The organism is Streptomyces sp. NPDC101178 (assembly GCF_044767965.1).
GTDB lineage: Bacteria > Actinomycetota > Actinomycetes > Streptomycetales > Streptomycetaceae > Streptomyces.
In genome coordinates this window covers 458,541-516,211 of the sequence record NZ_JBIWOZ010000003.1, presented here as the reverse complement: position 1 = coordinate 516,211, position 57,671 = coordinate 458,541, and the positions used below count along the sequence as shown (strand labels likewise).

The 57,671-nt window shown below is 70.6% G+C and carries 43 protein-coding genes and 1 pseudogene (2 of these 44 cut by a window edge); 31 read left to right on the top strand and 13 right to left on the bottom strand.

Going from position 1 to position 57,671, the window contains the following annotated elements:
* Together ACIRR8_RS10775 and ACIRR8_RS10770 are read right to left on the bottom strand one after the other, a co-directional pair.
* Positions 1-98, bottom strand: partial view of a nuclease-related domain-containing protein gene (locus tag ACIRR8_RS10775; RefSeq protein WP_404061810.1) — the 5' portion only. The gene continues 664 nt to the left of window position 1, outside the view; 98 of the gene's 762 nt are visible here — the first part of the coding sequence; it begins with the start codon at positions 96-98; its stop codon lies off the left edge, out of view.
* 751 nt (positions 99-849) lie between these two features.
* Positions 850-1,644 carry a DUF3800 domain-containing protein gene (locus tag ACIRR8_RS10770; RefSeq protein WP_404061807.1) on the bottom strand — a complete coding sequence of 265 codons (795 nt, stop codon included), beginning with the start codon at positions 1,642-1,644 and terminating at the stop codon, positions 850-852.
* A gap of 1,708 nt (positions 1,645-3,352) precedes the next feature.
* Here ACIRR8_RS10770 and ACIRR8_RS10765 point away from each other — a divergent pair.
* From ACIRR8_RS10765 to ACIRR8_RS10750, 4 genes are read left to right on the top strand one after another with little or no spacing between them, the layout of a single operon-like run.
* Entirely contained in the window at positions 3,353-3,778 is a 426-nt protein-coding gene (locus tag ACIRR8_RS10765) for a hypothetical protein (protein WP_404061805.1), read from the top strand.
* Between the two features lie 2 nt (positions 3,779-3,780).
* Positions 3,781-4,425, top strand: coding sequence for a hypothetical protein (locus tag ACIRR8_RS10760; protein WP_404061803.1), 645 nt, complete (start codon positions 3,781-3,783; stop codon positions 4,423-4,425).
* Between the two features lie 3 nt (positions 4,426-4,428).
* Positions 4,429-9,135, top strand: a complete 4,707-nt coding sequence (locus tag ACIRR8_RS10755) for a putative T7SS-secreted protein (RefSeq protein ID WP_404061801.1) — start codon at positions 4,429-4,431, stop codon at positions 9,133-9,135.
* A gap of 5 nt (positions 9,136-9,140) precedes the next feature.
* The gene (locus ACIRR8_RS10750) at positions 9,141-9,536 is read left to right on the top strand and encodes an Imm7 family immunity protein (RefSeq protein WP_404061799.1); all 396 of its coding nucleotides are present in this window, start codon (positions 9,141-9,143) and stop codon (positions 9,534-9,536) included.
* Positions 9,537-10,400: 864 nt separating this feature from the next.
* Here the strand turns inward: ACIRR8_RS10750 and ACIRR8_RS10745 are convergent.
* Positions 10,401-11,519 (bottom strand): fatty acid desaturase family protein, encoded by a 1,119-nt coding sequence (locus ACIRR8_RS10745; RefSeq protein ID WP_404061796.1) that lies wholly within the window; start codon positions 11,517-11,519, stop codon positions 10,401-10,403.
* Positions 11,520-11,526: 7 nt separating this feature from the next.
* A complete protein-coding gene (locus ACIRR8_RS10740; RefSeq protein ID WP_404061793.1) occupies positions 11,527-12,582 on the bottom strand; it encodes a ferredoxin reductase in 1,056 nt (351 codons plus the stop codon).
* An 87-nt stretch (positions 12,583-12,669) separates the two neighbouring features.
* Here ACIRR8_RS10740 and ACIRR8_RS10735 point away from each other — a divergent pair, with 87 nt between their 5' ends.
* From ACIRR8_RS10735 to ACIRR8_RS10715, 5 genes and pseudogenes are all read left to right on the top strand, one after another.
* On the top strand, positions 12,670-13,809 hold the full coding sequence (locus ACIRR8_RS10735) for a PucR family transcriptional regulator (RefSeq protein WP_404061790.1): 1,140 nt from the start codon (positions 12,670-12,672) through the stop codon (positions 13,807-13,809).
* Between the two features lie 256 nt (positions 13,810-14,065).
* Positions 14,066-14,404: a thioredoxin family protein gene (locus tag ACIRR8_RS10730; protein ID WP_404061787.1), complete on the top strand. Its 339-nt coding sequence runs from the start codon at positions 14,066-14,068 to the stop codon at positions 14,402-14,404.
* A 25-nt stretch (positions 14,405-14,429) separates the two neighbouring features.
* Positions 14,430-14,936 (top strand): annotated as a pseudogene (locus ACIRR8_RS10725) (transposase); the annotation flags it as partial.
* 369 nt (positions 14,937-15,305) lie between these two features.
* Positions 15,306-16,469 carry a hypothetical protein gene (locus tag ACIRR8_RS10720; RefSeq protein WP_404061784.1) on the top strand — a complete coding sequence of 388 codons (1,164 nt, stop codon included), beginning with the start codon at positions 15,306-15,308 and terminating at the stop codon, positions 16,467-16,469.
* Positions 16,466-16,951 carry a hypothetical protein gene (locus ACIRR8_RS10715; protein ID WP_404061781.1) on the top strand — a complete coding sequence of 162 codons (486 nt, stop codon included), beginning with the start codon at positions 16,466-16,468 and terminating at the stop codon, positions 16,949-16,951. The genes ACIRR8_RS10720 and ACIRR8_RS10715 overlap by 4 nt, the downstream gene beginning before the upstream one ends.
* Here the strand turns inward: ACIRR8_RS10715 and ACIRR8_RS10710 are convergent.
* Positions 16,843-19,119: a tetratricopeptide repeat protein gene (locus ACIRR8_RS10710; protein WP_404061778.1), complete on the bottom strand. Its 2,277-nt coding sequence runs from the start codon at positions 19,117-19,119 to the stop codon at positions 16,843-16,845. The genes ACIRR8_RS10715 and ACIRR8_RS10710 overlap by 109 nt on opposite strands.
* A 186-nt stretch (positions 19,120-19,305) precedes the next feature.
* Between ACIRR8_RS10710 and ACIRR8_RS10705 the strand changes: the two genes are divergently transcribed.
* Complete coding sequence (locus ACIRR8_RS10705; protein WP_404061775.1) at positions 19,306-22,587, top strand: AfsR/SARP family transcriptional regulator; 3,282 nt, start codon at positions 19,306-19,308, stop codon at positions 22,585-22,587.
* A gap of 307 nt (positions 22,588-22,894) precedes the next feature.
* Here ACIRR8_RS10705 and ACIRR8_RS10700 read toward each other — a convergent pair whose 3' ends face one another.
* Positions 22,895-24,430 (bottom strand): cryptochrome/photolyase family protein, encoded by a 1,536-nt coding sequence (locus ACIRR8_RS10700; protein ID WP_404061773.1) that lies wholly within the window; start codon positions 24,428-24,430, stop codon positions 22,895-22,897.
* A gap of 169 nt (positions 24,431-24,599) precedes the next feature.
* On the opposite strand from ACIRR8_RS10700, the gene ACIRR8_RS10695 reads away from it, so the two are divergent.
* On the top strand, positions 24,600-25,766 hold the full coding sequence (locus tag ACIRR8_RS10695) for a spore photoproduct lyase family protein (protein WP_404061770.1): 1,167 nt from the start codon (positions 24,600-24,602) through the stop codon (positions 25,764-25,766).
* 12 nt (positions 25,767-25,778) lie between these two features.
* Here the strand turns inward: ACIRR8_RS10695 and ACIRR8_RS10690 are convergent, their stop codons facing one another.
* Together ACIRR8_RS10690 and ACIRR8_RS10685 are read right to left on the bottom strand one after the other, a co-directional pair.
* Entirely contained in the window at positions 25,779-25,991 is a 213-nt protein-coding gene (locus tag ACIRR8_RS10690) for a DUF4287 domain-containing protein (protein WP_404061767.1), read from the bottom strand.
* A gap of 220 nt (positions 25,992-26,211) precedes the next feature.
* Positions 26,212-27,441 carry a S8 family peptidase gene (locus ACIRR8_RS10685; protein WP_404061764.1) on the bottom strand — a complete coding sequence of 410 codons (1,230 nt, stop codon included), beginning with the start codon at positions 27,439-27,441 and terminating at the stop codon, positions 26,212-26,214.
* Between the two features lie 300 nt (positions 27,442-27,741).
* Here ACIRR8_RS10685 and ACIRR8_RS10680 point away from each other — a divergent pair, with 300 nt between their 5' ends.
* Both ACIRR8_RS10680 and ACIRR8_RS10675 read left to right on the top strand, forming a co-directional pair.
* Positions 27,742-28,122 carry a CU044_2847 family protein gene (locus tag ACIRR8_RS10680; RefSeq protein ID WP_176145749.1) on the top strand — a complete coding sequence of 127 codons (381 nt, stop codon included), beginning with the start codon at positions 27,742-27,744 and terminating at the stop codon, positions 28,120-28,122.
* A 16-nt stretch (positions 28,123-28,138) separates the two neighbouring features.
* A complete protein-coding gene (locus ACIRR8_RS10675; RefSeq protein ID WP_404061761.1) occupies positions 28,139-32,608 on the top strand; it encodes a trypsin-like peptidase domain-containing protein in 4,470 nt (1,489 codons plus the stop codon).
* A gap of 15 nt (positions 32,609-32,623) precedes the next feature.
* Here ACIRR8_RS10675 and ACIRR8_RS10670 read toward each other — a convergent pair whose 3' ends face one another.
* Positions 32,624-35,998, bottom strand: coding sequence for a BTAD domain-containing putative transcriptional regulator (locus ACIRR8_RS10670; protein ID WP_404061758.1), 3,375 nt, complete (start codon positions 35,996-35,998; stop codon positions 32,624-32,626).
* 157 nt (positions 35,999-36,155) lie between these two features.
* Here ACIRR8_RS10670 and ACIRR8_RS10665 point away from each other — a divergent pair, with 157 nt between their 5' ends.
* The 4 genes from ACIRR8_RS10665 (at position 36,156) to ACIRR8_RS10650 (ending at position 40,432) form a co-directional block, all read left to right on the top strand.
* Positions 36,156-36,707 carry an SDR family NAD(P)-dependent oxidoreductase gene (locus ACIRR8_RS10665; protein ID WP_404061755.1) on the top strand — a complete coding sequence of 184 codons (552 nt, stop codon included), beginning with the start codon at positions 36,156-36,158 and terminating at the stop codon, positions 36,705-36,707.
* 99 nt (positions 36,708-36,806) lie between these two features.
* Entirely contained in the window at positions 36,807-38,099 is a 1,293-nt protein-coding gene (locus ACIRR8_RS10660; protein ID WP_404061752.1) for an MFS transporter, read from the top strand.
* 404 nt (positions 38,100-38,503) lie between these two features.
* Positions 38,504-39,685 (top strand): transposase, encoded by a 1,182-nt coding sequence (locus tag ACIRR8_RS10655; protein WP_404061749.1) that lies wholly within the window; start codon positions 38,504-38,506, stop codon positions 39,683-39,685.
* Positions 39,686-39,742: 57 nt separating this feature from the next.
* Positions 39,743-40,432: a response regulator transcription factor gene (locus tag ACIRR8_RS10650; protein ID WP_404061746.1), complete on the top strand. Its 690-nt coding sequence runs from the start codon at positions 39,743-39,745 to the stop codon at positions 40,430-40,432.
* Positions 40,433-40,495: 63 nt separating this feature from the next.
* Here the strand turns inward: ACIRR8_RS10650 and ACIRR8_RS10645 are convergent, their stop codons facing one another.
* Positions 40,496-41,254, bottom strand: coding sequence for an arylmalonate decarboxylase (locus ACIRR8_RS10645; protein ID WP_404061743.1), 759 nt, complete (start codon positions 41,252-41,254; stop codon positions 40,496-40,498).
* 208 nt (positions 41,255-41,462) lie between these two features.
* On the opposite strand from ACIRR8_RS10645, the gene ACIRR8_RS10640 reads away from it, so the two are divergent.
* The 12 genes from ACIRR8_RS10640 (at position 41,463) to ACIRR8_RS10585 (ending at position 54,280) form a co-directional block, all read left to right on the top strand.
* Positions 41,463-42,617, top strand: coding sequence for an isopropylmalate synthase (locus tag ACIRR8_RS10640; RefSeq protein WP_404061741.1), 1,155 nt, complete (start codon positions 41,463-41,465; stop codon positions 42,615-42,617).
* A 28-nt stretch (positions 42,618-42,645) separates the two neighbouring features.
* Entirely contained in the window at positions 42,646-42,831 is a 186-nt protein-coding gene (locus tag ACIRR8_RS10635) for a lysine biosynthesis protein LysW (RefSeq protein WP_404061738.1), read from the top strand.
* Position 42,832: 1 nt separating this feature from the next.
* Positions 42,833-43,720, top strand: a complete 888-nt coding sequence (locus ACIRR8_RS10630) for a RimK family alpha-L-glutamate ligase (protein ID WP_404061736.1) — start codon at positions 42,833-42,835, stop codon at positions 43,718-43,720.
* Entirely contained in the window at positions 43,717-44,772 is a 1,056-nt protein-coding gene (gene argC, locus ACIRR8_RS10625; protein WP_404061733.1) for an N-acetyl-gamma-glutamyl-phosphate reductase, read from the top strand. Before ACIRR8_RS10630 ends, argC begins: the two co-directional genes overlap by 4 nt.
* A complete protein-coding gene (locus ACIRR8_RS10620) occupies positions 44,769-45,593 on the top strand; it encodes an acetylglutamate kinase (protein ID WP_404061731.1) in 825 nt (274 codons plus the stop codon). The genes argC and ACIRR8_RS10620 overlap by 4 nt, the downstream gene beginning before the upstream one ends.
* Positions 45,590-46,153 carry a type 1 glutamine amidotransferase gene (locus ACIRR8_RS10615; RefSeq protein WP_404061728.1) on the top strand — a complete coding sequence of 188 codons (564 nt, stop codon included), beginning with the start codon at positions 45,590-45,592 and terminating at the stop codon, positions 46,151-46,153. Before ACIRR8_RS10620 ends, ACIRR8_RS10615 begins: the two co-directional genes overlap by 4 nt.
* A gap of 56 nt (positions 46,154-46,209) precedes the next feature.
* Complete coding sequence (locus ACIRR8_RS10610; protein ID WP_404061725.1) at positions 46,210-47,358, top strand: Glu/Leu/Phe/Val dehydrogenase dimerization domain-containing protein; 1,149 nt, start codon at positions 46,210-46,212, stop codon at positions 47,356-47,358.
* Positions 47,355-49,079 (top strand): AMP-binding protein, encoded by a 1,725-nt coding sequence (locus tag ACIRR8_RS10605; protein ID WP_404061722.1) that lies wholly within the window; start codon positions 47,355-47,357, stop codon positions 49,077-49,079. Before ACIRR8_RS10610 ends, ACIRR8_RS10605 begins: the two co-directional genes overlap by 4 nt.
* A 37-nt stretch (positions 49,080-49,116) precedes the next feature.
* Positions 49,117-50,433 carry a pyridoxal phosphate-dependent aminotransferase gene (locus ACIRR8_RS10600; RefSeq protein ID WP_404061719.1) on the top strand — a complete coding sequence of 439 codons (1,317 nt, stop codon included), beginning with the start codon at positions 49,117-49,119 and terminating at the stop codon, positions 50,431-50,433.
* Positions 50,434-50,524: 91 nt separating this feature from the next.
* Entirely contained in the window at positions 50,525-51,475 is a 951-nt protein-coding gene (locus ACIRR8_RS10595; RefSeq protein WP_404061716.1) for a fumarylacetoacetate (FAA) hydrolase, read from the top strand.
* A 169-nt stretch (positions 51,476-51,644) separates the two neighbouring features.
* Entirely contained in the window at positions 51,645-53,054 is a 1,410-nt protein-coding gene (locus ACIRR8_RS10590; protein ID WP_404061714.1) for an NtaA/DmoA family FMN-dependent monooxygenase, read from the top strand.
* Positions 53,051-54,280, top strand: coding sequence for an LLM class flavin-dependent oxidoreductase (locus ACIRR8_RS10585; protein ID WP_404061711.1), 1,230 nt, complete (start codon positions 53,051-53,053; stop codon positions 54,278-54,280). The genes ACIRR8_RS10590 and ACIRR8_RS10585 overlap by 4 nt, the downstream gene beginning before the upstream one ends.
* Positions 54,281-54,320: 40 nt before the next feature.
* On the opposite strand, the gene ACIRR8_RS10580 is transcribed toward ACIRR8_RS10585, so the two are convergent.
* Positions 54,321-54,884 carry a hypothetical protein gene (locus ACIRR8_RS10580; protein WP_404061709.1) on the bottom strand — a complete coding sequence of 188 codons (564 nt, stop codon included), beginning with the start codon at positions 54,882-54,884 and terminating at the stop codon, positions 54,321-54,323.
* Between the two features lie 151 nt (positions 54,885-55,035).
* Here ACIRR8_RS10580 and ACIRR8_RS10575 point away from each other — a divergent pair, with 151 nt between their 5' ends.
* Positions 55,036-55,383 (top strand): PadR family transcriptional regulator, encoded by a 348-nt coding sequence (locus tag ACIRR8_RS10575; protein ID WP_404061707.1) that lies wholly within the window; start codon positions 55,036-55,038, stop codon positions 55,381-55,383.
* Positions 55,380-56,129 (top strand): permease prefix domain 1-containing protein, encoded by a 750-nt coding sequence (locus ACIRR8_RS10570; protein WP_404061704.1) that lies wholly within the window; start codon positions 55,380-55,382, stop codon positions 56,127-56,129. Before ACIRR8_RS10575 ends, ACIRR8_RS10570 begins: the two co-directional genes overlap by 4 nt.
* A gap of 101 nt (positions 56,130-56,230) precedes the next feature.
* Here ACIRR8_RS10570 and ACIRR8_RS10565 read toward each other — a convergent pair whose 3' ends face one another.
* Together ACIRR8_RS10565 and ACIRR8_RS10560 are read right to left on the bottom strand one after the other, a co-directional pair.
* A complete protein-coding gene (locus ACIRR8_RS10565) occupies positions 56,231-57,172 on the bottom strand; it encodes an oxidoreductase (protein WP_404061701.1) in 942 nt (313 codons plus the stop codon).
* Between the two features lie 120 nt (positions 57,173-57,292).
* A protein-coding gene (locus ACIRR8_RS10560; protein ID WP_404061698.1) for a carbon-nitrogen hydrolase crosses the window boundary here: on the bottom strand, positions 57,293-57,671 show its final stretch. Its footprint extends 560 nt past the window's final position; only the last 379 of its 939 coding nucleotides appear in the window; the start codon falls outside the window, past its right edge; it ends in the stop codon at positions 57,293-57,295.

Here is a 57,671-nt window from a genome sequence, read left to right as displayed (position 1 = left end):
GCACGGGCCATGTAGGGGGTAAGGGCGTTCAGGATTGGCAGGCGTAACGCCTCGTCCTTGATCTCGATATGCCCAGTTCGTCGATCGAACCATGCCACGGCTGTTCCATCTGGTGTGTTCACGTAGAGCCGGTCCAGCCCACGCCGCTTCCAACTAGATACTCGCAACTCAGCCATGCCCGCCCCCAGCAGCCACTTGCCCCGTAACCACCATCGGACCAGGAGCGGACCTACGCCACAAGACCGCCCCGTCTCCGTGGCCAGCGAGCTGTTACAGGTTTCTCTACCTCATCAAGGCACCCGGCTGCGCTCCGCTCCGCCGGGCGCGCTTCCCGGCTCTGGCTGCGCCCGCGCTCCTGCCTTCGGCCCGCTCGGCGCTGCCGCCGCCGACGCGCGCCCGCAGTGGATAGGCCCGTGGGGCATGAGTCGAGAACCAAGCCCGCGGCTTCAAGACGATGCCTCCGGCGGGGGCGCTCAGACTCCGGGATGGGAGGGGCACCGTTCGCGAGTGCCGGCCGGAGCGGGGCGAGCGTCGTGGGGCTCCCATCCCGACCACCTTCGACCCAGGCAGAGCCGAGCAGTCACGGCCCAGGGCGTCAAGGTCGTTCGTACAGTGGCGCGCTCCACCTTGACGCCCTGAACCACGACCGCTCCACGGTGTGTGGGTCGAAGGCGGACGGGATGGGAGCCGGGGTGAGTGGCGGGTTGAGGCAGGCCGTAAATCACTCGACAGCTGACTTGACTTGATCTCCCAAATCAAGTTCTATCGAGATGCGGGCTGAACCTGTCCTCCTTGACAGGTGTAGGTCTGCGATCAGGGCCCTCCTTTACGGAGGGCCTCTTTTTTGCCTCAACGAGGCCAGTGAACTATCCCGTCGGGGCGACTTGTGGAGACTTCAGCCAACACCCTGGACCCCAGTTCCCCCCACATCTTCTCGTTGCACACTGCTCCCGACCTCCCGTCTGGCGGCACAATCCTTCTATACGCGGCATAAGCGCACAGGTCCGCAAGCTGGATAAAATAGGAGTCATCAGACTTGCGCGAGATGGGGTCTTCTACGAAGTAGGGGGCCTGCACCAAAGCCCCCCGCGCATCCCAGCTGACCCGCCGAAACGCCCTGTGCAGGGACTTGATCTTCTTGTCCTCTCCCTCGTCATGCACGAGGGAGATCGGAACACTGGACTGCGTCGACCGCTCGCGCAGCCGCTGCATCAAGTACGTCCATGCAATCTCAGATGGGTCGCGCGGTTTAGTCATCTTGCGTTTATCGATCACTACAGCGAAAACACCAGACGAAACAAGAATCAGCGTCTTCATGTGCGTCTGGTAAATGTCGCGTCGTTGACCATCCCCCAAGCCGTAGCGCTTGAGATCTCCCCGGCTCCTGAGCAGGTAGTTAGCCTTGATCTCGTCTCGCAACCGCACCCCGTATTGCTTTCCGATCGCGCGGCGCATCTTGGTGAGAACATCCAGCCGCTGCGTCCAGCCGTCAGCCGGAACGAGCACACAAGCCAGAATGTACGTCGATGAGCCTCCAACGGACATTCCAGAGTCCCCGGTCTCGTCTACGTAGGCCCACTCGAACGACGGACGCTCAGCCTGAGCAAGCAGCTCCCCAGCCGAACCCACCCCATTGAGATCCATAGGCACCCCCCTTGCGACCTGGCATCAGGGTAGATCTGACAGCACAGGCTGACTACCCATTCACGCTTTCCTGCGGAAGCCGAGGACCGAACTCGGGTCCTTACCAAGGTCTACGCTGCGGTACGTGGATGATCAGATGTACGACGATGCCTACCGCGGTTGGCGGGCATCGCTGACAACCCTGTTGGCTGATCCTGCACTGCTTGCGCGGTGGCAGGAGCGCCGCTTTCAGTTCGCTCATCGCGTCGGCGTTCTCTTGACCGAAGCGCACGGAGGCAGCCCAGCCGTCACCGGCCCTGCCCTCTACGGGGTGTTCAGCGCCGGCGCAGGCCTTTGCTACGTAGGACAGACGCAGGAGGCTGAGCGCCGGCTGCGGGACCTGCCGGTGGGTGAGAGCCACCACCTGGCCAACACGGTGCCACCCGAACTCTGGGAGAGAGTGGTGGTTATCCGCTGGCCACTGCTGCTTCCCGAAGTACCTGTGCGCGAACGCTCGCTGGTTGAGGAGATGGGCTCAACTATCTGCGGCCTTGCACTGGAGCACGCCCTACAGGTGGCAACTGCCCCGCCGTTGAACAGCCGCCGGAGGAGTACGTCTGGCGACTGGCAGCCGCGAAACCTCACGCACAGTCGCTCTCGTGGCGCGATCCATGCACAATCCGTGCCTGGTCTGACCCAACTAACTCTCGCTGCTTGGTCAGCCCTCTCAGAGGTGGTGATACCGGAGCACTCAGCGGTCATCGACACCGGGACCGGCCGAGCGGTGTCCCCGACAGCACTGCATCGGCCACCGAGTGGCTGAACTGCCCCTGCTACTCAGTCACAAGTGATCTTTTCAGTGACGGGAACGTGGTGGTCTCCGGATCCGCGAGACCGGGAACCGGAGGGGAACCACGGGCGCTTACGGACAGCGCGCGCTAAAGTGGTCTCGGAGCTGTGCTGAGCTCGGCATTGCCGAGTCTCGCACTGTCCCTCTCCGCGGCCGTCATCTGCAAGGTCTTGGCATCGAAGTTGAACGACTACGACCAGGGCATGGAGACGAACGAACGCGAGGAGAACCGCATGGCTGATGAACCGAAGTTGAGCAGGATGAAGCAGTGGGCTAGCGCTCTTTGTGACGTACTGGGAGACCTTGCAGTTGGCTTCGCGGGTGGGGCAGTGTCGAGCTGAGCACAGCTCCTTTGCTCGTCAGTCGCCACGCGCAGCACGGCTGTGGGGGCAGCGCTGAGTGTCTAACTGCGTGACAACCACGTCGCACAACCACGAACGACTATGGACGCTGGCGGACCATCAACGCAGGTGACAAGCGGAGCGGTCCACGGTCACCGACCGTCTCAAGTTGCTTCGTGACTAACAGGTCAGCACATAGTGCCGTGCCCGACCCGTGCCCGGATGGGCGGTCAGCCACGGTAAATGGCGGGCGCCGAAGGGGGCCTCTGAAGACCCCCTTGATGCCCGTCTTTGCTGGTCAGGGCAGCACAGCAAGCTGGAGAAGCGTTGATTCCCAAGCTCAGAGCGCGAGTTCGATTCTCGTCACCCGCTCTTCTATGAAGGCCCTGGTCAGAGACCGGGGCCTTTCTTGTGTTCGGGGCCGGCCCGAGGTGTGGAGGCTGTGGGGACGGCTGGAACTACGGGGTTGCCGTCGAGCGTGGTGTTCTAGCGTGTGCAGACGTGAAAGATCGCAGCTCGCGTGTGGGGAGGGCTTCCAGTGGGTGACGGGGCAGCGCTGGCGGATCGGATAGCCGAGCGGCGGGCCGGGGTCGGGGATCCGCAGGCTCTGGTGGGTGAGCTGCGGCGGGCACTGGTGCTGGTGCCGTACGACCGGGGAGGGTTGTGGACCGCCGAACTTGGTGGGATCCGGTGGGTATGCGGGTTCACCGATGAGGCGGCGTTGGCCCGGTTCGCGGAGGAGCGGGCTGTGGTGGAGGGGGCCGGGGCCGCCTCGCGGAGTTGGGAATACGCCACTTTCCGGGGGGCGCGTTTGCTGGATGAGGTCATTCCGGCCATGGGAGTACCGGCCGGGGTCGCGGTGAACGTGGCCGATGCGGACGGGTCGATGTTGTTTCCGCCGGTGGTGGGGATCGTTCCGGATGCCGTCGCCGTCGACGCGGACGTGCCGAGCGGGGGGCGGTAACGGTGAGCGGTGCGGGGGCGGAAGACCTCAACGTCGATCCCGTCAGTGTTCAGCAGATCACCGCCGGGCTGCGCGAAGCCGTGGCGGAGTTGAAGGAGATCGGCACCGGTACGGGGGCGGTGCTCGGCAAGGGACTCTCCGAGCTGTCCATGACCGGGATGGAGGCTGGGCATCACGGGTTGTCGGTGGACTTCGAGGACTTCTGCGAGCGGTGGGAGTGGGGAGTCCGGGCGCTGGTCCAGGACGCCAACGCGATCGCAGCGAAGCTGGGGCTGGCAGCTGGGATCGTGTGGGAGGAGGACCGGTACGTCCACGGGACGTTCAAGATCGCCGTAAACGCGGGCGTGGGGAATCCGCATGCGTCGGAGGACGAGATCGTCAAGCAGGACTGGGGCGATGTGTTCACCCCGGACTACCTGAGTCCGGACTACAGCCAGGAGTCGTTCGAGCGCACGGCCGACGAGGCTGGACAGACCTGGAAGGACACCGGGCGGGCGCTCGTCACTGAGGGGAACGGCGGACGTCAGGCGGACCAGCTGAACGAACTGTTCGGCGTGGACCAGGAGGCGTTCGACCGGTCCGTGGACGAGGCGTTCGGGCCTTCACCGGAGGCGCGGGCCCAACAGCAGCAGGATGGGGGAAACTAGGTCATGGGGATCGGGGATTTCGTCCGGGACCTCACGCCCGACGTCGTCGAGGACGCGGTCGAGGACGGTGTCGAGTGGGCCGGTGACCGGGTCGAGGACGCCGGGAACTGGACCGGCGACCGACTGGAGGACGCCGGCTGGGAGTCCGGGGCGGACTGGGTCCGCGAGAAGTCCCGTTCGGTGGCCAACCGGATGGGCGCCGAGGTCGACGAGATGGACCTCGGGCAGACCGAGGACAAGACCAAGCTCATCTACGGCAGCCCCTCAGAGATCCGGTCCACCGCAACCCACCTCCGGAAGCTCCAGGGCGCGTTCGACAAAGTCGGCGGAGGGCTGAAGGGAGTCGACGCCTCCGCGCTCAAGGGTCAGGCGGCGGACGCGTTCCGGAACTCCGTATCGGTCGAGCCACCCAAGTGGTTCAAGGCCGCCGACGCCTTCGAGAAGGCAGCCGCCGCGCTCGACGCCTTCGCGGGGACCGTGGAGTGGGCCCAGGGGCAGGCGCAGACCGCGATCGACAGGTGGAAGGCCGGGACCAAGGCGTCGGAGGAGGCTCGGGACGCGTACAACGAGAAGACGACCACGTACAACAAGGCCGTCGACGCCTACAACGCCAAACCCGCCGACGAGCGTGATCCCTCCTCGCTGCCAACCAAGCCGGGCACGTTCAGCGACCCGGGCACGGGGCGGATGGAGGAGGCCCAGGAGCTGCTCGCCGAGGCGCGCAAGCAGCGCAACACGGCAGCCGAGACTGCCCGCAAGGCCGTCACCGCGGCACGGGACGCCGCCCCCCAGAAGCCCCGGTACGCCGAGCAGGCCATGGACGGCCTCGCCGAGTACCAGGTCATCAAGACCCACCTCGCGGGCGGCGTCGTCAAGGGCGCGGCAGGCATTCTGACCTTCGCGCGCAGCGTCAACCCCATGGACCTCTACAACATCACCCACCCCGCCGAATACGGGCTCGCGCTCAACAACACCGCCGCCGGGCTCGTCCGGGTCGCCAACGACCCCTGGGGCACCGGCAAGCAGATGCTCGACGACTTCATGAAGGACCCCGCCGAAGGCTTCGGCCGCCTCCTCCCCGACGCCGCCCTCGCGCTTGCCACCGGCGGCGCCGGGGCAGGCGTCAAGGGAGCCCGGGTGGTGAAGGAGGCCGCCGACATCGCCTCCGACGCCCGGAGAGCGGAAAACATCGCCGACGCCAGCCGCAAAGCCCCGGACAAACGCTGCGGTCGTGAGCCGGTGGACTTCGCAACAGGACGCATGCTGCTGGCCGAAACCGACGTCACCCTGCCGGCCGGACTCCCGCTGGACTTCCGCCGAGCCTACGAGTCGTCGTATCAGGCGGGCCGCTGGTTCGGTCCCACCTGGTCGTCCACCATCGACCAACGGCTGTCGATCGACTCTCTGGGCGTAGTTTTCCACGGTGAGGACAACCTGCTGCTGGCTTTCCCTCACCCGGTGCCCGGGTTGGCGGTGTTCGCCGAAGCCGGACCTCGATGGCCCCTGGAGCGTCATGTGGACGGCAGCTATGTCCTCACCGACCCGAGCACGGGACACATACGAAACTTCCTGCCCCCGCCCGGTGCAGTTCCAGGAGGAAACGGGACAGCTCTCCTGGCAGATGTGGTGGACCGCAACGGCCACACCATCACCGCCGACTACGACGACGAGGGCACTCCGCTCTCGCTCACTCACTCCTGTGGGTACCGGCTCGCCTTCACCGCCGAAGGTGGACGCATCACTTCGGTGCGACTGGCTGTCACCGAGTCGGCCTACGCATCCGACGGCGGCATGAGTGACGCCGGCACCACCCTCGTCCGTTACGGCTATCGGGATGGTCTTCTCACCGAAGTCACCCGATCATCGGGCCTTCCGATATCCTTCGAATACGACGCCGAAAGCCGGATGACGGCGTGGACCGACACCAACGGCTCCCGTTTTGTCTTCGCCTACGACGAGCACGACCGTTGTGTGACGCAGACCGGCGAAGAGGGCCATCTGCGATCGGACTTCCACTACTCGCAGCCCGACCCCGAGACGGGACTGCGCACCACCACCGTTACAGACTCTCTCGGCCACATTTGGCGCTACACGGTGAACAACCGGCTCCAGGTGATCGCTGAAACCGACCCCACCGGCGCTGTCGTCCGAACCACCTACGACCGTTTCAACCGGCTGCTGACACGCACCGATCCACTGGGCGCGAAAACCGCATTCGAGTATGACGACATCGGATGTCTGACCCTCATCACTCGTGCTGACGGCAGACAGATGCGAGCCACCCACAACGACTTGGGGCTGGCTACCGAGCTGGTCCAAGAGGATGGAGCCTGCTGGAAGCAGGAGTTCGACGAGCGAGGAAATCGGCTTCGCGTCACCGATCCGGGCGGGCGAACCACGCACTATTCTCACAGCCCCCTGGGTGACCTCATCTCGGTCACCGACGCGCTAGGGGATACAACGCGAATGCGACGGAACCCGGCCGGTCTGCTCACCGAGCGAATAGACCCGAGCGGCGGGATCACCCTGTACCGCAGGGACGCCTTCGGCCGGATCACCGATCTCGTGGACCCGGACGGCACCGTGACCGCTTTCGAGTGGTCTGTGGAGGGCAGGCCAACCCGCCGTACCAGTTCCGATGGCACAACCGAGGTATGGGTCTACGACGGAGAAGGAAACTGCACGAGCCACACGGACGCCCTGGGCCGGATCACCCGGTTCGAATACACTCATTTCGATCTGCTGGCGGCTCGGATCGATCCGGACGGCGCTCGATACGAATTCGACCATGACACAGAGTTGCGGTTGACGAAGGTGAAGAACCCGCAAGGTCTCAGCTGGTCGTACGTGTACGACAGTGCCGGTCGGCTGACGTCCGAGACCGACTTCGACGGGCGAACGACGCATTACGAGGTCGACGCCCTGGGCCGGATTTCCACCAGAAGCAGCCCTCTCGGCCAGACCATCCGCTATGAGCGGGACAACCTCGGCCGAGTGATCAGCAAGGATGCGGCAGGCGATGTCACGGCCTACTCCTATGATCCGGCGGGCCGGCTGCTACAGGCAACGTCCCCGAGCAGCGAGCTGATCTATCAGTACGACCGCGAAGGCCGGGTGAAGACCGAACTCGTCGACGGGCGTACCGTCACGTACGCGTACGACGCGGTCGGACGACGCACAAGCCGGATCACACCTGGTGGTCAGCGCACTTCATACACCTACGACGCCGCAGGTCGGACCGCTCGACTCAGCTCCGGAAATCACGAGTTCAACTTCACCCGCGACAAGTCAGGTCGCGAACTCTCCCGCCGGATCGGCGAGACTCTGACGCTCACCTCAGTACAGGACGGATCGGGTCGAGTTGCCGAGCAGGAGATCTCAGCCGACGGACGCACCGTCAATCGCCGACGCTATACGTACAGCGGGGACGGTCATCTGACCGGGATCGACGACGAACTGAACGGGCAGCGCCGTTTCGACCTGGATCCGGTAGGCCGGGTCACCGCGGTCACCGCCTCCGGCTGGGTCGAGTCGTACGTCTACGACAGGAGTGGCAATCAGACCACCGCCGCCTGGCCGGACCAGCACGCCGGTCCGGAGTCCCGGGGTACTCGTGAGTACAGCGGCACACGAATCATCCGCGCCGGCGCCTACCGCTACGAATACGACGGCGCGGGACGTCTGAGCCGACGTTCCAAGACCCGGCTGTCCCGCCCACGAGACACCTGGCGCTACTCCTACGACCCGGAAGACCGGCTCACCGAGGTCGTCACCCCCGACGGCACGGTCTGGCGCTATCGCTACGATCCGCTGGGTCGCCGTACACGTAAGGAGCGGCTGACTCCCGACGGTGAAATCGTTTTGGAGCACACCGACTTCACGTGGGACGGGACGGTTCTTGCAGAGGAGGCCACGGCCCATGCCGGAGGGTCCCACATGGTCACACTGACCTGGGACCATCAGGGCCTCACACCCATTGCCCAGACGGAACGGCTCACGGACTCGGTGAGCCAGTGCGAAGTCGACAGACGGTTCTTCGCCATTGCCACAGACCTCATCGGCACCCCCACCGAGCTCTTGGACGACCAAGGCGGTATAGCTTGGCGCAGCCGCACCAGCTTGTGGGGCACCACTACGTGGAACGCCGACGCTGCCGCATATACGCCGCTGCGGTTCCCAGGCCAGTATTACGACCCCGAGACGGGCTTCCATTACAACTATCACCGCTACTACGACCCGGAAACGGCCCGTTACACCACGCCCGACCCTCTCGGTCTCGCTCCATCTCCCAATCCCGCCGCCTACGTGCACAACCCGCACACGTGGAGCGATCCACTCGGCCTTTCGCCCTACGAGAACAACGGCGGACTCGGCCAGTTGGTCAAGGTGCACAAGCCGGACCCTGCAGCCGACGCGCTGGCCGAGCGGCTCGGGGGTGAATCTCGGGTCAAATTTGAGAACGATCCGAAGGGGCGCGAAATCGACGCAATCAGCGATGAATACGTCGCGCAGTCGAAGCCGGGAGGAATGCAGATGGGAAGCGCCCTGCGAAACCAAGCGAAGGCGACTTTCGAGTATGCTATACAATCCGGCCGGACACCGTACTTCCACTTCGACGGCGAACCAGGACCTGGCGTGGTCAACAAGCTGAAGGAGTACGGCCGCCGTTATGGAATCGAACCCGTCATCGACACCACACCCCTGGAGTGAGAGCCGTGTACGAATTTCACGGTTGGTTCGGTATTGCCGAATCACCCGAAGAATCGGATGCCGGAAGCCTTGATTCGGGAATTGCGGAACTGAGTGCGACGATCAGGAATATCGACTGGGCTACCGGTGAGGTCGCCCTGAAAACGCACAACGGCGAGTTCTTCGTCATCGCCAACGGGCTGATGAATCGCCGCCGTGACGAGGCAGAGGAGCTGGACGAACTCCTTCGCCACATCTGTACACGCTTCCCTGGATCCTGGGGACTGCTCTACGAACGTTCACCTGAAATGGAGACACCTCCAGGGCAGGGCGGCTTTCGCGTTCGAGTGATGGCTAGGGGCGAAATTCACCTTCGTTTGGACCCTTTTCTATCGCCCGTGCAGCCGGTCATCGAAGACTGACCGAGGTCTGGAGCGGATGCGCCCGGCCGTAGAGGTGATGAGGCCCGTCTCTGCCCTACTCGGCCCGTACGGCATGCAAGGTCCAGCCGGGTCCCATCGGCTTGGCCGGTCCTCAGCCACCTGAGATGCTCAGCGGTTTTGCAGGCGTACGTCGAAACCACCACGAGCAGTCCTGAGACGATTCCGGCCCATGTGCACGCCAGCCTCCGGAGGCACAGGAGAAGTCAGCCTGGTCATAAGGGTCCTTCGGCCGGACCCTTTGCTCGTGCCCCATCCGGGCCCAGCAGAGCGGACAACAGCGGTCAGGTGCAGTACCCAGAGCCCATAGCTATGCATCCCGGCCTGTGCGAAAGCGCAGGTCAGATCCGCTTCAACAGCCCAAGACCCGCTGATTCCCAAGCTCGGAGCGCGAGTTCCATTCCCGTCACCCGCTCCACGAGGGAGCCCAAGGCCAGCCGCCCTGGGCTCTCTTGTGGGCCCGGAGCGGAATGCGGATGTCGCCGACCGGTTTCCCCGCACAGGCAGTCCGTCGTCCGCCACCTTCTCAGCCGGGCTGTACATCGGCTCAAGAAGGACCTGGTGGCGGGCTGCGAGTTGCTGGGCTGCGCGGCCGCCCATGGGCGCGCCGTAGACGTCGGCCCGGTCGACACCGACGTAGTCAGGCATCGCGACCGCGTCCAGGACAAGGGACACCTATCACTCAATACGGCAGGCACTGTGCAGTCAGAGCGTTCAGCGCTGTGCTTCCCCTCTCCGTGCCGTCTGCGGAGCGATCGGGGAGCGAACCGGCGGTCCAGCCGTACAGAGTGCTGCCCGGCCCGGTCTGCCTGAAGTCGTCGTCCCGCCTCGTCACCCTTCGGGGAGTCAGGCGGCGACGAGGTCCTGTTCGCGGTCCGGCGTGCCGGCCTTGGGCTGCTTGTTCGGCAGTGCGAGCCGGAAGACCTTGTGCCACGCGGAGAACACCTGCTTGGGCAGCGGGCCGGTGACGTACTCCAGCTCGTACTTCTCGAACAGCGCGCGCACCTTCACCGCGACCTCGGCGTACCGGTTGCTCGGCAGGTCCGGGAAGAGGTGGTGCTCGATCTGGTGCGACAGGTTGCCGGTCATGAAGTGCATGGCCTTGCTGCCGCTGATGTTCGCCGAGCCCATCATCTGGCGCAGGTACCACTGGCCGCGCGTCTCGCCCTTGATCGACCGGCGCTCGAAGACCTGTACGCCCTCGGGGAAGTGCCCGCACATGATCACTGAGTGGGTCCAGAGGTTGCGGACCAGGTTCGCGGTGAACGTGGCGGCGAGTGTGGTGAGGAACGAGGGGCCGGACAGCAGGGGGTGGATCACGTAGTCCTTGAGCACCTGCTTGCGGATCTTGCGGCCTACCGCCTTGGCCCGCGCGCGGAACTCCGGGCTCTTGCGGCGGCGCTTGTGGAGGTTCTTGCCGAGCTCCAGGTCGTATGCCGCGATGCCGTACTCGAAGAAGCAGGCGTTGAGGAAGTTCCACAGTGGCTGGCCGAGATGGAAGGGGTGCCACTTCTGGTCCTCGTCGACGCGCATGATGCCGTAGCCGAGGTCGTTGTCCTTGCCGATCACGTTGGTGTACGTGTGGTGCAGCTCGTTGTGCGAGTGCTTCCACTGATCGGACGGCGAGACGTGATCCCACTCCCAGGTGGTGGAGTGGATCTTCGGGTCGCGCATCCAGTCCCACTGGCCGTGCAGGACGTTGTGGCCGATCTCCATGTTGTCCATGATCTTCGCCACGGACAGCCCGGCGGTGCCGATCAGCCACGCGGGCGGGAAGATCGAGAACAGCAGCACACCCCTGCTGACCAGTTCGAGCTTGCGCTGCGCCGAGATGACCTTACGGATGTAGGCGGCGTCCTTCTCGCCGCGGTCGGCGATCACCTCGTCGCGGATGGCGTCCAGCTCGCGTCCCAGTTCCTCGATCTGCTCCGCGGTCAGGTGGGCGGTGGGGTCGATGGCGGTCAAGGTGTTCCTACCGTTCGATGTCGCAGGGGCCCGCCGCGGCGGACACACAGGTCTGGATGAGGACGCCCGGCTCGGCCTCGGTGATCTCGCCGGTACGCAGGTCGCGGACGGCGCCGGCCTTGAGCGGCGTGACGCAGCCGAAGCAGATGCCCATACGGCACCCGGAGGGCATGAGCACACCGGCCTCCTCGCCGATGTCGAGCAACGGCGTGGCGCCGTCCGCGTCGATGGTCCTGCCGGTGGCGCTGAACGTGACCTCGCCGCCCTCGCCGGCGACGATGATGCCCGCGCGGAACCGTTCGGTGTGCAGGCGTTCCTGGACGCCCTGCTCGGTCCAGTGCTCTTCGGCGGCGTCGAGCAGACCCGCGGGCCCGCAGGCCCAGGTCTCACGCTCGGCCCAGTCGGGCACGAGTTCCTGGAGACGGGCCATGTCGAGCTTGCCGTTCGTGTCGGTGTGCACCTCGGTGAGCCGAAGCTTCCTGTCCGCGACCAGGCTGTGCAGTTCCTCGCGGAAGATCACGTCCTGAGGCTGTGGCGCGCAGTGGACCATGACGACGTCGTCGAGTCCGGTGTCGCGCAGCATGCCCATCACGGGCGTGATGCCGCTGCCGGCCGTCAGGTAGAGCACCTTGGCGGGCTTGGCCTGCGGCAGGACGAAGTCACCGGTCGGCTGGTCGAGCTGGATCAGCGTGCCCGGTTTCGCCCTGCGGACCAGGTGGTTGCTGACCTTTCCGTCCGGGATCGCCTTCACGGTGATCGTGATACGGCCGTCCCGGCGGTTCGTCGGCGAGGTGATGGAGTAGGCACGCCACAGGCGCACTCCGTCGACGTCGACCCCGATCCTCACGTACTGGCCGGCTGTGTGGCCGCGCCAGGCCCGCCCCGGCCTGATCACGACCGTCGCGGCGTCACTCGTCTCGGGGTGCACGGCCTCGATGCGCCCCCGGAGGTCAGCGCCCGTACGGAGCGGGCTGACCAGGTCGAGGTAGTCCGACGGCAGCAGCGGCGTCGTGACCATCTCCAGCAGTTTCCACGCCCTGCCGCGGAGGGCTGTACTCGTCATGAGTCCAGCTTGCTGCGCCTCCAGGCGTAAAGTCCTAACCATAGGACGTAAATCTGGTCGACCGAATTGTTCGCAGGGAACAAAAAGATGAGCTATGCAATCCGGAGGGCCAGCGAGCTGACCCTGGACGAGGCGACGGTCACCGCCCTTCGGGCCGCACTGAAGACCACCGCCGACGAAGTCGTCCAGGCGATCATGGACGAGGTCCCCTCATACGCCCATGCCTTGTCGGGCCGCATGGGCGCCACCATCCGCAGAGCCGTCCGCACCGCCCTGGGGCACTACCTGGACCTTGCGAGCGGGAACGCCACCGGCGGCGACGCCGGGGACGCCGCCTACGAGCTGGGCCGTGGCGAGGTGCGCGACGGCCGTTCGATGGACGCCCTGCTCAGCGCCTACCGCGTCGGCGCCCGGGTCGCCTGGCGATGTCTGGCAGCGGGTGCCGTACCCGCGGGTCTGCCCGCCGCCGAGGTCGCGAAGTTCGCCGAGCTGACCTTCGCCTACATCGACGAGCTCTCCGCCGCGAGCGCCGCGGGCCACGCCGACGAACTGGCCGCCCGGGGCAGAGCCCACGAGCGCCACCTGGAACACCTGGCCCGCGACCTCCTCGCCGGCGCGAGCCCGGACGCGCTGCTGGCCTCCGGCCAACGGGCCAGGTGGCAGCCTCCGGTTTCGCTGACCGCCGTCCTGCTGCCCGCCGCACAGGCCCGGCCTGCCTACCGGACACTCGACCCGAGCACCCTCGTCCTCGACGACCTGCCGGATGCCACCGGTGTGCTCCTCGTCCCCGATGCCGACCGGTCACGTCTCCTACGGCAGCTGACCGACCGCGCCGCCGTGGTCGGCCCGGCCCGGCCATGGACCCACGCGTCCGCCTCGTACGCACGAGCCCTACGCGCGCGCTCCCTTTCCTCCGACATTCGCGACACCGAGGACCACCTGCCCGACCTGGTGCTCAGCGCTGACGTGGACGCGTTCGCGGACCTGCGCGCCCGAGCCCTCGCACCGTTGCGGACCTTGCCTGCCGCAACCGCACGACGGCTGGAGGAGACGTTGCGAGCGTGGCTGCTGCACCAGGGCAGGCGGGACGAGGTCGCGGCGGCGTTGTTCGTCCATCCCCAGACGGTCCGATACCGGATGTCGCAGCTGCGGGAGCTGTTTCCCGATCTCGCATCACCACACCGGGTCCTCGAACTGACGCTGGCGGTCGGTCGCCGGGTCGACTGACGCGTCACCCGTCCACCGCCTTGTCCGCGAGCGTCCGGAGATCCTTCCCCTTCCCGGTGCCAGGCCGCCATGACCCGGGAAACGGCGGCCTTCCGGTCATCGTGACAAGGGGCCGGGCCGCTCGCCCCGCCACCGCCGTCCCGCGGCGGCCCGCACCTCCCTCCCGGCAGCCGGTCGGACGACCGGCCAGGGTCCACCGGCCACACCGCGCGAGAGATGATGGGGTGGAGTACGAAGCGTGAGGTCAGGAGCTCCCATGCCAAAACTGGTTCACCGGCCTCGTGAGGACGCGGAGTTCGATTTCATCCTCGGGAGGAGCCAGGTTCCGGTTCTCGCATACTTCACCGGGGCATGGCCGAAGGCGATCGAGCCCTGCCGGGTGATGGATGTCGTCGTGGGCGACATCGCCGCCGCCTACACGGGCCGCCTGACGGTCGTCCGCACCGACATCACGCGTTGCCCGGCGGCAACCGAGCGATACGGGATCACCGGAGCCCCGTCCTGCCTCCTGCTGAAGGAGGGAGCGGCGGTGGCGCACGGCACGGGGCCCATGACCATCGACGAGGTACGAGAGTTCCTGGACGGTCACCTCTGAGCGGCCGCTGCGGCACCCGGACCGCCGGGCAGGGTCGCCTCGTCCAGCGCGGTATGCGGACCGGCACCGCCTGGACGACGCCGGTCTGCTCCACCTGTCCCGGGCCGTGCGCGATTCCGCCCATGTGCGGGCTGAAAGAGGGGTGAACTCACAGGTCCAAGCCCCGTGGACCGAGGTGAGCCGGGTTCCAAGATGTACGTCCTGTCGGACGCGAACGGAGTGCCCCTCCTCGTCGGCGTCTCCGCGGCCAACACCCACGACAGCCTCGCGCTGAAGCCGATGGTCGATGGTCGAGGGTCGAGGGTCACCGAACGAGACACGACCCCCACCTCGGCCGGTACTTCAAGCCCCCGCGCTTGGCGGCAAGCACATCGGCGTGCGCATCGCCCGCAAAGGAGTCGAAACCGGCGAACGGTTGGACCGCCGCAGACGGGTCATCGAGCGGACCATGTCCTGGCTGACCGGCTACCGCGGATCGAACCACCGCTGCGAACGCCGTTCCCGCAGCTACCTGGCCCTTCTCGGTCTCGCCACGGGCACGCCGCTGCGTCGGCCGCGACCGGAGCATCCGCGCCCCGACACATCGCGGCCGGCTGGGATGCGAAGGGCAGCCCCGCACGCCCGTGCGGGCTCCACCGACGCTCTCATCGTCCCACCGGCCGCACTGCAGAACGCTGCAAGGTTCTCGCAAGGCTCGCTCCAGCCTTCCGTCCCACCTGCCGGGAATCCCGTCGGCAGGAGAGGTCCATGACACTCGGAGAGAGATCAACAGGGGGACGCCATGTCGGCGTTGAGCACAATTGGATCAGATGAATCCGGATCGGGTACGACTGCGGCAGACAGGTTCTCGACGCACAGCGTCAAGGAAGACGGTTCTGAGGCACGGCAGTGGCTGACTCTGGTGGGACGCAAGAAGGTCTTGGCGGTGATCCACACCGTGACGTACGGAAAGCGGCTGCTCGAAATCCTTTCTCTGCTGGAGACCGACTTCCGGCTCCAGATCTTCTTCACGGCACCACCTCACGACTTCGGCGACGACGTACCCGCCTTTCTGGCCAGGCTGGGGAGCGTGGTGCTCCCGTGGGACCAAGTGCCCCGCATGGCCTTCGACCTCGCCCTCGCCGCCGGGCCGCGCGGCGTGCAGTTCATCGACGCCCCGTTGATCACGTTGCCGCACGGGGCCAACTACCTGAAGAGGGTGACCGGCGGCGCGGACGCGGGCGTGGCGGGGCTCCGCAGGCAGGACCTCCTGCCCGGCGGCCGGATGCCCACTGCCATCGGTGTGGCGCACCAGGCCGATCTGCGCGATCTGGCGCGCGCCTGTCCCGAGGCGCTCCACCTGGCGCAGGTCGTCGGCGACCCCGTGCACGACCGGATCACCGCCAGTCTGCCGCTGCGCGCGGCATACCGTAGGGCCCTCGGGCTCACCGAAGGACAGAAGCTGGTGGTGGCGGTCTCGACCTGGGGCGCCCACTCCTCGTTCGGACGGTTCGACGTCCTCCTGCCGCGGCTGACAGGGGAGTTGCCGAGGCCGCACTACCGAACGGCGTTGCTCGTTCACCCCAATGTGTGGGCCGGGCACGGCGCCTATCAGGTCAGGTCATGGCTGGCCCGGTGCGAGCGGCAGGGGATGGGCGTAGTGCCGCCCGAAGCGGACTGGCGGAGCGTCCTGATCGCGGCGGACTGGATCATCGGCGATCACGGCTCGGTCACCCTCTACGGGACGCTCACCGGGGCACCGTTGCTGCTGGCGACCTCGCCCGCGCAGGAGATCAACCCGTCGTCCCCGGCCGCGGACCTCGCTGCCCGCGCGCCGGCGCTCTCCCCCACCCATCCGCTGGTGGACCAGCTCGACTACGTCGCACGGGTGTACCGGCACGAGGAGTACGCCGGGATCCGGTCGCGCATCACCTCGGAACCCGGGCGGTTCAACCGGAACATGCGCACGCTGATGTACCGGGTCCTCGGGGTGGGAGAGCCCGCGCACGAACCGCTCCCCCTCGCACTGCCGGCCCCGCTCCCCCTGGCACCGTGGGCTTCGGAGCGTGGGGAGGCGTCAGCGTGAAGCGCCTCGTCGTGGTTGAGGCGGGCACCTTCCCGGAGGTGCTGCACGCCCGGTGCCTCACCTCCTCGCTCAGCGTGCGGCTGTATCCGTCGAACAGCGCCCCCGGCTCGTCGGTCATCGACGAGCATCTCGTGGTGGACGTCGACACCTGCCGAAGCGGTCCCCTGCTGGACTGCGCCGATGTCCTTCAGGGGAGCCGCGTCCACTCGCCCTTGAGCGCACTGGACCGCTTGGCCGGCATCGTTTCGTCCCACTCGGCCTTCGGCCTCGCGGCGGTGCCCCTCGCCGATGCCGGAGACGTGCAAGGCTGGATCATGACCGACGGGACCGGACGGTCCCCGGTCCTGGTGCCGTACGAGACCCGTCAGCCTTCTCAGGTGTCCGTCGCACAGTCGTTGCTGCCGTCGTGCGTACATGCCTGGCTGGTGGCGGGCGGTTCGTTGGGGGACTGGCCGTACGCCTGCGGCGCGCCGTCCGGGTGAGTCGTCGCCGTCCCCGCCGGGGAACCGGACCGGGTCGCCCGCGGCGGCTCGGTCTCCCTCCCGCTGAGCCGCAGCGCGTCGGCGGTACTCGTGGTCCTGAAGAGTGCGATGGCCCGTACGAAGAAGTCCTCCGCAGCCTCTCTCCGGCCGTGGTCCGCCGCGCTCTCCCCCAGCATCTCCAGCGTGCGCGCCTGCCAGAAGGCCGCTCCCGAGGCCGTGAACACGGCCAAGGCGTCGTTCATCCTCGCCACCCCCTTCTCATAGGCCCCCGCCCGGGCCTCGGCGTACCCCAGGAACACCAGAGCTCGCGCGGCATCGTGAGGATCGTTCACGGCTACCAAAGCGGCATGGGCCCGGGCGAAGCACTCGATCGCCTCGTTCATGGCGTCCGCCGCGAGCGCGATCTCGCCGAGAGTGGTGCGGGCCAGGGCCGCGCCTCTCGGGTATCCGCAGTCCTCCCACAGGGAGACCGCCCGATTCAGGTGGGCCACGGCGTCGGCGCGAGGCCCCGCCTCGCGGAAGCACGCTCCGAGGCCCAGCAGGGCCTGCCCCTCGTCTCTGCGGTCCCCGGCCTCGCGTGCGGCTCGGAGGGATTCCCGGTACCAGGCGATGGCCTCCTCGGTGCGGCCGGCGGCCCCCAGGCCGATGGCCCCGGAGTTGAGCATCTGACGCTCGGCCGGTCCATTGCCCGCCTGCCGCGCGGCCTCCAGACCCGTCTCGTGGGCTTCGATCCACTCGGTGTAGTGGCGCAGTCGCAGGAAGAGCGGCCACAACGCGTCGACGAGCATCCAACTGGTGTCGTACCAACCGCTGTCCGACGCGAGCCTGACCGCATCCAGCAGTTGGGTCCTGTGCGCGTCGAGCCAGCGGAGCGCCCCGGGGCCGTCGGTGAAGGGCAGCGGAAGATCCGGCCGGTAGGCGTAGGTTCTGGGGAGCGTGAACTGCACCGGTGTAAGACGCTCCTGCGCCTTCGTCGCGGTGTACAGGCACCAGTCGCAGAGCCGCCGCAGCGCCTCTTCGCGAGCGGCACGCGGATCGTCCTCCACGGCACGCTCATGCGCGTGGATCCGTAAGAGATCATGGAAACGGTATGCCTCCGGACCGACATCCTCCACGAGATTGGCCTCGACCAGATCGTCCAGTCGGCGTTCCGCCCAGGACACCGACTCACCGCAGGAGGCCGCGGCGATCATCGCGTCGAAGGTGCGCATCGGGAGCAGACCGAGCGTCCTGTACAGGCGGGCGGTCTCCCCGTCGAGGACGGCGTACGAAGCGTCCAGAGCCTTACGTACCGAAATCTCCCCCTCCACTTCGAGTCCGGCGAGCCGGCTTCCGTCCGCATTCCGTGTGAGCGCGTCGGCAAGGGTCCTGACGGACTGCCGCGGCCGTGTCGCGAGACGGGCGGACGCCAGGCACACCGCGAGAGGGAGTCCCGCGCAGAGTGCCACCAGGCGGTGGGCCGCCTGGGGTTCCTCTCTGACGCGATCCGCGCCGATCCCCCGGCTGAGCAATTCGACACCGGCATCCGCACCGAGCGTGTCGAGCTGGTGAAAGCCCGCCCCCTGAAGACGCAGGCCGGTCAGCCTGTGGCGGCTGGTGACGACCACCAGGCTGCCCGGACCACTGAGCAGCAATGGCCTGACCTGGGCTGCCGTGAACGAGTTGTCCAACATGACGGCAATCCGCCGGTCAGCGGTGAGCGACCGCCACAGAGCCCCCAGTTCGTCGGGGTCCGCGGGCGGCGCACCGGCCCCGAGCGCACGGAGAAACTGCCCAAGGGTCGTCGCGGGTCGGACCAGCTCATCCGCCGAGTGCCCTCGCAGATCGGCGTACAGCTGTCCGTCGGGGAATTCCGTGGTCAGCGAATGCAGCCATTTGGACACCAGGGTCGTCTTGCCGACCCCGGCCGGTCCGCTGACAATGATCAGCGAAAGCCCCTCGGCACGGAGATCGTTCAGCGAGGCGAGATCATCCACCCTGTCGGTGAAGTTCGCCGGAACCGGCAGGAGTTGGTGCGGCGGAGCGAGCCGGAAGGCCTCCGTCGGCGCCGGGTGAAGATGAATGCCGCCGTGCACCTCACGGGCCTGAATGGTGGGACCGTACAGTCTCGCCTCGCCATTGATCTCATTCCCGTGCACCTCATGACGAGCCGCATCCGCGTCACTCATCCATCCCCCCGGAGATCGTTTTCGCATTCCCGAACTCTCACGCGTTCTACCCCGGACCGATGAGGAATGACCCCCCGGAATGGAACGGATCGCGCCAAGTACGGCCCAGTGCGACAAGGCTGTATGGCGGAATTCCCTGTGCGCTGTCATGCTCGTGGACCATCCGACGAACCGGCGGGGGCGCTGGTGGAAATCCAGATTCTCGGACCGGTGGGGTTACGGCTGAACGGGCACTGGCTGACCCTTGGATCGGACAAGGAACGGGTGCTGCTGGCCGCGCTCGCCATGGACGCGGGCCGTCCGTTGGCGATCAGCGCGTTGATGGAGCGGCTCTGGGACGGTGACCCGCCCGCGCGAGCCCGGGAGAACGTACACACCTACGTATCGCGCATCCGCCGCCGGCTGCGGGTGACGGGGACGGGGCCGGACGCACCGGCCATCGTGGGTAGGGCGCACACCTACACCCTGCGGACCGAACGGGGCTCCGTGGACCGGCAGCGCTTCCAGCAGTTGGTCGATGCCGCGTTCGCCGGTGACAGCGACGCGAGAGCGGTCGACCTGCTGTCCCTGGCGGAGGGGCTGTGGCAGGGGGAGGCGCTGGCCGGCCTGCCGGGAATCTGGGCGGCGACCACGCGGCGCAGGCTTGAGGAATCAAGGTTGAGCGCGTGCGCGTCGCGTATCGCCGCCGGGCTGAGACTGGGGCGCTTCGCGGAACAGGTCAGCGAGCTCACCGCGTTGGCCGAGACATATCCCGGTGACGAGACCGTGCTCGGCCAACTGATGCTCGCCTACTACGGAAGCGGACGGTACACGGACGCCCTCCGGGTCCATCAGCGGGCGCGGCAGTCCCTGATGGAGGAGTACGGCGCCCTGCCCGGCGCCGAACTGAACACGATCCACCAAGGCGTACTGGCGCGCGCGCCGGTCAGTGATCTGGTGAACGGGGGCGGCGCGAGAAGGACCGCGGGCCGGCCGGGCGGCGGGGTCGCCGCTCCACCGCCCCGGGCGGAGCCCGAGCCCGCGGAGGCGGGGTCCGGTCGGCCACCGCTCCGCAACCTTCCGCGCCATCCGTCGCTCGTCGGACGCCGGACGGAGATACGAACCCTGACTTCGCTGACGGTGGGGCAGGGCGCGGGCAGCGGATCCGCCGCCGTGGAGACCGTCAGCGGCATGGCCGGGGTCGGCAAGACCGCTCTGGTCCTCGCCACGGCCGTCCTGCTCGCCGACAGATATCCCGATGGGCAGCTCTACATCGATCTGCAGGGCCACTCCCCCAGCCAGGACCCCCTCACCGCGAGGGCCGCCCTGGCGCGACTGCTGAGGCTGCTCGGCGCACCCGCCTCCTCCATCCCGGCGGACCTGGAAGGCCGTGCGGCCCTGTGGCGGACGATGCTGGCCGCGCGCCGTCTGGTGATCGTCCTGGACGACGCCTCGGGGCCCGAGCAGATCGGCCCGCTGCTGCCGAGTGGGTCCCCGTCCCTGACGATCATCGCCAGCCGTCGCCATCTGACCGGCATACCGCAAGCGCTGTCGGTCCCGCTCGATGCGCTGCCGGAGGAGGACGCCATCTCCCTCTTCCGTGGTTTCGCCGGGGAGGAACGCACCCGTGACATCGCGGAGACCGCGCGGATCGTCGAGCTGTGCGGGTATCTCCCCCTCGCGATCGAGCTGGTGGCGCATCGGTTCCGAGCACGCACCTCCTGGACGCTGGGCGTGCTGGCGGAGCGTCTCGCCCGAAGTCCCGGGCGGCTGAAGGAGATCCGTACCGCGGACCAGGAACAGGAAATGGCGCGGGCTTTCGCGCTCTCCTATCGGACTCTCACCGCACAGCAGCGGTTGGCGTTCCGCCGTCTCGGACTGCACCCGGGTCCCGATTTCGGCCCCGAAGCGGCGGCCGCCCTGCTGGGCCTGCCGTCTGACACGACGGAGCGACTGCTCGAAGCACTGCTCTCGTGCCACCTGCTCAGGGAACCCCTGCCGGACCGCTATCGCTATCACGACCTGCTTCGCGAATACGCCCATGGCCTGTCCGTCTCGGAGGACAGCGAAGAGGAACGCCGGCAGGCCCTCGCCCGCCTCACGGACTTCTACGTGACCATGGCGGAGTTGGCCGATCGAAGGGCATACCCCCGGCGCATCCGGGTGGGCTCCCCCACTCACGTCCGGGCCCCCTCCTCGCCTTCGCTCCCCGATGCCGCCGCCGGGCGGTCCTGGCTCGCCACGGAACGCGGCAACCTGCTGGCTCTCGAAGGCCACGCCCGGCGCGACGGCGCCTCCGGCACGGCCGCACTGCTCGCCTGTGCTCTGGCGGGCTTCCTCCAGTCGGAGTGCTACTGGCAGGACGCCAAGCGACTGCTGCGGCACGCCGTCACCCACTGGGACCGGATGGGGGACGACGCACCGGCTCTTTGCAGGGCCCTGATAGATCTGTGCGCGGCGGAGGCCAGCGTCGGGGACTACGCGCAAGCCTCGATGGCGGGCGAGCGGGCGCTGCGGCTCGCGCGTGAGACGGACGACATCCCCGCCGAGGCCGAGGCGCTACGCGTCCTGGGCACGTTGAACTGGCATCTCGGCGAGAATCGCGAAGCCCTCGTCCTCCTGCAAAAGTCTTTTGCCATCAAGTCGCTTTCTGGTGACATCTGGGACAAGGCGCGAAGCCGAAACAACATAGCGGTCACCCTGCTCTTCCTCGGCGAGCTGGATCAGGCGCTCCAAAATTTCCGGAAAGCCCTCGGAGGATTCCAGGAAGCGGGCGACAGAACCGCTTCCGCTCAAACGCTGAACAATATAGGGGAATTGGAGATGAAGGCGGGAAGAATAGATTCCGCCCGCCAGTCCTTCCACAAAGCCCTGTCGCACATGGACATCGACGGGAGCCGACACGACCGCGCGACCGTCCGCAGAAATCTGGCCGAGGTGGTCATGGAATCGGATGAGTCCGCGGCGGCCCTCACCATGTTCGAAGAAACACTTTCGGAATTCCGGTCACTCGGCGACCGGAAAAGCCAGGCCGAGACCCTGATCGGCATCGGTGAGGCATGCTGGCGGCTGGGCAGGGCGGAGGAAGCCGGCAGACACCTCTCCGAGGCCCTGGCCATCGCCGAGGACATAGGGGCAGCCCACTACGAGATGCAGGCCCTGCGGCGCCTCGGGCGGCTGGACTTCGCCGGCGGCCGCCTGCGCATCGCCACGGAACGGCTGCGAGCGGCGGCAGCGGTCGCCGCCCGCACGCACGACGCGGGCGAGGAGGCCGCCGCGCTGGCCCTGCTGGCGGAAGTGCGGCTCGCTACGGGCGATCACATTGGCGCGTGCATGACATTACGCCAGGCGTTCGTACTGACGAGGCACCGGGACCTTGTCAACGCGCATAGAATCAGCCGCCGCCTGATCGAAATCGAACGATCATTTGATAAAACACCGGACGTGCATCCGCAAGCCTGTGCCGCACAGCGCCGGCGTACCGAGTAATATCGAACTGGCATATGCAATTATGCATTCTGTTCGACAGTTGGTAGCCTTCCCGCCCCATGGATCAAGAAGATCCACTAGGAAGGGAAAACGCACGTGCGCAACAACCTGGCGGTCCTCGTATGCCTGACCGCCTTGGTGACGGGGCCGATGACGGGCGTCGCGGTGGCGCATCCGAACATCGTCCGGCCGAACGGCTGCATCATGATATAGAGCGAGCCGTCCGCTCAGGGCGGCGAGCAGCTGTCAGCACATGCCCTCGGCGACCACCATCCACCGTTGCCGTCGAGGGCGTCGCCCGCACCGGTCAGGGAGGCGTGTCGCCGCGTTCCGATGTCTCCTCCAGCAGCTCCCGCAGGTCCTTGAGCCGGTCCAGGCCCTTCACCGCGCGGGCCGTGCGGTGGTTGGCGGCGAGGCGGGTGCGGTGGCGGTGGAGGAAGGACCAGTAGCCGGCGGTGTACGGGCAGGCCTGGTCGCCGGTGCGGTCGGTGGGGCGGTAGGCGCACGGGGCGCAGAAGTCGCTCATCTTGTTGATGTAGGCGCCGCCCGAGGTGTACGGCTTGGTCGTCATCCGGCCTCCGTCCGCGTACTGGGACATGCCGACCACGTTCGGCAGCATCACCCAGTCGTAGCCGTCGACGAAGCAGCGGTGGAACCAGTCGGTGACGGCCGCCGGGTCCCAGCCGTCCTGGAGCGCGCGGCTGCCGAGCACCATCAGGCGCGGGATGTGGTGGGTCCAGCCGGTGTCCCGTACCTGGGCCAGGACCGTGGAGAGGCAGTTGGCGGTGACCGCGTCGGCGTCCAGGTCCAGGAACCAGTCCGGCAGCACGGTGGTGTGGCGCAGCGCGTTGCGGTGGCGGTACTCCTCGCCGAAGTGCCAGTACAGGTGCCAGACGTACTCGCGCCAGCCCGCGATCTGCCGTACGAAGCCCTCGACGCTGTTGAGCGGCGCTTCGCCCTCCCGGTACGCCTGTTCCGCCGGCTCCACGCACTCCGCCGGGTCCAGGAGGCCGAGGTTCAGGGGTACGGAGAGGAGGCTGTGGCTCAGCACCGGGTCGGCGGCCAGCATCGCGTCCTCGTGGCGGCCGAATCCGGCCAAGCGGTGGGCGACGAAGTGGCGGAGCGCGGCACGGGCCTCGCGCCGGGTGGCCGGGAAGCCGCGCGGGCCGTCCCGGCCGACGAAGGAGACCTCGCCGTCGCGCTCCCAGCGGTCCAGGTCGCGGCGGACCTCGTCGTCGATCTCGTCCTCGCTCGGCCGCCAGGGGCCCCGCACGTCGAGGGCCTGCCGGCCGCGCGGCGGCGGTTCGCGGTTGTCGTGGTCCAGGTTCCACCGATTGCCGGCCGGGTTGTCGCCGTCCATCAGCAGGTCGTGCCGCTCGCGCACCCAGTGGTAGAAGCCCTCCAGCCGCAGGTTCCCGCCCCCGCTCCTGCCCTTGCCCTCGCCGTTTCCCGCCCACTCCGCGAAGTCGTCGTGGCTCACCAGGAAGCCTTTGGCGGGAAGCACCTCCACGGCCTCCAGGCCGTTGACGAACTCCAGCGCCCGGCGTGAGGTGGGGTGGCGGACGGTCAAGGGGGCCGGTGCCCGGCGTCCTCGTACCTTCTCCAGGCCCTCCGTGTACGTCTCGGCCCGGACGTAGGTGACCCGGTCGCCGAGCTCGGCCGCGCGGTGCCGCATCGCCGAGAGGACCAGGTGCGCCTTGGCGCGGTGGAAGCGGCGTCGGCGCAGCACCGAACGCGCCTCGATCATGATCACCGGAGCCTTGTCGTCCGGGCCTCCGTGGCGCGGGTCGAGGAAGTGCGGGCCCAGTTGGTCCCCGAACAGCCAGTGGGGGCGTGGTGCCATGGGGAGGACCGCCTCTCAGCTCCGGTGGTCGGCCCCGACGATGCTGGCAGCCTCCGCCCGTATGCGGAGGCCGACACTCCGTCGCGCCGTGCGCCGGCCTCCGTACGCCGACACTCCGTCGCCGGCCCGTCGCGTCCCTTCCTTCGGCCGCCGCCGTAGGGTCGAGCCCGTGAACCAGCCTCCCGGAGAGCCCGAGCAGCAGGCGCTCTTCGGCTGGGAGGAGGCGGTACCCGCCGAACCGCCCAACCGTGACCGCGGGTTCCGGGACAGTGCGCGGGCCCGGCGGATGCTCGACGTACGGGAGGTCTACGCGGAGCCCGCCGCGCTCGACTCGCCACGCGGCCGGCAGATCCTGGCGCGGCTGCCCGGCGTTCCCGTCACCGAGGTGCCCGGCCACTGGCGCATCCCCTCGCTGCACGGCAACGAGGGCAACATCGGCCGCTGGACCCGGATCAAGACCGAGACCCTCGTCCTCGGCGTCCGGCAGTCCCTCACCACCCGGCCCAACGGCAGGTCGGCCGACTGGATCGCGCCCGGCGCCTCCAACGGCTGCGCCATGGCGTGCGCGTACTGCTACGTCCCGCGCCGCAAGGGGTACGCCAACCCGATCACGCTCTTCACCAACATCGAGGCGATCACCGCCCATGTACGGCGTCATGTACGGGTACAGGGGCCCAAACCGGAGCCCAACCAGTGCGATCCGCACGCCTGGGTGTACGACATCGGCGAGAACGGCGACTGTTCGGTCGACGACCTGATCTGCGACAACACCGCCGACCTCATCGCCGCGTTCCGCGAACTTCTCACCGCCAAAGCCTCGTTCGCGACGAAGTTCGTCAACCCCGATCTGCTGGCGCTGGATCCGCGCGGCCGCACGCGCGTGCGGTTCTCGGTGATGCCGCCACAGGACGCCCGGCTGCTGGACCTCCGCACCAGCCCGGTCGCGGAACGCATCGCGGCCGCCGCCGACTTCCTGGACGCGGGGTACGAGGTCCACTTCAACCTCTCACCCGTGGTGCTGCGGCCCGGCTGGCAGCGGGACTGGGCCGGGCTGCTGGAGCACCTGGACGATGTCCTGCCCGGCCGGGTGAAGGCGCAGGCGGCCGCCGAGATCATCATGCTGACCCACAACCAGCAGCTCCACGAGGTCAACCTCGGCTGGCACCCGCGGGCCGAGGAGGTGCTGTGGCAGCCGGCCGCGCAGGAGGCGAAGCGCTCGGAGAACGGCGCCGTCAACGTGCGCTACGCCCGTGAGGTCAAGCGTGACGCCCTCGTGCGGCTGCGGGAGCTGATCGGCGAGCACGCGCCGTGGCTGCGCATCCGGTACGCGTTCTGAGCGCCGGACACCCTAGTGGCCGCCGGCCTCCGCGAGCGTGTGGGCGACGAGCGCGTTGGCGTGGCCGTGGCCCAGGGCGTGTTCGGTCTTGAGCCAGCTGACCAGCTCCATGTGCTTGGTCAGCGGCGAGGAGCGGATCAGCTCCTTCCACTCGGCGACCGGGCGGCCGTACTTCTTCTCGATGGCGGGGAAGTAGCTGGCAGGGCCCTTCACGGCGGCGCTCATGGGGTGTGTGTCCTGTCTGTTCGATTCGGATGATCGGTGCGTGTACGTCTGACGGGTATGACTGGCGGCGGCCGGAGAAGTCATCGGTCCCGCAGCACAGCAGTTTCCTGACAGCCCGGTCACCGACGTGCGGCCGTGGCCGGTACGGAGAGCAATCTCCTTACCGGCCACGGCCTTTGGTTCAGTCAGCCAGCCCGATGTCGCGTTGTCGCGTTGTCGCTTACGGGACGAGCCGGAGCAGCTTGTTCGGGGAGCCAGAACCGATGCCGGTCAGGACGTTGTTGGTCGCGCCGTTCACGAGGGCGGTGCCCACGGCGGCCGGGGAGGCGCCGGGGTGGTTGGTCAGGTGGACGGCGGCCGCGCCGGCGACGTGCGGCGCCGCGAAGGAGGTGCCGTTGCCGGTGTAGGTGGCGGTGTCCGAGGTGGCCCAGCCGGCCGTGATGTCGGAGCCGGGCGCGAAGAGGTCCACGCGGGGCCCGTAGTTGGAGTAGCTCGCCCGCGCGTCGGTCCGGGTCGTGGCGCCGACGGTGAGGGCGGTGTCAACCCGGGCGGGCGAGTAGTTGGACGCGGGGGCGTTGGAATTGCCCGCCGCGATCGCGTACGTCACTCCGGCCGCGATCGACCGGCGCACCGCGTCGTCCAGCGCGGTGCTCGCCCCGCCGCCGAGCGAGACGTTGGCGACCGAGGAGGCCGTACGGTTGCCGGTGATCCAGTCCACGCCCGCGATGACGCCGGCGGTGGTGCCGGAGCCGCTGTTGTCGAGGACGCGCACGGCGACGATCTTCGCCTTCTTGGCGACGCCGTAGGTGGTGCCGGCGGCGGTCGTGGCGACGTGCGTGCCGTGGCCGTTGCCGTCCTGGGCGGTGGCGTCGTTGTCGACGAAGTCCCAGCCGTACGAGGCCCGTCCGGCGATGTCCTGGTGGGTGATGCGGACACCGGTGTCCAGGACGAAGACGGTGGTGTCGCCGCCGCCGGAGTCCGGGTAGGTGAACGTGCGGTTGAGCGGCAGGTTCGGCTGGTCGATGCGGTCGAGGCCCCAGGGTGCGTTGGTCTGCGTGGCGGTCGAGTGGACCCGCCGGTCCTGCTCGACCGAGGCGACCGCCGGGTCGGCGGCGAGCCGCTCGGCCTGCGCGCCGCTGAGCCTGGCGGCGTAGCCGTTCAGCGCGGAGGTGTAGGTGCGCTCGATCTGCCCGCCGTAGCCCGCTATCAGCTTCCGGCCCTGCGTCGCGGCCGCGCCGAACCCGGCCTTCTCCTTCAGCGTGACGATGTAGCTCCCGGGGACCGCGTCGGCCGCGCCCGCGTGCAGGACTCTGCCCTCGGACGCCGGGGCGGGAGCCGCCTGCGCCGGTAAGGCCGCACCCGCCCCGACGGCGAGCGCCAGTGTGGTGGCCGCGGCGATCGCTCCGGCGGTCCTTCGCCCGGTGGTGCGCACTGCTGCCGTGAATGCCATGAAGAAATCTCCTCGAACGGTGGCGCGCCGGGGGTTCTCGCGCCGGGGATGCGGCGTACGGGGTTCCGTCCGCCGCGTCCGACGATGGCGGCGGGCGCTCGGGTGGGGCAAGGACGGTCGAGCAGATGTCATGACCGCGCCATACAGGTAGCCGGACGTCAACTCGCCCTACACACACGGCAACACGGCCGTTGCGTACGGTGCATGACCTCTGGTCGGCCGCCCTCGTTCGCCGGACAGCCGCCACCCGCCCGGCCCCTCTCGCTACGATCTTCAGCTCCCGAGCATTGGAGTGCCGCCATGAGTGAACGCCCCGTCCACACCGTGGAAGTGCCTCTGGGCGACGGCAGCGACGAGACCGTCCGGGTCCAGATCCGCGAGGTGGACGAGGCCCTCGTCCGCGTCGGGCGCGGCGGCCGTACGGTGGCGCGGGCCGAGCGGACGCTCGGGCAGATGCTGGACACCGTACGGCCCGTGGCGGAGAGCTTCGTGGGGCGGTTCTCCGGCATGGCCCAGGCACCGGACGAGATCACCCTGGAGTTCGGGGTGTCGCTGTCGGCCGAGGCGGACGTCGTCATCGCCAGCACCGCGACGGCGGCCAACTTCTCGGTGAGCCTGACCTGGAACAGGCGCGACACCCCGGCCGCCGACGCCGATACTGGGGCGGTGCAGGGCAGTTGATACGGGTGGGGGCCCAGTGACGGACATACCGCAGGGCAGGAGCGAGGCCGGCCGTCAGCGGACTCCCGGGCCGCCACGGGATTCCGGGCCATCACGGGATTCCGATCCCGGGTACGGCCCCGAAGCCGCCATCGCCGCCGCTGTCGTCCGCGTCAAGGGCCGGGACGGCGTTGTCGCGGGCGCGGGCTTCCTGGTCGCCGCCGATCTCGTCCTGACCTGCGCCCATGTGGTCTCCGACGCCCTCGACCGGCCCCGGGAGGAGGCCGTGGAGGCCGGGACCGAGGTGGCCGTCGATCTGCCGCTGGCCGGGGACGCCGGTGGCGCGTACGACGGTGGTGACCGTACCGCCGAAGTGCGGCGCTGGATCCCCGTCCAGCCCGACCGGACCGGCGACATGGCCCTCCTGCGGCTCCGGCAGCCGGTGCCCGGCGCCCGGCCGCTGCCCCTGGCCGACCCACCGCAGGGCGTCTGGCACCACGCCGCCCGGGCCGTCGGCTTCACCGACGACCATCCCGGCGGTGTCTGGCACAGCGGTACGTTCCGGGGGCCGACCGGAGAGGGGTGGGTGCAGCTCTCACGGGGCGACGGCGAGGGCATGTACGTCAGGCGGGGCTTCAGCGGCAGCCCGGTCTGGGACGACGAACTCGGCGCGGCCGTCGGGATGATGGTGGCCGCGGAGCCCGTACGCGATGCCCAGCAGGCGTTCGCCCTGCGGACCCGGACACTGGTGCGGGAGCTGCACGAGCTCGACGCCCTCGCCGCCCCGCCCAGCCCCTTCCGCGGCCTCGACCCCTTCCAGGAGGCGGACGCCGACGTCTTCTTCGGGCGGGACGCCGACGTCAGGAGAGTGGTCGACGAGCTGCGGGGCGACCGGCCGGCCGTCACCCTGTACGGGCCCTCCGGCTGCGGCAAGTCCTCGCTGGCGCTGGCCGGGGTGGTGCCGGTCATGCGGCGGGCCGGGTATGTGGTCCTGGTCGTCAACGCGGGGCACATCTCCTCCGTCCGCTCCGCGCTCGCCACGGAGCTGTACAAGCTGGCGGGAGCGAGGGGGGCCGAGGAGCCGGAGGAGCCGGGCGGGCAGCCGGAAGATCGGAGCGGGCAGCCGGAAGGGGCGGGCGAGGAACATCACCTGCGGAGCGCCGGGGAAGTGGCGACCGCGCTGGGGGAGATGGGGCTCGCCGACACCCTCCACCGCGCCCTGGGACGTACGGCCGGCCGGGTCCTCATCGTCCTCGACCAGGCCGAGGCCCTCCTGAGCCGCCACGCCGACGAGGTGGGCGACGCCGCCCGCCTGCTCCTGTCGAAGGAGATGCCGGACGGCGTCCGCGTACTGCTCACCCTCCGCGCCGACTTCGTGGACGCGGCGCTCAGCCACCCGGACCTGGGCAAGGCGTTGAAGGGCGGGTCCACCGTCCCGCTCACCCCGATGTCCCGGGAGCAGCTCGAGCAGGTGATCAGCGAGCCGATCGCACGCCTTCGGACCATCTCGTACGACCCCGGCCTCGAACAGCGCCTCCTGGACGACGCCGGGAACGAGCCCGGCGTCCTGCCCCTGCTCGGCTTCGTCCTCTCCCAGCTGTGGGAGCGGCGGGTCTCGGGTCGGCTCCGCCTCGCCACGTACGACGAGATCGGCGGGGTCTCCGGCGCCCTGGCGCGCCACGCGGAACAGGCCTGGCGGGAGTCCGTACGGCCCGAGGACGAGGCCGACGCGCTGCGGCTGCTCACCGGGCTCGTCCGCGTCCTGCCCGGCAGCGAGGCCCCCATGCGCCGCATGATCGCCCACGACGAGGCGGGCGAGGCCCGGTGGCGGATCGCCCGGTCACTGGCGACACGGCGGCTGCTGGTGCTGCACGGGGACGAGAACGCGCCGCAGACGGCCGAGCTCGCGCACGAGGCGCTCATCAGCGCCTGGCCGACGCTCGCCGAACAGGTGCGGACCGACAGCGACCTGCTGGCGGCCCGAGCGGAGCTGCGTCACGACCTCGACCGGTGGGAGAAGGCGGGGCGCCCGGCCGACCTGCTGCCCGGGGCCCTCCAGCTGGGCGCCCTGAGGGGGCGGCTGCGGGCCAGGGAAGCCGAACTGTCCCCGTCGGAGCGCGAGTTCATCGACCTCGCCGGAAAGCGCCATCGGGCCCGCCGGGCCCGCGTGCGGGCCGCGTGGGTCGCCGCCGTGCTCGTCCTCGCGCTCGTCGTCGGGCTCGGTACCTTCCTGGTCCAGGAGTCCCGGGTCAGCGCCGTACGGGAGGCGGAGGGACGGTCGCGGTCGTTGGCGACCCTCTCGGACGAGCTGGCGAAGCGGGATCCCGGTGGAGCGGCCCTGATCGCCATGGCGGCCCACGACCTCGCCCCGACCCAGGAGGCCCGGAACGCGCTGCTGCGGCGCTACGACCGCTTCGTGCAGGACCGGTGGGCGCTGTCGGGGACCGACACCCGGATGGACCAGGTGGCGACGAGTACGGACGGCCGGGTGGTCCTGGTGACGACCAAGGCCGGAGGTTCGACCAGCTCGGACGGGGGTGCCATGCTCTTCGTCCGGAGCGCCGACGCCCGGGTCGTACGCGTCCGCCTCCCTCTGGCCGAACAGGCCTTCTTCCCGATGGTGAGCAGGGACGGCCGCAGGGTCGCCTACCTGTCGACGAAGGACGGCGGTGCCCTGATCTGGCACGACGTGGACCCGACGGGCACCGACGAGGCGGCGGTGCTGGGCCGGGAGCGCAAGATCCTCGGCAAGGAGTTCGGCGATCCGGGGACGACGTTGTACCAGCGCCGCGGCCTCGCGGACTTCTCTCCCGACGGGCGCGAGGTCGTCACCGCGACCGGCGGAAAGGTACGGATCCGGGAACTGGCGACCGAGCGGACGCGCGAGCTGCCCGGGCGGCCGCCGGCCATCGACCGGGTGTGGTTCGGGACGGACGCGGACACCCTCGTGGCTCAGCGGCCTCCCGAGGCCGGGCAGGATTCCGGGACGGGCCCGCTGATGGCGGTCGACACCGGCACGGGACGGACACGCACGCTGGTGACCGGCGTCGGTACGTCGACGATCAGCAGTCTCGCCCTGTCGGGCAACGGCGCGGTGCTGGCCGTCTGCCGACAGGGGCCTGCGGGGGCCGGCATCACGTACGAGGCGGTGCGCGTGGCGGACGGGCAGGTGCTCCGGCGACACCGGCCCGGACAGTGGTCCAGCTCGTGCAAGGGCGTCGCGATCGACAGGACGGGAGACCACTTCGCGATGAGCACCGTGGGAGCCGCCTGGCATGTCGTCGGGACGCGCCCGGGAGCCACGGTGCGTGAGGCCGTAGGCCCCAGCACGTTCCCCCGGCTCGACGAGGACGGCCTGTCCCTCGTGGGAGATCCGGACGAGCCCGTGCTGATCGTCCCGGGCGAGACCGCGGTGACCGGCCGCCCCCTGACCTGGAACACCGTCAAAGCCGACGGTCCTCCCGCGCTGGTGGGTGGCGCGGCCCGGGGTGGGGGCGGCGAGACGGTGGTCCGGCTCGGGGAGGGTGGCGACCGGATGGGCGTCGTCCGCATGGACGCGGAGGGATCGACCGTCGTCAAGGAGGTGGAACGGCCGTCCAGGAGGGCATGGTCGGAGTACCTCCAGGGTCCGCCGCAGGTGAACCGCGGCCGGAGGGCGACCCTGGCCGCCGACCACATCGGCGCGAACAAGGTCCGGGTCTGGGAGCTCCCCTCCCTGCGGACGGCCACCGACATCGTCGCCGCGCCCGTTCCCGGGGACCAGATGGTACGGATCCTCTTCGGCCCCGGCGACGAGTTGCTGACCGTCTCCGGCTCCGTCGTCGAGCACTGGAACGCCCGGGACGGCCGGCGTCTCTCGAAACCCCTCGACGTCCGCGACCTGGGGTTCGCCGGGAAGAAGGAGGTGGAGTTCACCGTCTCCTTCCACCCCGAGCCGGGACACGTACAGATCCTGGTCGCCGGTGAACCGGCCATCCATGCCGTCTCGCTGCGCACGGGCGAGGAGAACACGAAGCTGAAGGTCGAGCTGGGGCCCGGCGTCAGCACCGCCGTGCTCGACCGGAGCGGCGATTTCGCCGTCGTACAGACCAAGGGATCCATGGTGGAGGTGTGGTCGGCAGGGCAGGAGGGGCGGGCCCCGCGCAGGGTGCTCGGTCCGGTCGGGCCGCTGGACCAGTTCGGCGACTTCCAGCACGGCTTCCGGGGAGACAGTTCGGAGTACTTCCTGGCCAACGGGGACTCCATACGGTTCCAGGACGTGGCGGACCCCGACCATCGCGGCGAGTCGTATGTGTTCGCGGAGGAGCAGAAGTTCCTGGCGGCGTCGCGGGACGGCAGGACGCTGCTCCGGCACATCGACAAGGAGGTGGTGAACATCCTCCACCTCGACCCGGAGCTCTGGAAGTCGGAACTCTGCGCCACGCTCGGCCGCGACCTCTCCCAGGACGAACGTCGGGGCTTCCCCGTCTGGCTGCCGGAACGGATCTGCCCGCCCGGCGGCCGCTAGGAGGTGTCCTGCCGGTCAGTCCTCCCCCGCTTCCCCGCCTTCTCCGGCTTCCCTGGCTTCCCCGACCTTCCCGGCTTCCCCGGCTTCCCCGGCGGTACGGGTCGCCCGGACCGCCTCCTCCGGATCCAGCCCGGTGCCTTTCTCGTACGCCACCGAGAACGCCGCCGGGCCCAGCGTGGTCCGGGCCGCCGCGGTGATGCGGTCGACGTCGGCGCGTTCGGCGGGGGGCAGCGGGGCTGCGGCGCGGCGGCGGGCGGATGCTGCCGCGCCCAGGAGGAGGGCCGCCCGGGTGGCCGCGGAGGTATGGGCGGGGAGGGCGGCGGCGCCGGCCAGACCTTCCAGGGAGAGGGCCAGGGCCCGGGGTTCGGCCAGGGCTCGGGCGGTCTCCAGGCCGGCCAGGTGGTGGGCCTCGGCCGTGTGCGCGTCGCCGCGCAGCTCGGCGACGAAGCCGAGTTCGGCCAGGAGGAGGTGGTCGCCCGCCTGGGAGGAGACGCCCGCGTAGCCGTCCCGGAGGTGCAGCAGGTGGGCCTCTGCGGCGTCGAGGTCGCCCGAGCGGCGGGCACCGAGGGCCAGGCCCATCTCGGAGTGGATCTCGCCGTACTTGTAGCCCTGTTCGGCGGCGATCCGGCGCGCCTGCTCGTGGAGGTCGCGCGCGCGGTCGAAGTCGCGGGCGAGCAGGGCGAGCCGGCCGAGGCCGGAGAGCCGCGCCGACACCTCCGCCTCCAGGCCCAACTCCCTCGCCATGAGCAGACCTTCGTGCTGACGGCGCTCGGCGTCCTCGTACGCGCCCTTGATCTCCGCGAGTGCGGCGAGCGGTGAGATCGTCTGCAACTCGCCCCAGCGGTCACCCAGTTCGTGGAAGATCCGGGCACTGCGGCTGCCGTCCCGGCCGAGGCCCGCCAGGTCGCCGCTGACCAGCGCGAGCGTCGCGCGCAGGCCGAGCGCGGCGGCGCTGCCCCACGGGTCGTCGGCGGCGGTGAACAGGGTGAGGGCACGGGTGTTCAGCTCGCCGCTGCCGGCCGCGTCGCCCGCGCTGAACAGGCCGTACGCGCAGAGCCAGAGCGCACGGGCCCGGCGCACGGGGTCGGCGATGGCCTCGGATGCGGGGGCGGGCCCGTGGCCGTCCGCCGTGGTGGCGGCCGCGGCTCCCGGGTCACCGGTGAGGAGCGTGAACGCTGCCTGGAGGAGGACGAGTTCAGGTGGGCCGTCCGTCACCGCCAGCACCACGGCCAGGCTGCGGCGGGCCTCGGTCAGACGGCCGCGCAGCAGCCACCACCAGGCCAGTGCGGTGGCCAGCCGGACCGCCTCCTCCGGCTCGCCCGCGCCCGCCCGGCGCACCGCCTCGTCGAGCGCGGTCCGCAGGTTGCCGGCCTCCGCGTCCAGCCGGGCCAGCCAGGGGCGCTGCCCGGCGCCGCGCAGCTGCGGCTCGGCCTCTTCGGCCAGGGCCCGGTAGTGGAGGAGATGGCGGTCCCGTACGGCGGCGAGGTCCTCCATCTCGTGGAGCCGCTCGGTCGCGTACGCGGCGACGGACTCCAGGAGGCGGTAGCGGGGGCCGGTCGGGCTCGCCGCCACGACCACCAGGGATCGGTCCACCAGCCGCGTGACCAGGTCGAGCACCTCGTCCCGGGCCACGCCGTCCCCCGCGCAGACCGCCTCGGCGCCCGCCAGGTCGCAGCCGTCGCTGTGGGCGGCGAGGCGGCGCAGGACGATGCGTTCGGGTGCGCTGAGCAGCTCCCAGCTCCAGTCGATCATCGCCCGCAGCGTCTGCTGGCGGGCCGGGGCGCCGCGCTGCCCGAAGGTCAGGACCCGGAAGCGGTCGTTGAGCCGTTCCGCCAACTCCCGCACCCCAAGAGCCCGTACGCGGGTGGCGGCGAGCTCCAGCGCGAGCGGGATGCCGTCGAGGCGGCGGCAGATCTCGGTGACCGCCCGGCGCTCGGGCTCCTCCGGTGCGTCCGGGTCGCGCGGGAAGCCGGGGGCGGATGCGGCGGCGCGGTCCATGAACAGCCTTACCGCGTCGGCGGGTTGCAGCGGGTCGACGAGGAACATCGCCTCGCCCGCGAGGCCGAGCGGCTCCTGGCCGGTGGCGAGGACCCGCAGGCCGGGGGCGGTGCGCAGGAGGAGCTCGGTGAGTTCGGCGGCGGCGTCGACGACGTGCTCGCAGTTGTCCAGGACGAGCAGGGTGCGCCGGTCGCGCAGGGCGGCGGCGAGGCGGTGCGGGAGGGAGGGCGTGGAGCTGCCGGTGCCGGGGAGTGCGCGCGGGGCGTCGTCGCGGATGCCGAGGGTGGCGGCGACGACCTGGGCGAGGTCGGCGGGGGTGCCGGAGCGGATGCCGGAGAACTCCACCAGCCAGGCTCCGTCGGCCAGTTCGCCCGCCCGGGCGCCGTCCCGCTCGGCGGTGGCCGCCGCCACGGCGAGGCGGGTCTTGCCGACGCCGCCAGGGCCGGTGAGGGTCACCAGCCGTGCCTCGGAGAGGAGTTGGAGCAGGTGGGCGAGGGCCTCGCTACGGCCTACGAGGGGGGTCAGGGGGGCCGGGAGGTTGGAGTGGAGCGGTGAGGTGGTGGGGGTGGTAGAGGGAGTGGGGGTGAGCGGCGCTGTGCCCGTGGAGCCGTGCGCCGGCGTCCGCGGGCCGTCCCCCGCCTCGTACGCCCCGGCGCTCAGCCCCGGCTCCTGCCGCAGCACCGCCCCGTGCAGCGCGGCCAGTTCAGGGCTCGGGTCGACCCCCAGCTCCTCCGCCAGGCGGGTGCGCAGGGACTCGTACGACGCCAAGGCCTCGCTCTGGCGGCCCGTCGCGTACAGGGCCCTCATACGGAGGGCGTGCAGGCGCTCCCGTAGGGGGTGGAGTGCGACGAGGCCGGCCAGCTCTGCGGCCAGGAGCGCGTGGTCGCCCGTCTCCAGGCGGGCCTCGGCCTGGTCCTCCAGCGCGGAGAGCCGCTGCTCCGCCAGGCGCTGGGCCGCCGGCCGTACGAAGAGGGCGTCGGCGAAGTCCGCGTACGCCGGTCCTCGCCACAGCTCCAGGGCCTCCGTCAGCAGCTCGGCCCGGGTGCGCGGGTCCTGGACGGGGCGGGCCCGGGCCACCAGGGTCAAAAAGCGTACGGCGTCCACCTCGTCGGCCGACTCGTCGAACCGCAGCCGGTAGCCGGGAGGCTGGCGCACCACGCGGTCGCGGCCGATGACCCGGCGCAGCTGCGAGACCTTGGCCTGGAGAGCGCCCGCCGGGTTGCCGGGAGGCGCGTCGGCCCACAGGTCGTGGATGAGCTGGTCGGCGGAGACCGGTCCTCCGCCGTTCGCGAGCAGATCCGCCAGCAGGGCCCGGACCTTGGCCTCCGGGACCTTGACCTGCCGCCCCTCGCCGTCCCACACCACCAGTGGCCCGAGCACCCCAAACCGCATAGGCGCCACCGTACAGGCCAGGGGAACCGGCCCCGGGGCGCCGGGCACCACCGCTCCGGACGCCGGGCGGCCCGAAGGTTTCCCGAAGGTTCTCCGAAGCGGCGGGGCGCAGAGTCGTGGCGAAGAGGAGCGGGAGGGGACCGGGAGGAGCGGCACCATGACCAAGTACGCGCGCCGGAAGGCCCTGGTCGTCGGTGAGGCCACCGGTATCGGCCTGGCCATCGCCAAGCGGCTCGTGGAGGGCGGTGCGAGCGTCCTGCTGACCGCCCGCACCGAAGAGGAGCGTGCCCGGGCGGTCGGTGAACTCGGCTCCGCCGCCCGCGTCGTCCCCCCGTCCTCGGTCGTGGGTCTGCTCGAAGCAGAGGCGGGTGTCCGAGGTGTCGATCTTCTTTTCGCCGATTCCCTCCCCACCGCCCGGCCCCTGCTGCCGCATCTCCGCGACGGCGGCGCGGTCGTGCTGACCGCGCCCGCCTCGTGCCCGGACGCCGTACGGGCGCTCGCCGCCGAGCTGGCCTTCCGCGGCGTCCGCGTCAACGCCGTGGCCCCGGGCTGTATCGAGGCGCCGGGCTCCGGCGCCGTACCCCTGCCTCCGCTGGGACGTCTCGGCGCCGCCGAGGAGGTGGCCCGCGCCGCGCTCTTCCTGGCCACGGAGGCGACGTTCACCACCGGCGCACGGCTCCCCGTCGACGGCGGCCTCGGCCGTCCATGAGCGGTCCCGACGCCGCCCGTACGCGGTCCCGGCCATCCGAGAAGCGTCCACCGTCCCCGCACCATCACCCCTTCCGATCGGAAACCTGGAGCACACCCCATGAGCACCGCACCCGACACGGCGTCCGCCTCCGCCGCGGCACCGGACCCCAAGGGCGGCGGCGAGGAAGCGCGGAAGCTCCCGCTCTTCGCCCTGCTGGCCCTCGCCACCGCCGTCTTCATCACCAGCCTCACCGAGACCCTCCCCGCCGGTCTGCTGCCGTCGATGAGCCAGGACCTGGGGGTCAGCGAGTCCGCCACCGGCCAGACGGTCACGGTCTACGCGATCGGCACCGCCCTCACCGCGATCCCGCTCACCGCCGCCACCGCGGGCTGGCAGCGTAAGAAGCTGCTGCTCACGGCCATGGCCGGGTTCGCTATCGCCAACACCGTGACCGCCGTGTCGTCCGTCTACGAGCTGACGATGGTCGCCCGGTTCGTCGCCGGTGTCGCGGCCGGTCTCGCCTGGGCCCTGCTCGCCGGGTACGCCCGCCGCCTCGCCCCCGTACACCTCCAGGGCAAGGCGATGGCCATCGCCATGGCCGGTATCCCCGTCGCGCTCTCCCTCGGTGTGCCCGCCGGTACGTTCCTCGGCGAGTGGCTTGGCTGGCGCGCGGCGTTCCTGTCGATGACCGGGCTCACGGTCGCGCTGCTGGTGTGGATCTTCGCCGGCGTACCGGACTTCCCCGGCCAGGCCCGCGGCGAGCGGCCGAAGCTGCTGCGCACGCTGACCATCCCGGGCGTCTCGCCGGTCCTCTTCGTCACGCTGGTCTTCGTGCTGGCGCACACCATCCTGTACGCGTACATCGCCACGTACCTCAAGGACCTCGGGCTCGGCGGGCACACCGGCCTGATCCTGCTGGTCTTCGGCGCCGCCTCACTGGCCAGCATCTGGATCGTCGGCGCGCAGATCAACCGCCGGCTGCGCGGTCTCACCGTCGGCGGCGCGCTGCTGGTCGCCGTCGCCTCGCTGCTCCTGGCCGTCCTCTCCGACACGACCGCGCTCGTCTATGTGGCCGCGGTGCTGTGGGGTCTGGGCTGGGGCGGTGTGCCCACGCTGCTGCAGACCGCCGTCGGTGACGCGGGCGGCGAGTCGGCGGACGCGGCGCAGGCGATGCTCGTCACGCTCTGGAACGTCGCGATGGCCGGCGGCGGCATCGTCGGCGGCATCCTGCTGGACACCCTCGGCAGCGAGTCCTTCCCGTGGACGGTCGTGCTGCTCCTGCTGCCGGTGATCGCGGTGGTGCTCTACGCCAGGAAGGCCGGATTCCCCGCCCACCGGCCGTCCGAGGAGGAGAAGGCGGCGGAGGCAGGGGCGGAGACCGAGCCCAAGGCCGGAGTTCCCGCGGTCTGACCACCCGACGACCCGACTGCCGGAGGCCACCCCTCCCCCGTCCTCCGGCGGTCGCCCCTCTCCTGCGAAGCCCCGCCCCGGCGGTACGGCAGTCCCCTCACCGGGACACCGACTCCGAACTCCGTGCACAGCACCTCGCTGGGGTCATGTTCATGATTTGTTGACACTTCACCGGAGGGCCCGACGGCACCGCTCCACCACTGGTGGAGCCCGGTCGTCCACCTCCGCACGCCCCTCGCAGACGCGCAGCCGAGGGGCGTTTTCGCAGGTCAGGCCCCGAACTTGCAAAATAGACGGCCGACCCGGGCAAACTCCGGCCCGAGCGGTACTTTCACCTCGTACTGATGTGCCATGTATCCACCCGGGTGCGAGCGGTGACGAGTATCGAGGGGGCGTAGCGTTACATGTCGTCAAGTGAGGTGCGCGCGGCGGTGCCGGGCGACGGCGCGTACATGCGGACGTTCATGGACGAGATCTTCCCGGCGTTCCAGCGGCCGGAGCAGCGCCGCTGGGCCCAGACGTACCTCTGGGCCCTGCTCCATGTGTCGGGGAAGAAGACACCGCGCCGCATGGCCCTGGCGAAGCCCTTGCCCTCGGCTGCGGCACACGGTCTCCACCAGTTCATCAACGCCAGCCCGTGGGACTGGAATCCGGTACGCCGACGGCTCGCCCGACGGGTCGCCGCGCGGACGACCCCGGACGCCTGGACCGTCGCCGAACTCATCATCCCCAAGCGCGGCGAACACTCGGTCGGTGTGCACCGGCGTATCGATCCCGCCACCGGACGGACCGTCAACTGCCAGCGGGCGCTGGTCTTCTTCCTCTCCTCGGGCGCCCAGTGCTATCCGGTGGACTGGAGCCTCGTGCTCGGCGGCGCGTGGGACTTCGACCGGGAGCGCAGGCGCCGTGCGCGCATCCCCGGATCCGAGGCCGGGCGCACGCCCGCCGACCATGTGATCGGGTACGCCGCCGGGGCCGCCGCGCAGCCACGGCTCGCGGGGCTGCCGTGGGTGCTGGACCTGACCCGGTGCGACCACGCGGCGGGGGTCCTCGCCGGGCTCGGGCGGCTGCGCGCCGACGTGGTGTGCGAGGTGCCGCCGGACCATCCGGTGCTCCTCACCGGGCAGCACACGCCCGCCGTGACCACGGTGAGCGCGCTCATGGAGGTACGGCACGCCCGGCAGACCCACGTCCTGCTCCGGCAGACGCCCGACGGCCGCGTCCGGCCCGTACCCGTCCACGCGTACGCGGGCACGGTGGGAGCGCCGCGGCCGGCTGGGGGCGACGACGTGGGCGTACGCCCGTACCGCATCCTGGAGAGACCCGATCCGGACGGCCGGCAACCGGCCCGGTACTGGCTCACCACCCTCACCGACCTGCGCGTGGAGGACATCCTCCGGCTGGCGCGCAGCCACGCGGCGGCCCTCTCGGCCGTGACGACGCTCGGCCGGCGGTTCGGCGTCCTCGACTTCGAGGGCCGCTCCTTCCCCGGCTGGCACCACCACATGACCATGGCCTCGGCCGCCTACGTCTTCCAGCGCCTCTCCGGAGCCCCGGCCGCCGCGCTCGCCGGCGCTCCGCACTGACCCGTGCGGGCACTCCCGACCGACGTGACGGCCAAGGAAGAGGCAGGGGTGGGACACATGAGACGGGTACTCGTGGTGGAGCAGGACACCTCCGCCGCAGCGGCCATGGTGAGCGATCTGCGGCGGCAGGGATTCACCGCCGGCAGCGTCTCCACGGGGGAACGCGCGCTCCGCGTCCACGGCGACGCGGATCTGGTGCTGTTCTCCCTGGAACTGCCGGATATCGACGGACTGGAATTGTGCCGGTCCCTGCGCAACGACGGTGATACGGCACTCATCGCGGTCACCGAAGCCGATGCCGAACTGGAGCGGGTTCTGGTTCTGCACGCCGGGGCCGACGACTGTGTGGTGAAAAGCTGGGGATTCCGGGAAGTGGGAGCCCGGATCGAGGCGGTACTGCGCCGTGCCCATCCCCGGCAGATGCTTCCCGCCGCCATTTCCCTGCGCGATCTCCATATCGATCCGCGGCGGCAGGAAGTCCGCCTCGGCGGGCGGCTCATCGGCGTCACATCGAAGGAGTTCGAGCTGCTCTACGCGCTGGCCGCCACACCGGAGACGGTGGTCACGCGGAAGGAGCTGATGGCCCGGGTCTGGGGCAGCAACTGGGGCCACACCAGCCGGACCATCGACACGCATGTGAGCAGCCTGCGGGCGAAACTCGGCTCCGGCGGCTGGATCATCACGGTCCGTGGCGTCGGCTACCGCATGGGGTACGCCTGGCAGATGCCGGAGACGACCGCGGGCTGAGCGGACCCGGTGGCGGCATGACCTGGAGGGCGCGCGCCCGGGAACGCCGGGCCCCGTGCCCCCTCACACCGCCGCCCCCTCCAGCCGGCGCAGCAGCGGATGGTCCGCCCGGCCCGCCTCGCCCACCGCCCGCCGCGCCCACCACGCCGAGGCGAGGTTCGACGTCAGCAGCGTGCGGGCCGGGTCGGTGCGGGCCAGTTCGGTGAGGGCGGCGAGCGTGCCCATGCCCGTACCCGTGAAGAGCAGGGCCGTGCCGGCGGGCAGCTCCCGCTCCCGTATCCGCCGCAGGATGGCCCCGGTCGTCACCTCGTAGGGGTCGAAGCGCGCGGTCCCGCCCGGGCTCGCGGCCTCCTCCGCCGGGACGAGCACCACGCCGTCGACGGTGAGCCCGGCCCGCTCCCAGAAGGCGCGGGAGGTGTCGGTCAGCCACGGTTCGTACGGGGAGACGAGGGTGAGGCGCTCTGTCCCCAGCGCCTCGCAGGCCGCCAGGATCGCCTGCGTGGAGGACTGCACCGGCGAGCCGGCGCGCTCGGACAGCGCGTCGCAGAAGGCCCGGTCGCCGGCCGGCTCCAGCAGGTAGTGCGAGGCGCTGCACGCCACCACGGTCGCGTCCAGGCGCAGCCCGCCGAAGCTGCCGAGCAGGGCCGGGAGCACCTCGTTGTACGTCTCCAGCATCGCCCGCAGTCCGGCGCCCGGTGTCACCGGGAAACGGGAGGTGTACACATTCATTCCGGCGCCGAGCAGCTGGTTGAACTCGGGTTCCGCCGTGGGATTTTCCGGTGGCACGACGACCCCTAGCCGGGGCAGCGAGAAGAGATCCATGAACAGCACCGTAGGGCGTACGTCACAACAACGGGTTTATTACGTCCGCTATTTGGCGTGCCCGCACACCACCCTTGCACTCCTTTTCCTTCCTGACATTCCTTGACACTCCGCCACACAGCCCTGACACGGCGGATATTGCCCCTTCCGGCCAGGCGCCGAAAGATATGAGTCAACGAAATACGGCCCTGGAAGAGGAGCGGATCACATGACAGCAGAAGGCCCCGAGAAGCTGGAGAGGCCACCCCGGATATCGGACGCGACCCTGCGGGACTCCGCCCATATGGCAGGCGTCGAATTCGGCCCCGAGGACGCCGCCGCCATCGCGGACCTGCTGGTGCGGACGGGCGTCGAGCTCGTCGAGGTGGGCATGGTCTCCGGACCGGACTCCAAGGACGCCGATCTCGTCCTCGCCACGCACGAGGCGGTCACCGCAGAGCGCAGCATGACGCTCGTCGTCGTCCGCGACCGCCGCCAGGTGGCCCGCGCGCTGGACGAGGCCGAGCGGCTCGGCGTACGGCACATCATGTACTCCATCCCCACCTCCGAGCAGCACGCACAGCTGAAGCTGGACTCGGCGAGCCCGAAGTTCCTCCAGGCTCTGGCGCGTTCGGCGATCCAGCAGGCGAAGGAGCGCGGCTTCCACGTCACGTTCAGCGGCGAGGACGGCGCCCGTACGCCACGGGAGCGGCTCGTGCCGTATGTGGAGGCGGGGTTCGCCGCGGGGGCCGACCGGTTCCGGCTGGCGGAGACCGTCGCGTACCTCTCGCCGTGGCAGATGGAGGAGGTCATCGCGGACCTCACCGCGATCGACGGCTCCGAGATCGAGATCCACTCGCACAACATGCTGGGCATGGCCGTCGCCAACTCCCTCGCCGCCGTGCGGGCGGGCGCCCAGTGGATCTCCGCGACCGTCGGCGGCATCGGTGAGCGCGGCGGCAACGCGCCGCTGGCCGAGCTGCTCACCTCACTGCGCGTCATCCACGGCGACACCCGCTTCGACCTGACCCACCTCACCGAACTGTCCCGGATCGCGCTGCGCGGCGCGGGCCTCGGGGAGGCGTTCCAGTCCGGGCCGACCACGCCGCACGCCTTCGCGTACGAGCTGCCGGGCCAGCTGAGCCACCCGCACGCGTACGAGACACTGCCCGCCGAACTCGTCGGCAACCGGCGCGAGTTGCGCGTCCGCTCCCGTCTCACCACCGCGCTGGTCCGCTGGGCCCTGGCCGATTCCGGCCTGGAGGTCGACGTCGACGCCTTCACGCCGTGGCTGGCCGAGCGGCAGGAGCGGGACGGCCGCCCGCTGCTGGACCGGGACACGATCCGCAAGGCCGCCATCGACTTCCGTCCCGTACCCGCGTAACCCACCTCACCCCTCTACGGAGTTCACGATGTCCACTGCCACCCTGACCGGCGTATGCCCCGAGTGCGAGACCGACCTGACCGTCCCCCCGGTCACCCTCGGCGAGACGCTCTCCTGCCCCGAGTGCATCCTGACCCTCCGCGTCGAGGCCGTCGAGAACGGCCGGCTGACGCTGGAGATGGTCGAGGTGCAGCTGCGCGACTGGGGCCAGTGAGATGGGCGCACCCCGCCCCGGCGCGTCCCATCCCGGCGCGCCCGTCGCCTCCGTCGCTCTCGTCGCGGACCGGATCGCCTGGGAGGAACGGCTGCTCATCGAGGCGGCCCCCGCCTTCGGCCTCCGTATCGACTGGGTCAACGACGAGGCCCTCTCGCTCGGCCACCCGGACGCCCCGGCCATCAAGGGGTACGACACGCTCCTCATCCGGAGCCGCAGCTACACGCGCGGCGGCCTCATCGCCAGCCTCGCAGAGGCGGCCGGCGTCCCCACGCTGAACACCGCCCGGGCCATCCACGCCTGCGAGAACAAGGCCGTACTGCGCGCCCTGCTCCAGACGGCGGGCGTGCCGGTCCCCGACCACCGGCTCGTCCTCTCCCGCAAGGACTTCGACAAGGCGCTGGCGGACCTGCCGCTGCCGCTCGTCCTCAAGCCGGTCTTCGGCGGCATGGGCAAGCGGGTCACGCTGATCCGGCACGCCGACACCGCGCACTCCGTGTACGACTACATCGAGGACCTGGCCCACGCCTTCGAGCAGGCCAGCGTGGTGGAGCCGTACCTCGGCGGCAGCTCGGTGCGGTGCCTGGTCGTCGGGCGGGAGCTGATCGGGGCGGCGGAGTTCGAGAGCGGCGGCAGCGACTGGCGCAACAACGCGGCGCTCGGCAACAAGAACCGCGCCATCGCCCACGATCCCGATGTCGTGAAGACCGTCGACGGTGTGGTGGACGTGCTCGGCCCCGGCATCTACGGCGTCGACCTCTTCGCCACCCCGGACGGCTACGTCGTCAACGAGGTCAACCACGCCCCCGGCTTCCGGGCCGTGGCCTCCGCCACCGGAGCGGACATCCCTTCGGCCATCGGCCGTTATGTGCAGGAGCTACTCGCATGATCCGTGCAGGAGTCGTCGGCGCCTCCGGGCTCGCCGGCGGCGAACTCATCCGCCTCATCACCCAGCACCCCGACCTCGAACTCACTTTCCTGGGCGGCTCCTCCAACATCGGCCGCCGCCCCTCCGAGCTCCACCCCGGCCTCCGCAACGACCAGGGGCTGACCATCCAGCCGGTCACCGAAGAGGTGGCGAACCAGGTCGACGTCCTCTTCCTCGCCACACCGGCGCCGGTCTCGGCCGAGCTGGCCTCGCTGCTCGCGGACCGCGTCCCGGCGATCGTCGACCTCAGCGGCGCGTTCCGCATCCGTACGCCGGAGCTGCACGACCGCTGGTACCCGAAGGTCAAGCGCCGCACCGACCTGGCCGACCGATTCGTCTACGGCGTACCGGAGTTGATCGGCGACCAGCTGGCGGACGCCGCCCTCATCTCGCTGCCCGGCTGCTACGCCACCGCGATCACCCTGGGCCTGGCGCCGCTCACGCTCGGCCTCGGGCTCGACCTGAAGACGGTGGTGGTGGACGGCAAGAGCGGGTCCAGCGGCGGTGGTGTCCAGCTGCGCACCTCGGACCTGCACCCGTTCCGGGCCGGTGCCATCGCGCCGTACTCCCCGACCGGCCACCGGCACGCCGCCGAGGTCGGTGACTTCCTGGAGCGGAGCAAGCCCGGCACCATCGGGAACCTGACCATGTCGGCGTACGGCGTCCCCAACGTACGCGGGCTGCTGACCAGTTCGTACGTGTTCACCGACGAGCAGGTCGACCAGCGCGAGCTGAACCGGGCCTACCTGCGCTTCTACAAGGGGCGCCCGTTCGTCCGGGTGCGGCGGCACAACGAGACGCTGATCCCGGTGCCCGACCCGCAGGTGGTGCTCGGCTCCAACTACGCCGATGTGACCGTCCTGCTCGACGAGGACGGCGGCCGGATCGTCGTGCTCGCCGCGCTCGACAACCTGGTCAAGGGGGCGGCGGGACAGGCCGTGCAGGTGACGAACCTGCGGTTCGGGCTGCCGGAGGAGACGGGGCTGACGCAGCAGCCGGTGATGCCGGCATGAGCGCATCGCCTGCCGTTCCCACGGTGGTCAAGCTCGGCGGCAGCTGCCTGGACGGCCTCGACTCCACCTGGTGGGACGATCTGGCCCGGCACGGCCGGGAGCGGCCGCTGGTCCTCGTGCACGGCTGGTCCAAGCCGCTGAAGCGGCTCGACCCGCGCTACAGCGAACCGTCCGCGATCCTGCGCGACCGGTACGGCAACCAGAGCCGGTGGACGACTCCCGAGGTCATCGACGACATCAAGACGGTCAGCGCCGTGCTGGCCGAGGACGTCCTCGCGCGGCTGGAGGGCCGGGGCATCACCGCCGAGCGGCTCATCGGCAGCGACGGCCTGGTCGGCGCGGGCGACGGCGAGCGCTGGTGGTGGCGGGAGAAGCAGCTCGTCGAGCTGGAGAACCTCGTCGGCCCGATCACCGGCGTCGACCCGGCCCCGCTCAAGAACCTCCAGCCGGGCCACGCCTACCTGGTCACGCCGCTCGCCCGGAACGCGGCCGGCCAGGAGGTCAACACCGACGCCGACCGGGCCGCCGCCGCGATCGCCGGGGCCACCGGCGCGTCCGACCTGGTCCTGGTCACCGACGTCGGCCATCTGCTCATCGACGGCAGGCCGGTCCGCCGGATCAGCGCCGAGGACGCCGCCGCCTTCCGCGACAAGGGCGCGAAGGGCGGGATGCGCAAGAAGCTGCGCGCGGCCGGCGAGGCCCTGGAGCGCGGAGTGGACCGGGTCGTCATCGGCAGCGCCGCCGTCACGGAGCTGCTGGACGGCACGACGGGCACGCTGATCACCGATGCACATGCCTCCGGGGAAGGAGCGGGCGCATGAGCAGGTCCCGCGTACTGGTCGTCAACAACGGCACACTCTCGCTGAAACAAATCCGCGCCAGATTCGAGGAGTTGGGGTCGGACACGGAAGCTGTCGACGCGGCCTCCGTCCCCGCCCGGCTGAACGGCCGCTATCAGGCGATCGTGCTGAGCGGCACCAAGGTGCGCGCGTACGACAGTGAGTTCTACCAGCCCCTGATCGACCTGGTGACGACAGCGGACGTACCGGTCTTCGGTATCTGCGGCGGCATGCAGATCCTCGCCGTCGCGGCCGGCGGCGAACTCGCCGAGGGCCCGCAGCGGGTCGGCGGATACGAGGTGCAGGTGGACACCGAGGAACCGCTCTTCACCTACGTGAAGCCCACGGTCACCGTCTTCCACCGGCACACGCTCTACCTCCGGGCGGCCCCGGCGGGCTACCGCTCGATCGGCCGCTCGGAGCACGCGCCCGTGGAGTTCCTGCGCTCGGACGACGGCCGGATCCACGGCGCCCAGGCCCACCTGGAGTTCCGCAAGGACGGCCTGGAGATCCTGCGCGGCTTCGCGCAGCTCTACCAGTGACCGAGGCCGTCACCGGGCCCACAACCGACCCCTTCGTACAGAACGAGGACTTCGCCATGAGCGCAGCAGGAGCAGCAGTACCGGAAGAACCGCAGGACCCCGCCCTCACCGTCCACCTCAACGGCAGCGGCGGCGCCATCAAGGGCTGGGTGGTCATCGACACGCTCGTCGACGGCCTGGCGATGGGCGGCACCCGGATGACCACCGGGGTGAGCGAGGAGGAGGTCGCGGGCCTGGCCCGGGACATGACCGAGAAGTTCACCCTGGCCGGTCTCCGCATCGGCGGCGCCAAGGCCGGGATCGTGGCCGACGGGACGAACTCCGAGGGCGCGGCGCGTGAGGAGACCTTCCGCACCTTCGGCCGTACGGTGAAGCCGCTCCTGCACGGCGGTATCCACCTCGGCATCGACATGGGCGTCACACCTGCCGACCGGGCGGTCTTCTTCGCGGAGGCGGCGTACGACCCGCGCTACCGGCTCGGCGCCCCGGACATGCCGATCGACTGGCGCACGTACTACGAGCCCCTGATCGACGCCACCGGTCACGGCGTCGGCGTCGCGGCGGTCACCGCGCTGGAGGCGAGCGGTCGCACCGGGCCGGCCCGGGTCGTGGTGCAGGGGTTCGGCGCGGTGGGCCGGGCGGTCGCGCGGTTCCTGGAGGACCGGGGTCACATCGTCGTCGGCATCGCGGACATCCAGGGCACGATCAGCGCGGACCGGCTGCCGGTGGCCGAACTGGTCGCCATCACCGATCAGTTCGGTGCCATCGACCGGACCCGGCTGCCGCAGGACGTGAAGCTCTCCGGTGAGCCGGACGCCTGGCTCGACGTGGACGCGGACATCCTGATCCTGGCCGCGCAGAAGTACGCGATCAACGCCGAGAACGCCCACCGCCTGCGGGCCGGCCTGGTGGTGGAGGGCGCCAACCTCGCCTCCAGCGCAGCCGCCAAGGAGAAGGTGGCCGCCTCCGGGGCCGGTCTGGTGCCGGGCGTGATCGCCAACATCGGCGGCGCCGCGTCCGCCGCCCTGGCCGTGACCCGGGTCGTCCCGTTCGACCTGGAGGCACAGGCCCGTAAGGCGTGGGTCTTCGACTGGGTCGGCGACCGGGTCCGGCAGAACACCCGGGACCTGCTGGAGATCGCGGCCTCCCGCGCGGGCGACCCGCTGCCGGAGCTGCTCGCGGTCCGCCGCGAGGAGCGCGGATGAGTACGGCGGCGAAGCAGCGACCGGCGCCTGTGGGGACGGCTGCGGGGACGGCCGTCTCGGAGGAGCGCGCCGCCGAGTACCGTCGCCGGGGCTGGTGGCGGCCGGAGACCTTCCTCGACGACCTGCACCGCCAGGCGCGCGAGCGGCCGCACCGGCTCGCCATCGCGGGCCGGCGGGTCGCGGAGTCCCGTACGGACACCCTCACCTACGCCGAACTGGACCGGCTCACCGACCGGTTCGCCCTGGCGCTGCTCGAACTCGGTGTCAAGCGAGGGGACTTCGTCGCCGTACAGCTGCCCAACCGATGGGAGATGGTGCCGCTGATCTTCGCCTCCATCCGGGTCGGCGCGGTCATCATCCCGATCTCGCCCATCTGCACGGAGGTCGAGCTGCGCCACCGCCTCTCCCTCACGGAGGCCCGGGTGTGCATCACGCTCCCGGAGTGGTCGGGCACCCCGCTGGCGGAGATCGCCACCGGCCTGCTGAAGGAACTCCCCACCTTGCAACACGTGTTGGTGGTGGACGGGCCACGGCTTCCCGAAGGCGCGCGTCCGTTCCACGAGCACTTCGTGGCCGAGGCGCGGGAGGAGCGGGACGGCGCGGCGGCCCGGCTGGAGGGCTTGGCGCTCGGTGCGGACGACCCGTTCGTGGTGCTGTTCACCTCCGGTACGACCGGGCTGTCCAAAGGCGTGCTGCACAGCCAGAACACGGTCCACTCGGCCGTACGCGGATACGTCGACGCGTTCGGCGCCGCCGATGGTGAGGGCCCGGAGTGGGTGGCGGCCGTCTCCACGCCGCTGGTGCACTACTCGGGCTTCGCCCAGGGGGTGTTGGCCGGCGTCCTGCTCGGCGGGACCGTCGCCTTCCAGGACGTACGCCGCAACGAGGCCCTGCTCGACCTGGTCGAGCGGTACGGCGCGACCCTGCTCTACGGGCCGCCCGCCACGCTCGCCGACGTGGCCGCGTCCCAGCGGGCCGAGCGGCGGGACACCAGCACGCTGCGCCATGTGGTGATCGGCTCGGCGCCGGTGCTGCGGGAGCTGGCCGACGAGGTCCACGAGACGCTCGGCGCCCGCGCCCACTCGCTCTGGGGCATGTCGGAGAACGGCCCGGTGACCACCACCCGGCCCGAGGACCCGGAGGGCTGGTCGGCGCGGAGCAACGGCCGCGCGATCGACGCGATGGAGACCCGGATCGAGGTGTCGGAGGCGTACGGGACGCCGTCGGCCGAGGGTTCCGTCGGCCGGCTCAAGGTGCGCGGCGCGTCGCTCGCGCTCGGGTACCACCGGCGGCCGGAGGCGTTCGCGGCCGAGCTGGACGAGGACGGCTGGTTCGACACCGGCGACCTGGCCCGGGACGACGGCCGGGGCGGGATCCGGATCATCGGCCGGGCGCGGGACGCGGTCCTGCGGGACGGCCGGGTGGCGCCGATGACGGAGCTGGAGGCGGTGATCGGCAGCCATCCGAGGGCCGAGGAGGCCGCGCTGGTGGGCCTGGAACCCTCAGGCGGGCCGGACGGTGTGATCGTCGCCGTGGTCGTGCCGCGCGGCGGCCGGGGACCGACGCTGGACGAGGTACGGGCCCGGGTCACGGCGGCGGGCCACGACACCCGCTTCCTGCCGGACCGGCTGGAGCTCGTCCCCGCACTCCCGAAGACCCTCACCGGCAAGGTCCGCAAGGCCGAGCTGCGCGAGCGGTACGCGCCGGAGACCTCCGCCTGACCCCGTACCCGTACACCTACCGAGTTCTGGAGCTGTCATGCCCGAACCCCCACCCGCCTCGCCCGTCCCCATGTCCGCGACCCTCGCCGCCGACGAGGCCCTGGCCCGCCGCCGCGCGGCCGGGGAGCGGGTGCTGTCGATGGCCAGCGGCGAGATCGGCCTGCCCGTGCTGCCTGCCCTCAGGGACCGGCTCGCGGCGGCGGCCGGCGAGAACGCCTACGGCCCCGTCGCCGGCAGCCCGGCCCTGCGCACCGCCGTCGCCGGGTACTGGGAGCGGCGCGGCCTGGCCGTCGAACCGGGGCTCGTCGTGGCGGGGCCGGGCAGCAAGTCGCTGCTCTTCGCGCTGCTCCTGGCCATCGGCGGGGACGTCATCGTGCCGGTCCCGAGCTGGGTGAGTTACGCGGCCCAGGCCCGGCTGGCCGGGGCGCGGCCCCTGCCCGTACCGATCCTGCCGGGACAGGGCGGGGTGCCGGATCCGGCGCGGCTGCGCGAGGCGGTGGCCGACGCGCGGGCGTCCGGGCAGAACCCGCGCGCGGTGGTCGTGACCGTGCCGGACAACCCCACCGGAACGGTCGCATCGGCTGCCACCGTAGGGGAGTTGGCGGCGGCGGCCCGCGAACTCGACCTGGTCGTCGTCTCCGACGAGATCTACCGCGACCTGGTCTACGACAGCTCCGAACCGGCCGTCTCCCCCGCTCTCCACGCTCCCGAGCGGACCGTCGTGACGACCGGGCTCACCAAGAACCTGGCGCTCGGCGGCTGGCGTACGGGCGTGGCCCGGCTGCCCGACAGCGAGCTGGGGCGCGCCCTGCACACCCGGCTGGTGGCGGTCGCCAGCCAGATCTGGTCGAGCCCGCCCGCGCCGGTGCAGACAGCGGCCGCGTACGCGTTCGGCGAGCCGCCGGAGGTCCTCGCGCGCATCGCGGCGAGCCGGCGGCTGCACGAGAGGGTGGTGCGCGCGGTCGCCGCCCGCTTCACCGCCGTCGGCGCGGAGCTGTCACCCGTCGCCGCCACCTGCTACCTCTACCCGGACTTCGAGCCGCTCCGGGACCACCTGGCGGCGGCGCACGGCGTGCACGACGGCGACGGACTGGCCGCGCTGTTCTCGGAGCGGTACGGGGTCGGCGTGCTGCCCGCCACCGCGTTCGGCGAGCCCGGCCGCCCGCTGCGCATCCGCGCGGCGACCAGCCACTTCTACGGCGAAACGGACGAGGAGCGCACGGCGGCCCTGGAGTCGGCGGAGGCGGCCGATCCGCTCGCCCTGCCGTGGATACGGGAGTCCGTCGACCGGGTCGGCGAGGTCCTGGCCGACCTCGCGGCCGCGCCGGTCGCCGCTCTCGCCCCGCACGCCTGATGTCACCCGACCCACCTGCGTACACCTGCTGATACCTCCACCTGCTGATACGTCCACCTGCCGATACGTCCACCTGCTGAAGGAGCCACCGATGCCCCACTCCCACCTCCCCGTCCTCTTCGAGGCCCTCCACCACGGCGAACGCCATGTCGGCTTCGGCCGTCCCGAGGACGGCGCCGAGCAGACCCTGTACCGGGTGGAGGACGGCCAGGTCGCCGCCGCCTTCATCGCCACCGACGGCTCGGAGGAGGCGCTGCGGACCGCGCTCACCGAGGGCGCGGCGACGGTCACCGTGACCGCCGGTGACCCGGAGCTGCGCCTGCTGCCGCCGCTGCTTCCGCAGGCCGCCGGCAACGCGCTGCTGAGCGGTTTCATGGGCACGCACAAGAAGAAGTGGGGCGGCGAAACAGCCCCGGAGGACGGTGAGTTCACGCCACCGAAGTGGTTCTTCAAGGGGTTCGGCGACTGGGTACGGCTGCCCGGCGAGGACCTGAACGTGCCGGCGCGGCCGGTCGCCCTCATCGAGGAGCCGGAGGTGGCCCTCGTCTACGTGAACGACGCCGACGGCACCCCGCACTACGCCGGCTACACCTTCGGCAACGACCTGTGCGACATCGGCCTGCACCGCCAGGACCCGGGCTACAACCCGTACTGCAAGCTGTGCGACACCGCCCTCACTCCGTGGCTCTTCCTCGGCCCGCCGCCGCGCACGGTGACCGGCCGGGTCACCATCGTCCGGGACGGCGCGACGGCCTGGGAGGGCCCGTTCGACTGCGGCGACGACGCGCTCTACTACCGGATCCAGGACATGGCGGACCACTTGTTCACCTTCCCTGCGGTACGGCGGCCCGGCCTCGTCAACTACGTGCTGCTGGGGGCCGACGAGGCGAGCTTCCACGACGGGTTCCGGATCGCCGACGGCGACCGGATCGCCATCGATGTGAAGAGCCACGGGGTCGCCTTCGAGAACCGTGTGCGGTACGTCGCGCCGGCCCCGTCCACCACTCCGGCGGCCGCGCCGGCTCCTGTCGCGACGGCATGAACAGCTCGTGAAGTAGGGCCGCCCGACCTGTGCAGAGGACACCGGTCACAGGCACGCTCTGAGAACCACCACTTCAACTCGTCCCGCCGACGCCGGACTTCACCGAACCTCACCTAACTTCACCGAACTACGCAGGACCTCGCAGGACTTCGCAGGAGGAGACCGCACCGTGCCCGCCGCCACCGCCAAGAAACAGGTGCATCTCGCAGCGCAGCTGCCCGGCATCCACAACGTGACCGTCTGGTCGGATCCGCGCTCCGGGAGCCAGATAGCCATCGACTCCTTCATCCGGCTCGCGCAGACCGTCGAACGCGGCAAGTTCGACTTCTTCTTCCTCGCCGAAGGGCTGCGGCTGCGCGAGCACAAGGGGCAGGTCTACGACCTGGACATCGCGGGACGTCCGGAGAACCTGACCGTGCTCAGCGCCCTGGCCGCCGTCACCACGCACCTGGGCCTGGCCGCCACGGTGAACGCGACGTTCAACGAGCCGTACGAGGTGGCGCGCCGGTTCGCCACCCTGGACCGGCTCAGCGGCGGGCGGGCCGCCTGGAACGTGGTGACCAGCTACGACGCCTTCACCGGCGAGAACTTCCGCCGGGGCGGCTTCCTCCCGGAGGCCGACCGCTACACCCGGGCCGCCGAATTCCTCACCACGGCGAGGGAGTTGTGGGACAGCTGGTCCGGCACAGACCTCCGGGCGGACGCCGCGTCGGGCGAGTTCATCACCGCCGGCGCCGGCCGCTTCGCCCATCGGGGCCGGCACTTCGACATCTCCGGCCGGTTCACCACTCCGCCGGGTCCGCAGGGCCACCCGGTGATCATCCAGTCCGGCGAGTCCGACGCGGGCCGGGAGTTCGCCGCGTCCGACGCCGAGGTCATCTTCAGCAAGCACAACCGGATCGACGTGGCGCGGGAGTTCTACCGGGACGTGAAGCGGCGCCTGGCCACGTACGGCCGAAGCCCCGACGATCTGCTGATCCTTCCCACCGCCAACGCGGTCGTCGCGGACACTGACGAGGAGGCGGCGGCCTACGCGGAGGAGATCAGCCGCGAGCTGGTCAGCCCGCAGACCGCGATCGCCCACCTGGAGGCGGTCTGGGGCCGTGACCTGTCCGCGTACGACCCGGACGGGCCGCTGCCCGACATCGAGCCCGAGGACGACGCCCACTTCCTGAAAGGGCACTCCGTCTTCCGCAAGGGCCGGGCGGAGACGGCCCGGCAGTGGCGCAAGCTCGCCGAGGAGCGGAACTTCTCCATCCGGGAGCTGGTCATCGAGGTGGGCGGCCGCCAGACGTTCGTCGGCAGCCCGCAGACGGTCGCCGACGCCATCGACGACTACGTGCAGACCGGGGGCGCCGACGGCTTCGTCCTCGTCCCGCACCTCACGCCGGGCGGCCTGGACGACTTCGTGGACCGGGTGGTGCCGATCCTCCAGGAGAAGGGCGTCCACCGCGACGAGTACACCGGCACCACGCTCCGGGACCACCTGGGCCTGACCACCGCACCCCGCCCGGCCGACTGGGGCGGCCCCGGCCGACCCCTGCGCACCGGACGCGACACCGAGGAGACCTCCGCATGACCGGCACGACGGGCGCCTCCGCCACCCCCCTCCACCTGGCCGTCGCGCTCGACGGCGCCGGGTGGCATCCGGCCGCCTGGCGTGAGGAGGGCGCCCGGCCCGGGGAGCTGCTCGACGCCGCGTACTGGGCCGACCTGGTCGCCGAGGCCGAGCGCGGCCTGCTCGACTTCGTCACCTTCGAGGACGCGCTCGGCCTCCAGTCCGCCGCCTTCCACCTCCCCGACGACCGCACCGACCAGGTCAGAGGCAGCATCGACGCGGTGCTGCTCGCGGCCCACCTCGCCCCGCTCACCACGCACATCGGTCTGGTCCCGACCACCAACGTCACCCACACCGAACCGTTCCACCTCGCCATCGGCATCGCCACGCTCGACCACGCGAGCCGGGGCCGGGCCGGCTGGCGCCCGCAGATAGCGTCCCGGGCCGCCGACGCCGCGCACTTCGGCCGCCGCACCACACCCCAGCTCACCGAGGACGACGTGACCGACTCGGAGGCGATCTCCCGGCCGCTGCGGGCGCTCTTCGCGGAGGGCGCCGAGGTGGTGGAGGCGGCCCGGCAGCTCTGGGACAGCTGGGAGGACGGAGCGGAGATACGGGACGCGGCGACGGGCCGCTTCCTGGATCGCGAGAAGGTCCACCACATCGACTTCCAGGGCAGCGACTTCAGCGTGAAGGGCCCGTCCATCACCCCGCGCCCCCCTCAGGGCCAGCCACTGGTGGTGAGCCTCGCGCACGCCACCACGCCGTACGAGTTCGCCGCGCTCAGCTCCGACGTCGTCGCCATCACCCCGCACGACCGGGCGGGCACCGCGTCGATCCTCGCCCAGGTCGCCGAGGCGGTGGAGCGCACCGGCCGGGACGTGAGCGAGCGGCCCCTGCGCACCTTCGCGGACCTCATCGTCCTCCTGGACGACGAACCGGGCGCCGCCGCCCGCCGCAAGGCCCGCCTGGACGAGGCGGCCGGAGCCGAACTCGCCTCGGACGCCGAGATCTTCACCGGCACCCCCGCCGAACTGGCCGACCTCCTCCTCGACCGGCACTCCACCGGCCTGGACGGCTTCCGCCTCCGCCCGGCCACGCTGCCGCACGACCTCACGGCGATCACCCGGGGCCTGGTCCCGGAGCTGCAGCGGCGCGGAGTGTTCCGTACGGAGTACGCGTCCACCACCCTGCGCGGCCACCTCGGCCTGGCCCGCCCCACCAGCCGCTACGCGCAGGCGGGTTGAGCTCGCGGCGCCGAGGTCCCGGGGGCCCGGCCACTCGTGGTCAGGCCCCCGTCGTCGACCCAGGGCGGACGATCATCAGCACGACGACCGTCGCCCAGAGCAGGTTGAACATCCCGGTGGTCATGGCGAGCCGGGCCGCCGCCGACCGCCGCTCGGCCACCGTGAGAGCGCCCGCGCCCGCCTCCGTACCGGCAAAGCCCTCCCCCGCCCCCGTACCTGCGGGCGCATCTCCAGCTCCCATACCGGCGGGCGCCTCTCCCGCGCCCTCCTCCAGCAGCTCGCGCTGCCCCGGCAGGACCATGGCCATCAGCAGAGCGGCGGCGATCGTCGTCAGCACGATCGACGCCACCAGCCAGGCATCGCCCAGCACCCCCATCTGCGCCCCGGTGGCGAAGCCGAGGACGGGGACGGCGATGCCGACCACCGCGTACCCCCGGCAGATCTTGTGCAGGAAAGCGGCCGTCCGGAGGTCGTGGTCGTGCGGTCCGCCGTCGCCGGGCGCGGGCGGCTTGGCGTAGCGGGGAAACATCGAGGCGGCGACCGTGATCGGCCCGACCGCCAGGATCGACGCCAGAACGTGCAGCGAGAGCAGGAACTTGGTCACGGAGGAGTCCCTTCGAGGGGTGTTGCATTGGCTGCCAACATATGGGTGACCGCCCCAGGAATAGCACGGATCGAGCCTCCATAGGTAGGCGGCCTACACATTCGGCCGGACCGCTGGCCTTCCCGCCCGCCCATCTGTAGCCTGCCTACGCATGAGGCAGGATGCGGTACGCGGACATCTGGACGGTCTCCTCCTGGCGGTTCTCGAACCGGCCCCGCTGCACGGATACGCGATCATCACCGCGGTCCAGCAGCGCAGCGGCGGCGCGCTCGAACTGCGGACCGGCACCATCTACCCGGCGCTGAACCGGCTGGAGCGGCTCGGCCTGCTGCGCAGCACCTGGGAGTCGGAGGGCGGGCGCAAACGGCGGTGTTACGCGTTGACGGAGGCGGGAGCGCGCTTCCTGGCGGACGAACGCACGGCCTGGCAGGACTTCACCGCCGCGATCGGCTCGGTCCTCAACCCGATCACCCCGCACCCGCACGGGCAGGGCGCATGACGACCCACAGCCTCCCGCGCTACGGCCATGACGGCGACAATGGCGGTGGCGGTGGCCGTGGCGGCGGTGGTGGCGGTGACAGGGACCTCGTAGAGGCGTACGTCAGCGAGCTGGACGGCCTCCTGCGCGGACCCGTCCGGGCCAAGTCCCGCCTGATCGAGGAGGCGCGCGACGGGCTCACGGAGACCGTGGCGGCCCGCACACGCGAAGGCGAGCCGTACGAGCGGGCGGTCCGCCGGGCGGTGGCGGAGTTCGGATCGGCCCAGGAGCTGGCCGAGAGCTTCCAGCGCGAACTGACCATCGCCCAGGCCCGGCACACCGCCCGCGCCGTCGCCCTCAGCGCACCCCTCCTCCTGGCGTGCTGGCTCCTCGTACAGCGCGTCGGCGGGCCGCAGGATGCGGCCGTGCCCCGTGCCGCGCACCTGCTCGCGACCAACCTGGCCGCGGTCGCCGGCGCGGCGGTCCTCCTGGCCGCGGCCACCCTGGCCGCCACCGGCACCCTGGCCCGGCACCTCCCGGTCCCCCACCGGCTGCCGCTCACGGTCGCCTGGACCGGCACCACCGCGAGCGTCGCCATGGCCGTGGCCACCCTGGCCCTCGCCACCGCGTCGGTCCTCGCCGAGAACTGGCCGCTGACGGCGGCGGCCTGCGCGCTGGCCGCCGCCTCCCACGCCGTCGTCGCCGGTTCGGCCCGCGCCTGCCGCCGGTGCGCACGGCTGCCGTCGGGAGAGCCCGTCACTCTGTGAGGCCCGAGGGCGCGTGAGCCCGTGCCGGAAGGGCCGGCCCGTCGTGCGTGCCCCGTGACAGCGAGGATCAGCCGGGCCCCGCAACGGTGAAGATCGGGAGATCAGCCGGTCATGGCGCTCCGGTGCAGGCCGTCGAGGAGCTTCCGCTCGTCCTCGGAGAGCCGCAGGGCTCCGGCGGCCACGTTGGCGGCGAGGTGACCGAGGTCGCCCGTGCCGGGGATGGCCAGCACATGCGGGCCCTGGTGCAGGGTCCACGCCAGCCGGACCTGCGCCGGGCTGACCCCGCGCGCCTCCGCCACGGCCAGCACCTCGGCCGGCTCGGCCCCGGTCGCGCCGCCCTCCCCGCCGGCCGCGGCTATCGCGTAGAACGGCACGAACGCGATGCCCTGCTCCCCGCACTCCCGCACGAACGCGTCGTCCTCGGGCCGCACCCCGATCCCGTACCGGTTCTGGACACAGACCACCGGCGCGATGACCTGGGCCTCGGCGAGGTGGGCCGGGGTGACGTTGGAGAGGCCCAGGTGGCGGATGAGGCCGGCCTGGCGCAGCTCGGCCAGAGCACCGAAGCGCTCGGCTATCGAATCCTGGCCGACGATCCTCAGGTTCACCACGTCGAGGTGGTCGCGGCCGAGCTGGCGGAGGTTCTCCTCGACCTGGCCGCGCAGCGCTTCGGGCGTGCGGGCATGGGCCGCCCACGCGCCTGTCCGGTCACGCTCCGGGCCGACCTTGGTGGTGATCACGAGGTCGTCCGCGTACGGCGCGAGGGCGCTGTTGATCAGCTCGTTGGCCGAGCGCAGCCGGGAGAAGTAGAAGGCGGCGGTGTCGATGTGGTTCACACCGAGCTCGACGGCCCGGCGCAGGACGGCCAGGGCCGCAGCGCGGTCGCGGGGAACGGCGTCGGCCACGAGCGCCCCGCCGGTCTGCGGCAACCGCATCGTGCCGAAGCCGATGCGGTTGACCGGCAGATCGCCGAGGGTCCAACGGCCGGACGCGGCCGCGGTGATCGGGGCTGTGGTGCTGCTCGCGGAGCTCGGGGAAGTCATGTCTGAATGATCTCTGTTCACCGCGCCTCCGGACCATGGGGTCATCCCGCCGATCCGCCCTGGGGCCCGCCGAACCCCGGACCTGAGGAGACCCCCCGAGCCCGCCGGACACGCCCTACGTCAGTCCGTGAGCGGACCGTACGCGTCCGGGCGGCGCGTGGTCAGGAACGGGAACAGCTCCAGCCAGTCGCGGCGGGCGTCGAGGTCGAGATCCGCGACCAGGACGGCGGGCTCGTCGCGCGGAGCCTGGGCCAGGACGCGGCCGTACGGGTCGACGATGAAGGAGCTGCCGTAGAAGGTGAGGCCGTTCTCGGCGCCGATCCGGTTGGGCACGACCATGAAGGTGGCGTTGGCGATCGCGTTGCCGGTGATCACCTTCTGCCAGAGCGGCTGGGAGTCGAAGCCGGGGAAGCCGGGCTCGGAGCCGATGGCGGTCGGGTAGACGAGGACGTCGGCACCGGCCAGCGAGTAGGCGCGGGCCAGCTCCGGGAACCACTGG

Excerpts from the sequence above, each read along its gene's own strand:
- ACIRR8_RS10770 (WP_404061807.1), bottom strand. The coding sequence starts at position 1,644 with ATGGATCTCAATGGGGTGGGTTCGGCTGGGGAGCTGCTTGCTCAGGCT.
- ACIRR8_RS10755 (WP_404061801.1), top strand. The coding sequence starts at position 4,429 with ATGGGGATCGGGGATTTCGTCCGGGACCTCACGCCCGACGTCGTCGAG.
- ACIRR8_RS10740 (WP_404061793.1), bottom strand. The coding sequence starts at position 12,582 with ATGACGAGTACAGCCCTCCGCGGCAGGGCGTGGAAACTGCTGGAGATG.
- ACIRR8_RS10735 (WP_404061790.1), top strand. The coding sequence starts at position 12,670 with ATGAGCTATGCAATCCGGAGGGCCAGCGAGCTGACCCTGGACGAGGCG.
- ACIRR8_RS10730 (WP_404061787.1), top strand. The coding sequence starts at position 14,066 with ATGCCAAAACTGGTTCACCGGCCTCGTGAGGACGCGGAGTTCGATTTC.
- ACIRR8_RS10710 (WP_404061778.1), bottom strand. The coding sequence starts at position 19,119 with ATGAGTGACGCGGATGCGGCTCGTCATGAGGTGCACGGGAATGAGATC.
- ACIRR8_RS10700 (WP_404061773.1), bottom strand. The coding sequence starts at position 24,430 with ATGGCACCACGCCCCCACTGGCTGTTCGGGGACCAACTGGGCCCGCAC.
- ACIRR8_RS10690 (WP_404061767.1), bottom strand. The coding sequence starts at position 25,991 with ATGAGCGCCGCCGTGAAGGGCCCTGCCAGCTACTTCCCCGCCATCGAG.
- ACIRR8_RS10685 (WP_404061764.1), bottom strand. The coding sequence starts at position 27,441 with ATGGCATTCACGGCAGCAGTGCGCACCACCGGGCGAAGGACCGCCGGA.
- ACIRR8_RS10680 (WP_176145749.1), top strand. The coding sequence starts at position 27,742 with ATGAGTGAACGCCCCGTCCACACCGTGGAAGTGCCTCTGGGCGACGGC.
- ACIRR8_RS10670 (WP_404061758.1), bottom strand. The coding sequence starts at position 35,998 with ATGCGGTTTGGGGTGCTCGGGCCACTGGTGGTGTGGGACGGCGAGGGG.
- ACIRR8_RS10665 (WP_404061755.1), top strand. The coding sequence starts at position 36,156 with ATGACCAAGTACGCGCGCCGGAAGGCCCTGGTCGTCGGTGAGGCCACC.
- ACIRR8_RS10660 (WP_404061752.1), top strand. The coding sequence starts at position 36,807 with ATGAGCACCGCACCCGACACGGCGTCCGCCTCCGCCGCGGCACCGGAC.
- ACIRR8_RS10655 (WP_404061749.1), top strand. The coding sequence starts at position 38,504 with ATGTCGTCAAGTGAGGTGCGCGCGGCGGTGCCGGGCGACGGCGCGTAC.
- ACIRR8_RS10650 (WP_404061746.1), top strand. The coding sequence starts at position 39,743 with ATGAGACGGGTACTCGTGGTGGAGCAGGACACCTCCGCCGCAGCGGCC.
- ACIRR8_RS10645 (WP_404061743.1), bottom strand. The coding sequence starts at position 41,254 with ATGGATCTCTTCTCGCTGCCCCGGCTAGGGGTCGTCGTGCCACCGGAA.
- ACIRR8_RS10640 (WP_404061741.1), top strand. The coding sequence starts at position 41,463 with ATGACAGCAGAAGGCCCCGAGAAGCTGGAGAGGCCACCCCGGATATCG.
- ACIRR8_RS10635 (WP_404061738.1), top strand. The coding sequence starts at position 42,646 with ATGTCCACTGCCACCCTGACCGGCGTATGCCCCGAGTGCGAGACCGAC.
- ACIRR8_RS10630 (WP_404061736.1), top strand. The coding sequence starts at position 42,833 with ATGGGCGCACCCCGCCCCGGCGCGTCCCATCCCGGCGCGCCCGTCGCC.
- argC (WP_404061733.1), top strand. The coding sequence starts at position 43,717 with ATGATCCGTGCAGGAGTCGTCGGCGCCTCCGGGCTCGCCGGCGGCGAA.
- ACIRR8_RS10620 (WP_404061731.1), top strand. The coding sequence starts at position 44,769 with ATGAGCGCATCGCCTGCCGTTCCCACGGTGGTCAAGCTCGGCGGCAGC.
- ACIRR8_RS10615 (WP_404061728.1), top strand. The coding sequence starts at position 45,590 with ATGAGCAGGTCCCGCGTACTGGTCGTCAACAACGGCACACTCTCGCTG.
- ACIRR8_RS10610 (WP_404061725.1), top strand. The coding sequence starts at position 46,210 with ATGAGCGCAGCAGGAGCAGCAGTACCGGAAGAACCGCAGGACCCCGCC.
- ACIRR8_RS10605 (WP_404061722.1), top strand. The coding sequence starts at position 47,355 with ATGAGTACGGCGGCGAAGCAGCGACCGGCGCCTGTGGGGACGGCTGCG.
- ACIRR8_RS10600 (WP_404061719.1), top strand. The coding sequence starts at position 49,117 with ATGCCCGAACCCCCACCCGCCTCGCCCGTCCCCATGTCCGCGACCCTC.
- ACIRR8_RS10595 (WP_404061716.1), top strand. The coding sequence starts at position 50,525 with ATGCCCCACTCCCACCTCCCCGTCCTCTTCGAGGCCCTCCACCACGGC.
- ACIRR8_RS10585 (WP_404061711.1), top strand. The coding sequence starts at position 53,051 with ATGACCGGCACGACGGGCGCCTCCGCCACCCCCCTCCACCTGGCCGTC.
- ACIRR8_RS10575 (WP_404061707.1), top strand. The coding sequence starts at position 55,036 with ATGAGGCAGGATGCGGTACGCGGACATCTGGACGGTCTCCTCCTGGCG.
- ACIRR8_RS10570 (WP_404061704.1), top strand. The coding sequence starts at position 55,380 with ATGACGACCCACAGCCTCCCGCGCTACGGCCATGACGGCGACAATGGC.
- ACIRR8_RS10565 (WP_404061701.1), bottom strand. The coding sequence starts at position 57,172 with ATGACTTCCCCGAGCTCCGCGAGCAGCACCACAGCCCCGATCACCGCG.